General features: G+C 51.9%; 39 protein-coding genes and 1 rRNA gene (1 of these 40 running past the window's edge). 27 read left to right on the plus strand and 13 right to left on the minus strand.

The features are described from left to right. The 18 genes from accC to P2G53_RS09440 all read left to right on the plus strand — a co-directional run. Window positions 1–1083, plus strand: partial view of an acetyl-CoA carboxylase biotin carboxylase subunit gene (gene accC, locus P2G53_RS09355; protein WP_275816509.1) — the 3' portion only. The gene continues 258 nt to the left of window position 1, outside the view; the window shows 1083 of its 1341 coding nt (coding positions 259–1341); the start codon falls outside the window, past its left edge; its stop codon occupies window positions 1081–1083. A 189-nt stretch (window positions 1084–1272) separates the two neighbouring features. Next, window positions 1273–2172, plus strand: coding sequence for a 50S ribosomal protein L11 methyltransferase (prmA, locus tag P2G53_RS09360; RefSeq protein ID WP_275816511.1), 900 nt, complete (start codon window positions 1273–1275; stop codon window positions 2170–2172). A 14-nt stretch (window positions 2173–2186) separates the two neighbouring features. Then, entirely contained in the window at window positions 2187–3191 is a 1005-nt protein-coding gene (locus P2G53_RS09365) for a zinc-ribbon and DUF3426 domain-containing protein (protein WP_275816513.1), read from the plus strand. Window positions 3192–3330: 139 nt separating this feature from the next. Beyond that, complete coding sequence (gene dusB, locus P2G53_RS09370; protein WP_275816515.1) at window positions 3331–4317, plus strand: tRNA dihydrouridine synthase DusB; 987 nt, start codon at window positions 3331–3333, stop codon at window positions 4315–4317. 20 nt (window positions 4318–4337) lie between these two features. Next, entirely contained in the window at window positions 4338–4622 is a 285-nt protein-coding gene (gene fis, locus P2G53_RS09375; protein WP_275816517.1) for a DNA-binding transcriptional regulator Fis, read from the plus strand. Between the two features lie 31 nt (window positions 4623–4653). Continuing rightward, window positions 4654–6234, plus strand: a complete 1581-nt coding sequence (gene purH, locus P2G53_RS09380) for a bifunctional phosphoribosylaminoimidazolecarboxamide formyltransferase/IMP cyclohydrolase (RefSeq protein ID WP_275816520.1) — start codon at window positions 4654–4656, stop codon at window positions 6232–6234. Between the two features lie 66 nt (window positions 6235–6300). Next, window positions 6301–7584, plus strand: a complete 1284-nt coding sequence (gene purD / locus P2G53_RS09385; RefSeq protein ID WP_275816522.1) for a phosphoribosylamine--glycine ligase — start codon at window positions 6301–6303, stop codon at window positions 7582–7584. A gap of 92 nt (window positions 7585–7676) precedes the next feature. Beyond that, window positions 7677–8237: an SPOR domain-containing protein gene (locus P2G53_RS09390; protein ID WP_275816524.1), complete on the plus strand. Its 561-nt coding sequence runs from the start codon at window positions 7677–7679 to the stop codon at window positions 8235–8237. A gap of 92 nt (window positions 8238–8329) precedes the next feature. Next, the gene (locus P2G53_RS09395; RefSeq protein WP_275816526.1) at window positions 8330–8755 is read left to right on the plus strand and encodes an acyl-CoA thioesterase; all 426 of its coding nucleotides are present in this window, start codon (window positions 8330–8332) and stop codon (window positions 8753–8755) included. 263 nt (window positions 8756–9018) lie between these two features. Next, complete coding sequence (locus tag P2G53_RS09400; protein ID WP_275816528.1) at window positions 9019–10062, plus strand: Glu/Leu/Phe/Val dehydrogenase dimerization domain-containing protein; 1044 nt, start codon at window positions 9019–9021, stop codon at window positions 10060–10062. Between the two features lie 12 nt (window positions 10063–10074). Further along, entirely contained in the window at window positions 10075–11163 is a 1089-nt protein-coding gene (gene pdhA / locus P2G53_RS09405; protein ID WP_275816530.1) for a pyruvate dehydrogenase (acetyl-transferring) E1 component subunit alpha, read from the plus strand. Beyond that, a complete protein-coding gene (locus P2G53_RS09410) occupies window positions 11156–12139 on the plus strand; it encodes an alpha-ketoacid dehydrogenase subunit beta (protein WP_275816532.1) in 984 nt (327 codons plus the stop codon). Before pdhA ends, P2G53_RS09410 begins: the two co-directional genes overlap by 8 nt. Then, complete coding sequence (locus tag P2G53_RS09415) at window positions 12136–13242, plus strand: dihydrolipoamide acetyltransferase family protein (RefSeq protein WP_275816534.1); 1107 nt, start codon at window positions 12136–12138, stop codon at window positions 13240–13242. The genes P2G53_RS09410 and P2G53_RS09415 overlap by 4 nt, the downstream gene beginning before the upstream one ends. Window positions 13243–13545: 303 nt before the next feature. Then, window positions 13546–15468 (plus strand): PrkA family serine protein kinase, encoded by a 1923-nt coding sequence (locus P2G53_RS09420; RefSeq protein WP_275816536.1) that lies wholly within the window; start codon window positions 13546–13548, stop codon window positions 15466–15468. Window positions 15469–15559: 91 nt separating this feature from the next. Then, entirely contained in the window at window positions 15560–16840 is a 1281-nt protein-coding gene (locus P2G53_RS09425) for a YeaH/YhbH family protein (protein WP_275816538.1), read from the plus strand. Next, window positions 16837–18366 (plus strand): SpoVR family protein, encoded by a 1530-nt coding sequence (locus tag P2G53_RS09430; protein ID WP_275816540.1) that lies wholly within the window; start codon window positions 16837–16839, stop codon window positions 18364–18366. Before P2G53_RS09425 ends, P2G53_RS09430 begins: the two co-directional genes overlap by 4 nt. 85 nt (window positions 18367–18451) lie before the next feature. Next, window positions 18452–18817, plus strand: coding sequence for a histidine triad nucleotide-binding protein (locus P2G53_RS09435; RefSeq protein ID WP_275816542.1), 366 nt, complete (start codon window positions 18452–18454; stop codon window positions 18815–18817). A gap of 26 nt (window positions 18818–18843) precedes the next feature. Continuing rightward, on the plus strand, window positions 18844–19704 hold the full coding sequence (locus P2G53_RS09440) for an AAA family ATPase (protein ID WP_275816544.1): 861 nt from the start codon (window positions 18844–18846) through the stop codon (window positions 19702–19704). On the opposite strand, the gene P2G53_RS09445 is transcribed toward P2G53_RS09440, so the two are convergent. Both P2G53_RS09445 and P2G53_RS09450 read right to left on the minus strand, forming a co-directional pair. After that, window positions 19694–20116 (minus strand): PilZ domain-containing protein, encoded by a 423-nt coding sequence (locus tag P2G53_RS09445; RefSeq protein ID WP_275816546.1) that lies wholly within the window; start codon window positions 20114–20116, stop codon window positions 19694–19696. The two genes, P2G53_RS09440 and P2G53_RS09445, sit on opposite strands and share 11 nt — an antisense overlap. A 226-nt stretch (window positions 20117–20342) precedes the next feature. Beyond that, complete coding sequence (locus P2G53_RS09450) at window positions 20343–21812, minus strand: helicase HerA-like domain-containing protein (RefSeq protein WP_275816548.1); 1470 nt, start codon at window positions 21810–21812, stop codon at window positions 20343–20345. 133 nt (window positions 21813–21945) lie between these two features. Here P2G53_RS09450 and P2G53_RS09455 point away from each other — a divergent pair, with 133 nt between their 5' ends. Then, on the plus strand, window positions 21946–22350 hold the full coding sequence (locus tag P2G53_RS09455; RefSeq protein ID WP_275816550.1) for a DUF4332 domain-containing protein: 405 nt from the start codon (window positions 21946–21948) through the stop codon (window positions 22348–22350). 438 nt (window positions 22351–22788) lie between these two features. Then, window positions 22789–22959 (plus strand): DUF3012 domain-containing protein, encoded by a 171-nt coding sequence (locus P2G53_RS09460; protein WP_275816551.1) that lies wholly within the window; start codon window positions 22789–22791, stop codon window positions 22957–22959. Window positions 22960–23003: 44 nt separating this feature from the next. Here the strand turns inward: P2G53_RS09460 and P2G53_RS09465 are convergent, their stop codons facing one another. After that, the gene (locus tag P2G53_RS09465) at window positions 23004–24038 is read right to left on the minus strand and encodes a DUF2333 family protein (protein ID WP_275816552.1); all 1035 of its coding nucleotides are present in this window, start codon (window positions 24036–24038) and stop codon (window positions 23004–23006) included. A 197-nt stretch (window positions 24039–24235) separates the two neighbouring features. On the opposite strand from P2G53_RS09465, the gene P2G53_RS09470 reads away from it, so the two are divergent. The 4 genes from P2G53_RS09470 (at window position 24236) to P2G53_RS09485 (ending at window position 29371) form a co-directional block, all read left to right on the plus strand. Next, entirely contained in the window at window positions 24236–26887 is a 2652-nt protein-coding gene (locus P2G53_RS09470) for a bifunctional diguanylate cyclase/phosphodiesterase (protein WP_275816554.1), read from the plus strand. A 143-nt stretch (window positions 26888–27030) separates the two neighbouring features. Then, a complete protein-coding gene (locus P2G53_RS09475; protein WP_275816556.1) occupies window positions 27031–27972 on the plus strand; it encodes a bifunctional enoyl-CoA hydratase/phosphate acetyltransferase in 942 nt (313 codons plus the stop codon). Beyond that, on the plus strand, window positions 27972–29159 hold the full coding sequence (locus P2G53_RS09480) for an acetate/propionate family kinase (RefSeq protein WP_275816558.1): 1188 nt from the start codon (window positions 27972–27974) through the stop codon (window positions 29157–29159). Before P2G53_RS09475 ends, P2G53_RS09480 begins: the two co-directional genes overlap by 1 nt. Beyond that, on the plus strand, window positions 29156–29371 hold the full coding sequence (locus tag P2G53_RS09485; RefSeq protein WP_275816560.1) for a hypothetical protein: 216 nt from the start codon (window positions 29156–29158) through the stop codon (window positions 29369–29371). Before P2G53_RS09480 ends, P2G53_RS09485 begins: the two co-directional genes overlap by 4 nt. Before the next feature lie 9 nt (window positions 29372–29380). Here P2G53_RS09485 and P2G53_RS09490 read toward each other — a convergent pair whose 3' ends face one another. Next, window positions 29381–30073, minus strand: a complete 693-nt coding sequence (locus tag P2G53_RS09490; protein WP_275816562.1) for a hypothetical protein — start codon at window positions 30071–30073, stop codon at window positions 29381–29383. 178 nt (window positions 30074–30251) lie between these two features. Here P2G53_RS09490 and P2G53_RS09495 point away from each other — a divergent pair, with 178 nt between their 5' ends. Together P2G53_RS09495 and P2G53_RS09500 are read left to right on the plus strand one after the other, a co-directional pair. Continuing rightward, complete coding sequence (locus tag P2G53_RS09495) at window positions 30252–30557, plus strand: hypothetical protein (RefSeq protein WP_275816564.1); 306 nt, start codon at window positions 30252–30254, stop codon at window positions 30555–30557. 95 nt (window positions 30558–30652) lie between these two features. Continuing rightward, on the plus strand, window positions 30653–31897 hold the full coding sequence (locus tag P2G53_RS09500; RefSeq protein WP_275816566.1) for an RNA polymerase sigma factor RpoD/SigA: 1245 nt from the start codon (window positions 30653–30655) through the stop codon (window positions 31895–31897). 85 nt (window positions 31898–31982) lie between these two features. Here P2G53_RS09500 and P2G53_RS09505 read toward each other — a convergent pair whose 3' ends face one another. Next, complete coding sequence (locus tag P2G53_RS09505) at window positions 31983–32129, minus strand: hypothetical protein (RefSeq protein ID WP_275816568.1); 147 nt, start codon at window positions 32127–32129, stop codon at window positions 31983–31985. Between the two features lie 170 nt (window positions 32130–32299). Between P2G53_RS09505 and P2G53_RS09510 the strand changes: the two genes are divergently transcribed. Further along, window positions 32300–32869 carry a cytochrome P460 family protein gene (locus tag P2G53_RS09510; protein WP_275816570.1) on the plus strand — a complete coding sequence of 190 codons (570 nt, stop codon included), beginning with the start codon at window positions 32300–32302 and terminating at the stop codon, window positions 32867–32869. Window positions 32870–33039: 170 nt separating this feature from the next. On the opposite strand, the gene P2G53_RS09515 is transcribed toward P2G53_RS09510, so the two are convergent. The 8 genes from P2G53_RS09515 to rrf form a co-directional block, all read right to left on the minus strand. After that, entirely contained in the window at window positions 33040–34266 is a 1227-nt protein-coding gene (locus tag P2G53_RS09515) for a DEAD/DEAH box helicase (protein ID WP_275816572.1), read from the minus strand. 55 nt (window positions 34267–34321) lie between these two features. Further along, window positions 34322–35059, minus strand: a complete 738-nt coding sequence (gene rlmB, locus P2G53_RS09520) for a 23S rRNA (guanosine(2251)-2'-O)-methyltransferase RlmB (RefSeq protein ID WP_275816574.1) — start codon at window positions 35057–35059, stop codon at window positions 34322–34324. Between the two features lie 171 nt (window positions 35060–35230). Beyond that, entirely contained in the window at window positions 35231–35890 is a 660-nt protein-coding gene (gene adk / locus P2G53_RS09525; RefSeq protein WP_275816577.1) for an adenylate kinase, read from the minus strand. Window positions 35891–36200: 310 nt separating this feature from the next. Next, window positions 36201–38810 carry a phosphoenolpyruvate carboxylase gene (ppc, locus tag P2G53_RS09530; protein ID WP_275816579.1) on the minus strand — a complete coding sequence of 870 codons (2610 nt, stop codon included), beginning with the start codon at window positions 38808–38810 and terminating at the stop codon, window positions 36201–36203. 164 nt (window positions 38811–38974) lie between these two features. After that, the gene (mazG, locus tag P2G53_RS09535; RefSeq protein WP_275816581.1) at window positions 38975–39814 is read right to left on the minus strand and encodes a nucleoside triphosphate pyrophosphohydrolase; all 840 of its coding nucleotides are present in this window, start codon (window positions 39812–39814) and stop codon (window positions 38975–38977) included. Further along, on the minus strand, window positions 39811–42069 hold the full coding sequence (gene relA / locus P2G53_RS09540; protein WP_275816583.1) for a GTP diphosphokinase: 2259 nt from the start codon (window positions 42067–42069) through the stop codon (window positions 39811–39813). Before relA ends, mazG begins: the two co-directional genes overlap by 4 nt. A 213-nt stretch (window positions 42070–42282) precedes the next feature. Continuing rightward, window positions 42283–43182, minus strand: coding sequence for a cysteine synthase CysM (gene cysM / locus P2G53_RS09545; protein WP_275816584.1), 900 nt, complete (start codon window positions 43180–43182; stop codon window positions 42283–42285). A gap of 184 nt (window positions 43183–43366) precedes the next feature. Beyond that, a 5S ribosomal RNA gene (rrf, locus tag P2G53_RS09550) occupies window positions 43367–43481 on the minus strand.

Genomic DNA, 43481 nt, shown 5'->3' on the forward strand with positions numbered 1-43481 from the left:
GAAAACGCTGATTTTGCTGAACAGGTTGAGCGTTCCGGTTTTGTATTCATCGGCCCTAAAGCAGACACCATTCGCCTGATGGGCGATAAAGTATCAGCGATTGAGGCCATGAAAGCTGCGGGCGTACCCACGGTGCCCGGATCTGACGGCGCTCTGCCGGATGATAACGATGCTGTCTACAAGATTGGCGCCCGAATCGGTTATCCGGTGATCATCAAAGCCGCTGCCGGTGGTGGCGGTCGCGGCATGCGTGTTGTGCACTCAGAAGCGTCATTGATCAATGCCATTCACGTGACCAAATCAGAAGCGGCTGCCGCTTTTGGTGATGACACCGTGTATATGGAGAAATACCTGGAGAATCCTCGCCACGTTGAGGTTCAGGTACTGGCTGATGGCCAGGGCAATGCCATCCACCTGTATGACCGCGATTGCTCTATGCAACGCCGTCACCAGAAAGTAGTGGAAGAAGCACCTGCGCCTATGCTAGACCCAGAAGCCAGAGCCCAGGTTCTGAAGTCATGTGTCGATGCCTGTATCGAAATTGGCTACCGCGGTGCGGGTACTTTTGAGTTCCTGTATGAAGACGGCCGTTTCTATTTCATCGAAATGAATACCCGTGTTCAGGTTGAGCACCCGGTAACCGAGATGATCACGGGCGTTGATATTGTGAAAGAACAGTTGCGTATCGCCTCAGGCATGCCTCTGTCCTTCAAACAGGAAGATATTAAGGTTCAGGGCCACGCGTTTGAGTGCCGTATCAACGCTGAAGATCCAAAAACCTTCCTGCCAAGCCCCGGTACCGTTAAACATTTCCACGCTCCGGGCGGCAATGGTGTACGCGTAGATTCTCACCTCTACAGCGGCTATACCGTACCACCGAACTACGATTCGCTGATTGCCAAGCTAATCACTCACGCAGAAGACCGTGAGACTGCACTCACCCGTATGCGCAACGCGCTGGATGAGATGGTGATAGACGGCATCCGCTCCAATATCGCGCTGCAACAGCAGATCACCAATGACAGTCGCTTCCAGCAAGGCGGAGTCAACATCCATTATCTGGAGAAAAAGCTGGGCTTGTAAGCATGTCTCTGCTGACTCCATCAGAAAGCCGGTCCCGCGACCGGCTTTTTTTATTGTCCCACTTAGGCAATCGCAACCCTAAACGGTTATATCTGCCACGCCAAAAAGACCAAGAACATAGATTCCACGGCTTTAACATGCTGTAATTCAAACTCTGTTATCTGTCTGTTTTTGTTGTAGTGAGTGCCCATGTCCTGGTTACAGATCAAAATTGAAATTCAGCCCTCTCAAGCCGAGATTTACGAGGACCTTTTACTCAGCGCCGGTTGCGCTGCAGTGACCTTGCAGGACAGTGGTGATCAACCCATTTTTGAACCCGACCTGGGTACCACACCCTTGTGGCAGCACACGACCATTACCGGTCTATTCAGTGCTGAGCACAATCTGGAAAGCACACTTGAATACCTTAAACAGGCACAGATTCAGCTGCTGCCAAAGCAGCCACCTGCCCCTGCCAAAGCGGAAATTCTGGAAGACAAGGACTGGGTGCGCGCCTGGATGGATGAATACCACCCGATGCAGTTTGGTCAGCGTCTCTGGGTATGCCCTAGCTGGTGCGATGTTCCCGACCCGAGTGCAGTGAACCTGATGCTCGATCCCGGACTGGCTTTTGGTACCGGTACGCATCCCACCACAGCCCTTTGTCTGGAGTGGCTTGATGCGCAGGCCCTGAACGGTAAAAGTGTGATCGACTTCGGCTGTGGCTCAGGCATTTTGGGGATCGCAGCCCTGCTGTTGGGCGCAGAAGATGCCGTGGGTATCGATATCGATCCTCAGGCATTACAAGCCAGCCAGGATAATCTGGCCCGCAATCAGCTTAGTGCTGACCGTTTTAAGGTATTTCTGCCAGAAAAAGCCCCGGAAGTTCCGGCTGACGTGCTGGTCGCGAATATTCTGGCCGGACCTCTGGTCAGCCTGGCACCAACCATCGCTGCCCGGGTCAAGTCTGATGGCCTGCTATGCCTGTCAGGCCTGCTGGCACATCAGGAAGCAGAACTTCGAGCGGCTTATTCCGACTGGTTTGAACTTGATCCCACTGCTGAGAAAGAGGGCTGGATCCGCCTGTCAGGCCGCCGCAAAGCATCCTGAGGCACGTACACGTCATGGCAGACACTCCTTCATCTTACGGAATCACAACCCTCTGTCCCAGCTGTCACAGCCGGTTTGAAGTCACACCGGCTCAACTCATGATGGCCGATGGCTTAGTCCGTTGTGGCGTCTGCTACATCACGTTTTCCGCCTATCAGCATCAGTTAGAAGCCTTTAATGCGGATAATACCGCCCTCACGCCAGAAGATTTGAGTCCACTACTGATAGAAGATGACGAGATCGCGTTACCGGCGATCTCCGTTGCCCGAAAAGGGACTGAACCTGAACCTGAACCAGAGCCAGAGCCAGAGCCAGAGCCAGAGCCAGAGCCAGAGCCAGAGCCAGAGCCAGAGCCAGAGCCAGAGCCAGAGCCAGAGCCAGAGCCAGATCAGGATGTGACCACTGCTGAATTGAAGCAAGCACCCACCTCGCCTGAGCTGGCAACAGCAGCAAAACCAACAGAAAGTTCAGGCTGGGAGATTCCAACCATCCAGCCAGAACCCATCACCCTGCAACAGCATCATAAGGTCAGCAGCCTGAAACCTACCCTGATTCTGGTGTTTGGCTGCCTGCTCACCCTGACTTTGCTGGCCACTCAGTACCTATGGTTCCAACGTTACGAACTGGCCTATGATGAACGTCTGCGACCGATTTATAGCTGGGTCTGCCCTGATTGTGATTTTCTGCAGAGGCAGGACCTGAGCGCACTTACCAATCCCCAGATGTCGATTCAACCGCACCCGAAATATCAGGATATGATTCGCGTGAGCTTTATCCTGCTGAACAAGGCGCAGTTTAATCAGCCTTACCCCGCCGTCATGCTGACCTTCTCTGATCTGCGCGGGCGTATCGTTGCCAGCCGCACCTTCCAGCCCAGGGACTATCTGGCAAAAAATGCCGCCAATGCCCTGATCCCCAGCGGCGTTCCAATCCAGTTATCACTCGACATCGCCTCCCCCGGTAACCGTGCCGTGAGTTATCAGCTGGACCTGCAACCAGCGGATCAGCGCGGCCGCTGAATCGGTCAAAAAAGCAACAGAAAATCCTTGGCCCAACTACCCCGAACAGGTATCATTGGCGGCCTTCCAAACAGGTTTAATTTGCCCGGTACCTTTATGGGTGCTGAGGGTTTTATTGGCCGTTTTTCAGGGTAAGCACATGTTCACAATTGGCCCCTATACCATTGACAGTCAGGTGATCCTGGCGCCAATGGCAGGCGTAACAGACCGGCCCTTTCGCCAGCTCTGTCGTCGTATGGGCGCGGGCCTGGTGGTGTCCGAGATGGTGATCTCAGATACCCGGCTCTGGAACACCCGCAAATCCGCACAACGCCTTAACCATGAGGGTGAACCTGAACCCCGCTCTGTACAGATAGCCGGTGGCGACCCGGTCATGATGGCGGATGCTGCTCTGTGGAACGTGCGCCGTGGCGCCCAGATCATTGATATCAATATGGGCTGCCCTGCCAAAAAAGTGTGTAACCGTGCCGCCGGTTCTGCCCTGCTGAAAGACGAGCCTCTGGTGCGCCAGATTATCGAAGCCGTGGTGGCCAGTGTGGATGTGCCCGTTACCCTGAAGATTCGCACCGGCTGGGATACCGCCAACCGCAACGGTGAAACCATCGCCCGAATCGCAGAAGACTGCGGTATTAAAGCACTGGCCGTGCATGGCCGGACCCGCAGTTGCGGTTATACCGGGGAAGCTGAATACGACACCATCGCCAGGATTCGGGAGAGTGTCGAAATCCCGGTCTTCGCCAACGGCGATATTACCTCGCCTGAAAAAGCCGCTGAGGTACTGAAACATACCGGCTGTGCTGCCGTCATGATTGGCCGTGGTGCCCAGGGCCGTCCCTGGCTGTTACGCGAGATTGATCATTATCTGCGAACCGGTACAATGCTCCCCCCACCACCAATGTCAGAAGTCAGAAGCCTGCTCCTGGAACATCTCAGCGAGCTTCATGCCTTCTATGGTGAGCACATGGGAGTACGGATTGCCCGTAAACACGTTGGCTGGTATCTGCAGGACCAGCCAAACAGTAAAGATTTTCGTCAAACGTTTTTTAAACTAGAAACCGCAGCGGATCAGGTCAACGCGATTGAGGTGTATTTCAATCAAATGCGTGATGCCGGTGTTGCCGCTTGAACACATGGACCTAAAGTACCGTGGAATATAAAGAAATCACTCACCCGAACCTTGTGTCGAATGCCACAGAAAACAGTAACCGCACCCTGCGTGACAACGTGCAGCAATCGCTGAACAACTATTTCCGTCAGTTGGATGGCCAGCCTGTCACCGATGTTTATCAAATGGTTCTGGCTGAGATTGAAGCCCCACTGTTTGAGACTGTCATGGCATACACCAAAGACAACCAGACTAAAGCGTCTCAGCTGCTGGGTCTTAACCGCGGCACCCTGCGTAAAAAGCTTAAGCAGTACGGCTTGCTTTAATCCTGTTTTCAAAAGTTCTGGAGTCTGACTGATGACCTCACGTTTAACCCCCGTTCGCCGTGCACTGATCAGTGTCTCAGATAAAACCGGTATTGTTGAATTTGCCCAGGCGCTGAACCAGCGCGGCGTCGAAATTCTTTCCACCGGTGGCACCTTCAAACTGCTGCAGGAAAAAGGCGTGCCTGCAGTAGAAGTGTCTGACTACACCGGTTTTCCTGAAATGATGGATGGCCGTGTTAAAACACTGCATCCCAAAGTACACGGTGGCATTCTGGGTCGTCGGGGTCAGGATGATGCGATCATGGATCAGCATGGCATCCGTCCAATCGACATGGTGGTCGTGAACCTGTATCCCTTTGCCGCCACCATTGCCCGTCCGGACTGTGACCTGCCGATGGCGATCGAAAACATCGATATTGGCGGTCCAACCATGGTGCGTTCTGCCGCTAAAAACCACAAAGATGTAGCGATTGTGGTCAATGCAACTGATTACGACACCATCGTAACCGAACTGGATCAGCACAACGGTCTGACGCAGGCCACCCGGTTTGATCTGGCGGTAAAAGCCTTTGAGCACACGGCGGCTTACGACGGCATGATCGCCAACTATCTGGGCGCAATCGTTGAAGGTGAAGAGGAGCAGCCTGCTGACTTCCCTCGTACCTTTAATACCCAGTTCCAAAAAGTGCAGGAGATGCGCTACGGTGAAAACCCGCATCAGCGTGCTGCTTTTTATGTTGAAGCTGAACCTGCGGAAGCCAGTATCGCCACCGCGCGCCAGCTGCAGGGCAAAGAGCTGTCTTACAACAACGTGGCAGACACTGATGCGGCGCTGGAATGTGTCAAACCGTTCCGCGAACCTGCCTGTGTCATCGTCAAACACGCCAACCCTTGTGGTGTCGCAGTGGGTGAAAACATCCTGGAAGCCTATAACCGTGCTTACCAGACAGATCCAACCTCCGCGTTTGGCGGCATCATTGCATTTAACCGTGAACTGGATGCCACTACTGCCAAGGCGATCATTGACCGTCAGTTTGTTGAAGTGATCATCGCGCCAAGCGTGAGCCAGGAAGCCTCCGACATTATCTCCAGCAAGCCGAATGTTCGCCTGCTGGCCTGTGGTGAGTGGGAAGCTGAACGTGCTCATGGTTTTGATTACAAACGCGTGAACGGCGGTCTGCTGGTGCAGGACCGTGATCTGGGCCGGGTAGATGCTTCACAGCTGAAAGTTGTCAGTAAAAAACAGCCGACTGAAGCTGAAATCCGCGATCTGTTGTTCTGCTGGGAAGTGGCCAAGTTCGTTAAATCCAATGCAATTGTTTATGCCAAAAATGGCCAGACCATCGGTATTGGTGCCGGTCAGATGAGCCGTGTTTACAGTGCTAAAATTGCCGGTATTAAAGCCGCTGATGAAGGTCTGGAAGTCAAAGGCTCCGTGATGGCGTCTGATGCCTTCTTCCCGTTCCGTGACGGTATCGACTCCGCAGCGGCAGCTGGCATCACCGCAGTGATTCAGCCGGGTGGTTCTATGCGTGATGAGGAAGTCATAGCCGCAGCCGACGAACATGGCATGGCCATGGTCTTCACTGGCATGCGCCACTTCCGCCACTAACCGATTTCGGGCCAGCTCTGCTGGCCCGTCTGCTTTCTGCAGACAGCCCAGTTTAAGGAATTGAAAATGAACGTATTGATTATTGGTTCCGGTGGCCGCGAACACGCGCTGGCCTGGTCCGCCGCTCAGGACTCAAATGTTCAGCAGATCTTTGTTGCTCCGGGCAACGCAGCGACCGCCAATGAAGCAAAAATGCAGAATGTTGCGATTGATGTACTGGATCTGGACGGTCTGGTTAAATTTGCTCAGGACAACGCCATTGATCTGACCATCGTTGGCCCTGAAGCACCGCTGGTAGCGGGTGTGGTTGATCGTTTCCGTGAAGCTGGCCTGCGTATCTTTGGTCCAACCGCAGCGGCGGCCCAACTTGAAGGCTCCAAAGCGTTTACCAAAGACTTCCTGGCTCGCCATCAGATTCCTACTGCAGATTACGCCAATTTCACCGAGATCGAACCTGCGCTGGCCTACGTCCGTGAAAAAGGCGCACCGATTGTGGTGAAAGCCGACGGTCTGGCTGCAGGTAAAGGTGTGATCGTGGCGATGACCCTTGAAGAAGCCGAAGCAGCGATCAAGGATATGCTGGCTGGCAATGCCTTTGGTGATGCCGGTAGCCGTGTTGTAGTCGAAGAGTTTCTGGACGGTGAAGAAGCTTCTTTTATTGTCATGGTGGACGGTAAAAACGTACTGGCCATGGCGACCAGCCAGGATCACAAACGTGTGGGCAACGCTGACACCGGCCCGAATACCGGCGGCATGGGTGCTTACTCACCGGCGCCGGTAGTAACCGCAGAGATCCACCAGCGCGTAATGGACGAAGTGATCATGCCAACAGTGAATGGCATGGCGGCTGAAGGCAACGATTACACCGGTTTTCTCTATGCCGGCCTGATGATCATGGCTGACGGCACACCTAAGGTAATCGAATATAACTGCCGTTTTGGTGACCCTGAAACACAGCCGATCATGCTGCGTCTTAAGTCCAGTCTGGTCGAGCTTTGCAATGCCGCGATTGATCAGAAACTGGATCAAACCACCGCTGAGTGGGATTCCCGTAAATCCGTTGGCGTGGTGATGGCTGCCGGTGGTTACCCCGGCGATTACACCAAAGGTGATGTAATCAGTCTGCCTGAAACCTCCCCTGAAGGTACCAAGATTTTCCATGCCGGTACTGCCCTGAAAGATGGTCAGGTCGTGACGGCCGGCGGTCGTGTTCTCTGCGTAACCGCACTGGGTGACACCGTGACTGAAGCCCAGCAGCGCGCTTATGCGTTACTGCAGCAGGTCAGCTGGAAAGATGCGTATTACCGGACAGATATTGCCTACCGTGCGATCGCACGCGAACAGCAATAAACGTCAATTAAAGCCGCCTTCAGGGCGGCTTTTTACTTTCTTATGCACAGAAATCACGCAATAATCGATTTGATCTTTCATCAACCCGGACGATGCTGACGATCTTTGTGATGCCCAAACTACGCTTAACCGGTTTTTTCCTGTTACTCAGCTCTCTCTTTTTGCTGGGCTGTCAAACACTGCCCAATGAGGCAGAAGCGACTGCTCAAAAAGGCAGTTATTGCCTCAATGGCAGTAAAGAAAATAACTACAGTTGCGATCCGGAAAAAGCATCAACGCCTGAAACACCGCCCACCTACCTGTCCGAGGAACCACCAGCGGAGCTCGACGAGGTGTGGATGTATACCAAACTCGCCGAAGTGCGGGCCTGGTTAACCCAGCAGAAACAGACCTTGGCCGCTTCTGAAGCCACTGCCTCTGACGCCACCTGGCAAACCCTACAACTGGGCAGTTTTAAGCAGAGTGATAATGCCAGCCGGTTGCAACAACACCTACTGGAAAAAGGCTACGAACCCTTTACCCGTCACAAAGGGCAAATGACCGTGGTTTATGTAGGTCGCGAAGTCAATGCAGCCCACCTCGAACTGCTGCAGTCCGTGCTGTTGGAGGAGCTCAATTTGTTTGGCCGCATCGTCGACTTCCCCGACCAGTAAAGATCCGGTGCTTCGCAGTTTTTCAGTTATAGTAAGACAGGCAAACACCGCTTTGCCGATTCCCATTCAGTATTCAATTATCAGGCCCTAGCATGACCCAACAGACCCGTGGACGACTCACAACCCGCACTCTTGCCATGCCAAGCGATACCAACCCTGCCGGTGATATTTTTGGTGGCTGGGTGCTTTCCCAAATGGACATTGCGGCAGGCATTTGTGCCGGTCAGCGGGCACAGGGACGTGTGGTGACTGTCGCCGTCGACAGCATGAGTTTTATCCGCCCGGTAAAAGTCGGCGATATTCTCGGTGTCTACACGGAAGTCAGCGAGGTTGGTCGTACCTCGATGAAAATCCATGTTGAGGCCTGGGTAAGACGTGGCCGCATCGGTCACCGCGAACAGGTGACTGAGGCAACCTTTAAGTTTGTTTCAATTGATGAGTCAGGCACCCCAACGCCGATCCCGTTGGAAAAAGACCTGCCCCCTTATGTCTTGCAGAATGACTCGGATATCTTCTGAGTCACACGGACTGCTTAACTTCTCTGAATAATCAAAGCGTTCCGGCAAACTGATCAAATTATGGCGTTGCTTACCCATAGCCCGATTATGAACTTTGCCGGATTCTGTGCTATCCAAAAGGTAATCGTGTGCAACAGTCACACGGGTTGCCCACCATCTTTACGGCAACCTTGATCCGGCTGTAAACCACCTACATGGATGCGATCCATCCTGCCGTGGTTAAAGCCAACAGAGAGTCTGCGTACCTTCCGGAGGATCCCGAGATGTTTGCAGAGATGGAACACCACGGCACACGCTGCCTGCACCTGATGCATGACCCTGAGTCCGGCCTTAAAGCGATCATAGCTATCCACTCACTCGCCCGTGGTCCTGCCATTGGCGGCTGCCGCTTTATCAGTTATCCGAATGAACAGTCAGCCCTTGAGGATGCCCTGCGCCTTGCCCGTGGCATGAGCTATAAAGCTGCTCTGGCGGACCTGCCTCATGGTGGCGCCAAGGCCGTTATCATCCAGCCCAACCAGCCCTTCAACCGTCAGCAACTGATGCAGTGCTTTGGCCAGATGGTCGATAGTCTCAACGGCGCCTATATCACCGCGATGGACAGCGGCACCCGGGTCACGGATATGGACATTATCCGCAGCCAGACCCGCTGGGTAAGCTGTACTAAACAACAAGGGGATCCCTCACCGTACACGGCCAAGGGTGTGATGGAAGCCATAAGAACGACCGTGGCATTTCGCAGTGGCAGCCGTGATTTGAATGGATTGACGGTGGCATTGCAGGGGGTGGGTCATGTCGGTATGGCCGTCGCACAGAACTTACATGCTGACGGGGCCAGACTCATTATCTCGGATGTGGATGAAGTCAGGGCGCATCTCTGTGCCGAGCGCTTCAACGCCGAAATCGTCAGCCCTGATAGCCTCTATGATGTTAAAGCCGACCTGTTCTGCCCCTGTGGACTGGGAGCAATTCTTAATACACATACCCTTCCGCGCCTGCGGGTCAATATGGTGGTGGGATCAGCCAACAATCAGCTGGCTGATGACAGTATCGCCAGCCTGCTGCAACAAAAAGGCATTCTGTATGCCCCGGATTTTCTGGTAAACGCCGGTGGTTTAATTTTTGTAGCCCTGCAATACGCCGGGGAAACCCTGCAGGCGATCGAACAGAAAATACAGCAGATCGGTACGATGCTGCAGAACCTCTACCTGCGCAGTATCACTACTCAGCTTTCCCCGCACCTGCTGGCGCTGGAACAGGCTCGTATGTTGCTCAAACAAGCTGAACAACTGCACACCGCAGCCTGAGAGGACACGGCCATGCATGAATCGACCCTCCTGCGTTACATTGCACCCAACGGCGAACCCTTAACCGCACTGCCGGTCTGGTGCAGCCAGAGCGACTGGCTGGTAGAGGCTTACCGGCATATGCAGTTTGCCCGCCTGTTTGACCAGAAAGCGATCGCCTTGCAGCGCACAGGGCAACTGGGCACCTATGCTTCAATTCTCGGGGCCGAGGCCATCGATGTTGCCGTGGGCATGTGTATGGAAGCTACAGACATTCTCGCCCCTTATTACCGGAATCATGCCTGTCAGATGGTACGTGGCCTGCCCGCCCGCCATATCCTGAGTTACTGGGGGGGCGATGAACGCGGCAGTGCCGCCGCAGAAATGCAGCAAGATTTTCCTAACTGTATCCCCATTGCCACCCAGACTCTGCATGCCTGTGGCGCTGCCTTCGCTCTGCAATACCGGCAGCAGTCCCGCATCGCCGTCGCCATGCTGGGAGATGGCGCTACCTCCAAAGGCGATTTTGCCGAGGCCCTCAATGTTGCGGGCGTATGGAAACTACCGGTGGTATTTATCATCAACAATAACCAGTGGGCGATCTCCGTACCCCGGACGCTGCAATCCGCAGTCTCCCGCTTGAGTGACAAGGGGCTGGCCGCGGGTGTCCCAGCAATTCAGGTCGACGGTAATGACATTATCGCCCTGCGTATCGCCCTGGAAACCGCATTTCAAACCGCACGGGAAGGTCAGGGTCCGTTCCTGATTGAAGCCATCAGTTACCGGCTGAGTGACCACACCACTGCCGACGATGCCAACCGCTATCGACCCGCAGAAGAACTGAAAACAGCCTGGAAGCATGAACCTCTCGCACGACTGCGCACACTGCTCTTCCGGCTGCAGCTTTGGGATGAACAGCGCGACACCGCTCTGCTTCACGATCTGCAGAATCAACTGGACGCTGAAGTCAAAGCCTATCTGGAGACACCTGCCCCGCCGGTTACAGATATGTTTGATTATCTGCATGCTGAACTGCATCCGGCTTTACGTGAACAACGGGACTGGTGTGAGGTGAACCAGATGCCGGGCGGCAGTCACGCCCCCGGAGGTGCAGATGAATAACGCTATCACACTGCTTGAGGCGGTCAATCTGGCACTGAACCATGCGCTGCGTAACGATTCTGATGTTGTGTTGCTAGGGGAAGATATCGGCGTCAATGGTGGGGTATTTCGCGCAACTGCAGGCCTGCAGGCCACCTTTGGTGAACACCGGGTTCTGGATACCCCCCTGGCCGAAGCGATGATTGCCGGGTTGGCCGTCGGCATGTCCAGTCAGGGACTGAAACCCGTCGCAGAAATTCAGTTTATGGGCTTTATCTTTCCGGCCATGGAACAACTGGTCGTGCATGCGGCCCGGATGCGTAACCGGACCCGAGGCCGCCTGAGTTGTCCGTTAGTGGTCAGGGCTCCCTACGGAGGTGGCATTCATGCACCGGAGCACCATTCCGAAAGTACTGAAGCCCTGTTTGCCCATATCCCCGGCTTGAAAGTCGTGATTCCCTCCTCGCCTCAACGCGCTTATGGCCTGCTCTTGGCTGCCATTGCAGACCCTGATCCGGTCCTGATTCTTGAACCCAAACGGATCTATCGCAGTGTTAAAGAACCTGTGACGGATGACGGTAAACCTCTGCCATTGGGCCGCTGTTATACCTTACGTCCGGGACGCGATATCACACTGGTCAGTTGGGGCGCCATGATCTGTGAAACCCTCAAAGCAGCTGAAACATTGGCCGAAGAAGGCATTGATGCGGAAGTGATTGATCTGGTGACACTGAACCCTCTCGATATCGACACGCTGCTACAGTCGGTGACACGCACCGGTCGGCTGGTGGTGGTGCAGGAGGCACCCCGCACCTGTGGTATCGGCGCCGAAATTGCCGCGTCAGTGTCAGAACATTGCCTGTTGAGTCTGCAGGCACCCGTACGCCGTGTATCCGGGTACGACACCATCATGCCTTACCTGAAGCTGGAACAGCACTACCTGCCAAACACTGCCGATATTGTGCAAGCCGCAAAACAGTCGATGGAGGCGTTATGAAATATTTCAAACTGCCTGACCTGGGTGAAGGGCTCACCGAAGCCGAAATTGTCGAGTGGCATATTCAACCCGGAGACAAGGTCACCGAAGATCAGACCCTGCTGACCGTCGAAACCGCCAAAGCACTTATAGAGCTACCCTCACCTCAGGCGGGAAAAGTCACGCATCTGTTTGGCCAGCCCGGCGATCTGCTTCATATCGGAGAACCCCTGCTGGAGTTTGAAGCAGGAGAAGACCAGAGCCAGAGTGTGGTCGGCGAGATCCCTGTTGCCCATTCAGACAGCCGTCAACAACCTTTCATTGTCGGAGCCGCCCAGACGAATACTGAATCAAACAGCATCCGGGTCACACCGGCGGTTCGCGCCCTCGCCAATCGACTGCAGGTAGATATTCACGCGGTCAAGGCATCAGGCCATCAGGGACAGATTACCCCCGCAGATATCGAGCGCGCGGCCCAACTGGCTGAACAACACGGTCCCGCCCTTCCCCTGAAAGGTACCCGACGTCATATGGCCACCCGTATGCAGCAGGCACACGCAGAAGTGGTGCCGGTCACCCTGACGGAGCAGGTAAGTATTGCTCACTGGCCTGAAGACGCAGACATTACTCTGAAACTGATTCAGGCAATTGCTCATGCCTGTGCGCAGGTACCTGAGATGAACAGCTGGTTTGACGGTCAGTTGCTGACCTGGCGACAACATACCCAGTTGGATTTAGGTATCGCGGTGGACACTGAGCAGGGACTTTTTGTACCGGTTCTCAGAGATGTAACGGCCCGTTCAGGGCAGGATCTGCGGCAAGGTCTGGACCGTCTGCGCAAAGACGTTGCTGCTCGGTCTATCCCCCCACAGGAGATGCAGGGCGCCACCTTTACCCTGAGTAATTTCGGCATGCTGGGTGGGCTTTTTGCCACCCCCATTGTGATTCCGCCACAGATTGGCATTCTTGCGGTGGGTCGAAAATTTGCCTACCCCGTGCCATCTGATGCTGGCATCAGATTAGCGGCTCACCTGCCTTTCTCACTGACCTTTGATCACCGTGCGCTGACGGGTGCAGAGGCGGCGCGGTTTCTAGCCGCAGTCACCACTCACCTACAGAAATAAAACGGCTGAATGAAAAAATTTGTGCAATGCAGCAAAAATCTTTATAGTCTTAAAATCATCAGGTTAATGTTTTGTGCAACCTTTTTCACATTGCACAATCCAAGCTTCAGAGAAATTGATTGTGATCTACACTGACAACAAAGGACAGATACTTGTGGGGATACATGAACCTCGCCTGGCTGTGTATAAAGAGGGCGTTGCGAACATCTAACTTTGACCGATAACGGCCATTGCTCCTCGGCAAGTACCTTAGTCTCAACCTGACGCATTGTTTCCGTTTGGCTGCAACAAAGGTGACTGTTTATGAGTATTTTTGACCACTACAAGGCGCGTTATGACTCCATCCAGCAGGAAGAACTTTCACTGGATGAATACCTAAACCTTTGTAAACAGGACCCGTTGGTTTACGCCGATGCGGCAGAACGCATGCTGCAAGCCATTGGCAAGCCTGAACTGGTCGACACCTCGAAAGACCCTCGCCTCAGCCGCATATTTTCCAACAAACTGATCAAACGCTACCCCGCCTTCAGTGAGTTTTATGGCATGGAAGATGCCATCGAAAACATCGTCGCCTACTTCAAACATGCTGCACAGGGCCTGGAAGAACGGAAACAGATTCTCTACCTGCTTGGTCCGGTAGGGGGCGGTAAATCCTCACTGGCTGAACGGCTGAAACACCTGATGGAGCGGATCCCCTTTTATGCCATTAAGGGATCACCCGTGTTTGAATCACCATTGGGCCTGTTCCGGCCGGAAGAAGATGCCACCATTCTGGAAGAGGAGTACGGCATTCCGCGCCGTTACCTGAAAGGGATCATGTCACCTTGGGCAGCCAAACGCCTGCATGAATATGGCGGAGATCTCTCCAAATTCAGAGTGGTTAAACTCTACCCCTCCATTCTGGACCAGATCGCCATTGCCAAAACCGAACCGGGCGATGAAAACAATCAGGATATCTCCAGCCTGGTGGGTAAGGTCGATATTCGTAAACTTGAAGACTTCCCACAACACGATCCGGATGCTTACAGTTTCTCCGGCGCATTGTGCCGGGCAAACCAGGGGATCATGGAATTTGTCGAGATGTTCAAAGCCCCAATCAAGGTACTTCACCCGCTGTTGACCGCTACCCAGGAGGGTAACTACAACAGTACTGAAGGCATGGGGGCAATTCCCTATGAAGGTATTCTGCTGGCCCACTCCAACGAGTCCGAGTGGCAGACCTTCAAGAACAACAAAACCAATGAAGCCTTCATCGACCGAATCTATATTGTCAAAGTGCCCTACTGCACCCGGGTCACTGAAGAGATTCATATCTATGAAAAACTGCTGGAACACAGTTCTCTGGCATCGGCACCCTGTGCACCGGACACACTGAACATGCTGGCCCAGTTCACCGTACTGTCGCGTATTAAAGAGCCGGAAAACTCCAGTGTATTCTCTAAAATGCGGGTCTATAACGGTGAGAATCTGAAGGATACCGATCCGAAAGCCAAGTCGATGCAGGAATACAAAGATATTGCCGGTGTCGATGAAGCGATGAACGGCCTTTCAACCCGATTCGCTTTCAAGATTCTTTCCAAAGTCTTTAACTTTGATGCCTCTGAGGTGTCAGCCAACCCGGTTCATCTGCTGTATGTGCTGGAAAAAGAGATCGAACAGCAGCAGTTCCCACCGGAAACCCAGGAACGTTATCTCGGCTTCCTGAAAGAGTTTATCGCACCAAAATATATCGAGTTTCTGGGTAAAGAGATCCAGACCGCTTACCTGGAATCTTACTCCGAGTATGGCCAGAACATCTTTGACCGTTATGTCACCTATGCCGATTTCTGGATTCAGGATCAGGAGTACCGTGATCCGGAAACCGGCGACATTCTGGACCGTAAAGCAATCAATGAAGAGCTGGAAAAAGTCGAAAAACCGGCTGGAATCAGTAATCCAAAAGATTTCCGCCACGAAATCGTCAACTTCGTACTGCGTGCCCGGGCCAATAACAATGGCAAAAATCCGTCCTGGATGAGTTACGAAAAAATGCGTTCAGTGATCGAGAAAAAAATGTTCTCCAACACTGAGGATCTGCTGCCGGTGATCTCCTTCAATGCGAAGGCCTCCAGCGATGAGCAGAAAAAACATGGTGAGTTTGTGAAACGAATGATCGAACGTGGCTATACCGAAAAACAGGTTCGCCTGTTGTCCGAATGGTATATCCGCGTGCGTAAATCGCAGTAAAGCACCACCGTGCAGGCAATAAAATCAAAACAGGGTCATCCTGCAGAACACCGCAGGAGAGGCCCCAGGACGGGGTTACGGGAACTGTTGTATGAGCTATATCATCGATCGCCGTCAAAACGCGAAAAAGAAAAGCACAGTCAACCGTCAGCGTTTTCTTAAACGCTACAAGAAACATATCAAAGAGGCGGTGGAGGGTGCTGTAAACAGCCGCTCTATCACCGATATGGACAAGGGTGGCAGTGTATCTATCCCACGGCGGGATATCTCAGAGCCGGTGTTTCACCATGGTGAAGGCGGTGTCCGCAACCGGGTCTTCCCCGGCAACAAAGAGTTTGTGGTTGGGGATGAATTCCAGCGCCCTCAGGGCGGTGGCGGGTCCGGCAGCGGCCAGGGCAAAGCCAGTGATCAGGGTGAAGGTGAGGATGACTTCACCTTTCAGATCAGTCAGGAAGAGTTTCTCGATTTCATGTTCGATGGACTTGAACTGCCCTATCTGGTGAAAAAACAACTCAAGGATACCACCCAGTTTGAGACGCGCCGGGCCGGCTTCACCAATGCTGGCAGTCCGGACAAAATTCATGTTGTCCGCTCCCTGCGCTCCGCCCACGCCCGTCGTATCGCACTGTCCGGCAAAGAGCGGCGTAAGTTACGTGAGGCCGAGGCACAACTGGAGACACTACTGGCCGACCAGCCGGACGCCTCCGAGCAGATCGCAGCCCTGAGAGAAGAGATCGAACAACTGAAAAAACGCCTGAAACGAGTGCCCTTCATTGACGATTTCGACATCAAGTACAACAACCTGTTGCGGGTGCCTCTCCCTTCCAGCAAAGCAGTGATGTTCTGCCTGATGGATGTTTCAGGTTCGATGACTCAGCCGGTTAAAGACATGGCCAAACGCTTTTTTATCCTGCTTTACCTGTTCCTGAAGCGGAATTACAAACAGATTGAGGTGGTGTTTATCCGCCACCACACTCAGGCCAAAGAGGTGGATGAAGAGGAGTTTTTCTACTCCCGCGAAACCGGCGGCACCATTGTCTCCAGCGCCTTAACCATGGCTGCAGATGTCATGGAAAAACGTTACCCGCCCGGTGAGTGGAATATCTATGTCGCCCAGGCCTCTGATGGCGACAACTGGGATGGCGACTCTCCGGTCTGCTCACAACTGCTCAATGAGCGGTTACTGAAACGGGTGCAGTACTTCTCCTACGTCGAAATAACCACCGGTCCGCACCAGAACCTCTGGATGGAATATGAGAAGGTCCAGGCCAAATGGCCAGACTGTTTCATGATGCAGCAGATCATGGAACCCGCTGACATCTATCCGGTATTCCGTAATCTGTTTACCCGCAAAGTGGAGGGCGCCGCATGAAAAAGAAAAAGCAGCCCATCTCCACTGGCGCCGAATGGACCTTTGAGCTGGTGCAGCGTTATGACCAGGAGATTGGCCGTATCGCCGCTGAGTTTGGACTGGATACCTATCCAAATCAGATTGAGATCATCACCTCAGAGCAGATGATGGATGCCTATTCATCTGTCGGGATGCCACTCAATTACAACCATTGGTCGTTTGGTAAACAGTTTGTCGAAACCGAACAGAACTACAAACGTGGTCGTATGGGGCTGGCGTATGAGATTGTGATCAACTCCAATCCCTGTATCGCCTACCTGATGGAAGAGAACACCATGACCATGCAGGCGCTGGTCATTGCCCATGCCTGTTATGGCCACAATTCGTTCTTTAAAGGTAACTACCTGTTCCGCACCTGGACCGATGCCAGCGCGATTATCGATTACCTGCTGTTTGCGAAAAGCTACATTCGGCAGTGTGAAGAGCGACACGGTGTCGAAGCCGTGGAAGAACTACTGGATTCATGTCACGCCCTGATGAACTACGGGGTCAATCGCTATATCCGGCCGCAGCCACTTACCGCGACAGAGGAGCGGGAACGGCAACGCTCACGTGAAGAATATATCCAGCGCCACCTGAATGACCTGTGGAATACCATTCCGAAAAAATCCGCCAGCAAGACACCCAAAGCACCGCGTTTCCCGGCGGAACCGGAAGAAAACATTCTCTATTTTGTCGAAAAAAACGCGCCACTGCTGGAACCCTGGCAGCGTGAAATCGTGCGTATTGTGCGCAAAGTGGCGCAGTATTTTTATCCTCAGAAACAGACTCAGGTGATGAACGAGGGCTGGGCCTGTTTCTGGCACTACACCCTGCTGCATGCCCTGCATGATGAAGGTCTGGTTACCGACGGTTTTATGATGGAGTTCCTCCATTCACACACCAGTGTGGTCCACCAGCCTGCCTTTGACAGTCCCTATTTCAACGGCATCAACCCCTACACGCTCGGCTACAACATGATGCAGGACATCAAACGTATCTGTACTGATCCAACCGAAGAGGACCGGGAATGGTTTCCGGAGATTGCCGGCAGTGACTGGAAAGCCACCCTGAACGACGCGATGCGCAACTACAAGGATGAGAGTTTTATTCTGCAATTCCTGTCACCACGCCTGATCCGGGAGTTGAAGCTGTTCACCATTATGGACAACGCCAGTCAGCCTACGCTGGAGGTAACGTCAATCCATAATGAAAATGGCTATCGTCAGGTGCGTGAAGATCTGGCAGCACAATACAATCTGGGTAACCGGGAGCCGAATATACAGGTCTACAACGTGGATGTGCGGGGTGATCGCAGCCTGACACTGCGCCATTACATGCACAACCAACAGCCTCTGGCAGAATCCAGTGCAGAGGTACTTAAGCATCTGCATCGCCTGTGGGGTTTCCCTGTCCATCTGGAATCGGTCCTGCCAGACAATACTGTCACCCGCAGTTTTCACTGCCCGGAGAAAGTCAGAGAACCGGTCACAGAAGACCTGATCTAGGAAAACATCATCGCCCCTTGCCATAGCTGGTCGTGACAGAGGTATACTCTGTCACTGAACCTGCTGTCACTTCGGGAGATCATTAATGGACTGTCTGTTCTGTAAAATCGTGAACAAGGAAATACCCGCCCAGATTGTGTTTGAGGATGAGCGTGTCATTGCCTTTAATGACATCAACCCTCAGGCGCCCCACCATGTTCTGGTAATCCCGAAAAAACATATCGCCACCACCAATGAGATCTCTGATGAAGACACTGCACTGGTCGGTCGCATGCATCAGGCGGCGGCCGAAATCGCTGACAGTCTGGGCTTTGCTCAGGACGGCTATCGCTCGGTGCTGAACTGCAACACGCATGGCGGGCAAACGGTGTATCACATCCATCTGCATCTGCTGGGTGGTAAACCACTGGGCTGGCCACCCTACACTGAAAAGCTGAAACAGCCGCTCTGATTCCACCGCTCAGACCGGGGCTAAGCATGACTGAACAGCACAATAAGCGTTTATTTCACTGGCGTGGTTACCGTCAGGCGCTGCAGGGACTGCATGAGCACCTGCACAGCGATAATGCAGTCTTTCTGTGCGGCGGCCAGGGCAGCGGCAAATCCACTCTGGTTAAAGAGCTGATTGCCGAATTTAGCGCCCACGGTTCGCCCCACCTGCTGTTTACCGAGCCGCTGCAACGCAGTGTGAGCCTGTACAAAGCACTGGCAGAAGAACTTGACCTGCCACCGCCCCGTAAAAAAGACCAGTTACTGAAAAAACTGCACCTGCTTAAGCAGGCTGACCAATGTTGTCTGATAGTGATCGATCAGAGTGCCATCGATTCAAGCCACGAAGTCACCCGCGCACTCTTCAGGCTGTGCGATCCTACTACCCGGGTTTCAGGCAGCATCAAACTGGTGGTCGTGCGCGACGATTATCTGGTTTTGCCCACCCCGGACACGCCGAATACTGCGTTTCATCAGTGGATCCCTGCGGAGGTGAAATTGCCTCCTGTCGGCTCGGATGAAATTGAAAATTTCATGGGTTATCTCAGCAAAGAACAGGGCAAAGAACGACATATCTTTCAGCAGGGTACGGACCTGGTGATCTATCGCCAGTCTGAGGGCAATCTGAGTTTACTGCGATCGCTTCTGCTGCCACTGCTGGAGGAGAATGAGATGATCACGGAGGAGAACCTGTTTCCCCTCGTCGAAGAGCAGCCAATTGGCATGCAACTGCTCTGGATTCCCCTATTTCTGGTTTTGATGGGAGGTGTTATCACCAGCTTTTACCTGCTCACCGATAACGTCGAGCCTGTAGATTCAAAACCAGCTCAAACCCAGACTAATTCTTGATACCGGTATGGGGATAAAAATTAGCCGCGTATTTTGATATCCACTCCAAAGCGGCCTCTTCCTCGCTAAGGTAACGCCCCTGCGCAAAGGCATCCTGACGATATTGTTCAATATGACACACCTGCTCAACCATTCTGAGCGTATGCGCCGTTGGCAGATCGGCAAAACTGATGCCTACATGGAATCCATCCTTTTCTTTACGGCACCAGACAACATAGCCACAGATTGAAAAAGGCGGTTCTGCGATAAAAATTTTTACATTCACACCCGCACCCGGCTCGATCATATGATCCGATATCACTGATAACCCACCGGCACTGACATCCGCCGTGACCACCGTTTCTTCATGATAGGTATTAGGGATTAACTGTATGGGTATAGCAGCTGGATGACGAATAAAACGGCGAGGCATGGAGGGCTTCCTCTGAGCTAAAAATTACCGCTCCTGAAGATAGGACAGGCAGAAACATTCAATCCAGTTACTTCGCTGAATCTGCCCAGATGTCTATCCAGTTTAGACCCTGACTAAAAAGCAGCCAAGTCATATCTAAGAGATAAGGTTATCCAGTTACCCGACACCTACCACAACAGACAAATTAATCAACTAGTCCCACTTTGATTACTAGAGCAAATGATCGTTACTTCCGGCTGAGCGCACCCAATATCCCGCGTATCAGTTGTTTGCCAACAGCGCTACCCAGTTGACGTGCCATTGACTTCAGGAACGCTTCGACAGGCGTTTGTCTGGCAGAGCTTCTCGAAGCTGCGCCCCGGTTTTTCGTGCTGGTTGTCTGGATCTCTTCATCGGCTTTGCGTCTGTTTTCAGACCTTTCCAGCAACACTTCGTATGCAGACCTTCTATCAATCATCTCACTATATTTTGCCGCCAACGGACAGGATGCTCTGTACATGCGCAGAAAATCTGCGTCAGCCGGACCCAGTTTTGAAGAGGGTGGACGAATCAATGTTTTCTGGACAATACTTGGGCGCCCTTTCTTCTCCAGCGTTGAAACCAAAGCCTCCCCCACACCAAGGTCAGTAATAGCATCCTCAACCTTGAAGTCAGGATTTTCGCGATACGTCTGTGCAGCAAGTTTGATCATCTTTCTCTGTTTTGCTGTAAATGAACGTAAAGCATGCTGAATCCTGTTCCCTAACTGGCTTAAGATCGCATCGGGAATATCAGCCGGATTCTGTGTAATAAAATAAATCCCCACAGCTTTCGAACGTATCAGGCGAACGACCTGTTCAATTTTTTGCACCAGTGACTTAGGTGCATTTTCGAATAACAAATGGGCTTCATCGAAGAAAAAAACAAATTTAGGTTTATCGAGATCACCGGCTTCTGGCAGCTCTTCGAACAGTTCCGACAACAGCCACAACAGAAACGTCGCATACAGGCCTGGGGATTGCATCAGCTCGTCCGCCACCAGAAGGTTGATATAACCTCGACCGTCCTCATTGGTGCGGAGAAAATCATTCAATTCAAGCGCGGTTTCGCCAAAGAACTTCTCACCACCTTCGTTTTCAAGCTGCAAAAGCCTGCGCTGGATGGCACCAATACTGGCCTTGCTGACATTGCCGTAGTCACTGGTCAGTTCACTCGTGTTCTCAGCCATGAACACCAAAAGCTTTTGCAAATCTTTAAGGTCCAGAAGCAGCAAACCCTCTTCATCTGCGACCCTGAATGCAATATTGAGCACACCTTCCTGGGTATCATTCAGATCCAGAATACGTGCAAGTAATAGAGGGCCAATCTCCGAAATTGTGGTCCGCAACGGATTGCCCTGCTTGCCAAACAGATCCCAGAAGACAACCGGAAAAGCCTGCTTTTTGTACTCTTTCGAAAAACCGATATCCAACGCACGCTGAACCAAAAAGTCCTGCATATCTGAAGGTTGACACAAACCTGAGAGATCACCTTTGACATCAGCCATAAAAACCGGAACACCGGCATTGGAAAATCCTTCGGCTAATCCCTGGAGGGTCACCGTCTTGCCTGTGCCGGTCGCACCGGCAATCAGACCGTGTCGATTTGCATATTCCAAATCCAGATATTCACGTTGTCTCGAGTCGCTGGTACGAGAACCGATATAGACACCCGTCATAAGATCATGCTCCACGGTGGAATGCAGAAATTAGGTTTCTTATATATAACACCTCCTGTCTTGCTTGACAGCTTAGGTGCGGTGCACAACGCTTAATGCGCATCTTTTCTCAACCTCAAAAAGGATCACTAACATGACTAAGCTGGCAGAAATCGAAGGCATTGGCGAAACCTACGCCGGTAAGCTTGAAGCAATCGGAATTAACACTCAGGAACAGCTGCTCAGTGAGGGAAGCACCCCATCTGGCCGCAAAAAAATCACTGATGAAAGTGGTCTCAGTGATAAGCTGGTTCTGAAATGGATCAATCGTGCCGATCTGGCTCGGGTTAAAGGTATTGGCAGCGAATACGCCGATCTTCTTGAAGTGGCCGGTGTAGACACAGTGCCAGAACTTGCCCAACGCAACGCGAAAAATCTTTACGAGAAGCTTGTTGCCGTGAATGATGACAAAAATCTTGTCCGTAAACTCCCCAGTGAAACACAGGTCGAAAACTGGATTGCCGAGGCCAAAGACCTTCCCCGTGCGATTAACTATTGAACAACGCTCTTCAGATAATAAGTGGTAACTCCAGCGCACCGGAGTTGCCATTTATTACCGATATTTTTTGCATCTCCCTTGCCGTTATTGCGCAAGACTAATTCTGGTGATCAGTCTCAGGAAGCAAGCTCTTCCGCGGAATCCAGTCGTTTTAATGAATGTGTGATGACTTGTAACAGTAGGGGCCTGAACAGCAGACTTAGATAAATAATCACCGGTGACACTGTCCAACGAGATCATTCCTGCTCAGACAGCAGGCTTGCAGAGATGATCTGGCGAGGTATATTCAGTATTTTTAAACTCGAGTTCGCCCACGCCTCAGACAAAATCATCTGTAACCGGTCGAATTTTAGACAATACAGATATAAACGGTGATGGTGCCCGTTTTTTCCGGCAACATTGCTCCAACATCGCATTCTCAAAAACAAGGAAATTATTATGCAAGGGTTCAAAACAATCTTCTTGGCTGGCTTTCTGGCAATGCTGCTTGCCGGCTGTTCTGCTGAAGTAGGCAGCCCTGAATGGTGCGCTGAGATGAAAGAAAAACCCAAGGGCGACTGGAGCGCAAATGAAGCTGCCGAATTCACCAAGTCCTGTATTTTTCAGTAAGTGAACTGGCAGGCACTGCGATAACCACGGTGCCTGCCTCAATTCTAGCCTCTGGCCAGGAGTTCACGCAGATCAATAATGGAAGCGTTGGCGCGTGAAATATAATTCGCCATAACCAGTGAGTGGTTGGCAAACAGACCAAAACCTCCGCCATTCAGAATCATTGGGCTCCACACGGTTTCCTGCGTGGCTTCCAGCTCCCGGATGATCTGCTGCAAACTCACGCGGGCATTTTTCTTCTCCAGCACAGCGGCAAAATCATGTTCTATGGCTTTCAGAATATGCAGTAACGCCCAGGCAGAACCCCGCGCCTCATAAAAGACATCATCAATTTCAAGCCAGGGAGTTTTTACCTCCTGAAGCTGAGGGGTACCCGTGGATTGCGCCGCTTCAGGGTCACCGGCCAGGTCGGTATTCAAACGTTTCTGCCCCACACTGGCACTCAGGCGCTGAGAGAGGCTACCCAGCCGGGTCTGGACATCGGCCAGCCAGTTATTGAGATTATCTGCCCTGGCATAGAACTGAGTCTGGCCCTCACTGACACTTGCCAGCCCCTGCTGGTATTTAGACAGCGCCTCCAGTCCTTCTCGGTACTGCGACTCTGAGGAGGGCAACCACCAGCTGTTGTTATCAAAGTGAAGCTGAGGTTCAGCCACAGTCAGCGCCGGGTTTTCAACTGACTGCGACTGGGATCGGCTGAAATCCTTACGCATGGCACGGGCCAAATCCCTTGACTGCACCAGCACCCCAAACTCCCAGTTGCTGATATTATCCAGCCATACCCCCGGCGGAAGACGGTCATTACTGATATAGCCACCGGGTTTATCCAGCAACGTACTGACAAGACGATGCAGGGTATATACAGTTGTATAGCCCGTGGTTGGTGCCAGCCCGGTGGTCGCGGCTTCCTCTTTAGCTGCCTGCACAGGCTCAAAAGCCGGAGGAGTTATGCTCCAGTAAACCCCCAGAGGCACAGAAACAGCAATCACCAGCAGCAACAGTGCCAACAACCCTCGCCCTATTTTACCCGCTGGCATGTTGTCCCAGAGATCCAAAAACCAGTCTATTAACATTGCCATCTATATCGCGTCTCCCTTCTTGGCTCTGTTATCATTCTACTCTGCTGAATGAAGTGCTGGCCACCCGGAAAAACATTGTGATTTAAGTGGTTAATTGCCCGACATAAGTCTAAATTTAACTACTAAGGCATTGGGTGCATCTGCACAATGAATTACAGTTACGCTTCTCAAAGTGATGGACCGCTCAGGAGATAAAGATGCTAACTTCGTTAGCCAAAAGCTCAGTGCAACGCCTGTTGGGTATAGCCCTACTCCTGCTGTCTTTGGCATTAGCCTGGGAGTTATACACTGGCTGGGGAGAGGTGCAGCGCACCAAGCTTGACCAGCTACGACAGCAAACCACCCGCCTGATTGAACACAATCGCGCATACTTCACGGCAGAAACCCTCAAGGTACAACGAAAATTTCCGGTCTGGCTGTTGGACAAAAACAGTCCACGTGCCCAGCTAGCCGATACCGTTTCCAGCCTGACTGATCAGCCTTCATTGGCAGGCCTGATGGTATTGGACTCAGAGGGTTCGCTGCGCTACCAACAGGGTTTAACCCCGCAGCAGCCAATCGACAGTCATTTTCGGCAGGCCATCCAGCTGATGCAAAGCACCAATTCGACCCAGCTTGCGCCTGCGATAAAAGTGGTTAACCGCAAACAGCAAACCGAGGCGGTTTTGCCCCTGCTGATCCCGCTGCTCAATGATGAAGAAAATCTCAAAGGTGTGGTGGTTGAGCTATTACAGATCAGCGGTGATGCCAGTTTTCTGACCGGCATTCCACTGGCGCCTGAAAGCCAGTTGTGGATGATCTCCAACTATGGCGAAGTGGTAATGGCTTACCCCGACACAGCACTGTTAGGTGAGACGCTCAACCCTAACCTGTTGGAGAAAATCAAAGCCAACCACCTGTCAGTCAACGCCTATGATGCGGTTGTACTGCCCCTGGGTGGCATCAAACAGCTTGTCAGCATCAATTACTTCTCTGAATACCAACTCTACACTCTATCCAGTATCCCGGCCTCTGTGTTGCAGGAAAGCTGGATCAACCGGATGAAGCCCATGATTTTCGCTTTTGTTGCGCTACTTGTGATTCTTTTTCTGGCCTACTTGCTGCTTTCAAAAAAACAACAAGACCTGGTCGCCCCTAGCAGCGGCTCCCGCAGCAAGGATTCTCTGTCAGACGCCATTGAGCAGACATCCCATGGGGTTGTCATCACCGACGGTCAGTGGGCGATTCGTTACGCAAACCGACATTTCACCCTTGATGGTCAACAACATGACGCCAAAGCGCTGCGCAATAAGCCACTGACCGATTTTCCGCCCTTCTCCGGACTTTCTACTGAGCGCATGAGCATCAGCGAACAACTGAAGCGCGAAGGGCACTGGAGTGGCGAACGTTTTACTGACCACAACGGCCACTGGTATCACATTTCGATCAGCAATATTGCTGGCAGCAAAGCATCGGAAGTAGGTTATATGTTCCTGCTGCAGGATGTGACGGCACGCAAGAAAACCGAACTGAAACTCAAAGCCCTGGCCCGCAATGAACCGCTGAGTGGTCTGCCCAACAGAAGTTGGGGTGAAGAGCAGTTAACCCGGTGTCTGAATGTTGCAGCGGATAGCAAAAAACCGGTTTATGTCTGCTATCTCGACATCGATAACTGGTGTACCTATAACGACGATCCCTCCCATCATCTGGGTGATGACCTGTTCAAAGAGATCGCCAAACGGCTGCGTTTTTTCACCGATAAAACTGATCATGTCTACCACATGGGTGGCTATGGTTTCATGATCTACCAGACCGGCGAAGACCAGCCGCTGGAGTCTTTTGCAGAGCAACTGCTGGAACAGGTTACTGCTCCGCTAATGCTCGATAATAAACTGATCTCCATTACCGCTAATGCGGGTATCGCCAGTGCACCTCAGGATGGTAGAAATGTCGCAGAGCTGGTGCATGCAGCCACCGTTGCTCTTGCGGAGGCGAAACGCAAAGGACGTAACCGGTTTGTGCAATACTCCGCAGAGCTCGAAAAGCAACGTGAACGCAAGGCCAGAATTGCTGCAGAACTGCCTGCGGCACTAGAGAACAATGAATTCTATCTGGTCTATCAAACCAAGAACTTTATCAAATCCGGTAAGATGATGGGCTTTGAAGCCCTGTTGCGCTGGCACAGCCCTAAACTCGGTGATATCTCTGCACGCGAGTTTATACCCGTAGCTGAAGAGACTGGTCATGTTCACCAACTGGGCGAATTTGCCATTACTCAGGCCACCAGCGCACTGGCAACCTTTCTTGAAGTCAGTAACCGTCCCATGCGCATGGCGGTTAACCTCTCGCTGGCACAGCTGCGACACGAAGGACTGATTGATCACATCAAGGCAACTCTGCTTGAGACTAAACTGAATCCTAAATATCTTGAACTTGAGCTGGGTGAACCCATCCTGTCAGATCACCTGCATGAGCTGCTGCCCAAACTCCGCGAAATCCGTGAATTGGGCATTGCGTTGAGCCTGGATAACTTTGGTACTGGCAACAGCTCGCTCAGTTATCTCAGTAAACTGCCAATCAGCAGCCTGAAAATTGACATGACCTACATTCGGGACATCGTCAACAACCCGCACCACGCCGCTCTGACCCGCTCTATCATCTCGATGGCCCATGCCCTCAAATTGAAAGTTGTGGCAGAAGGGATCGAAGGCCAGCAACAATTGATGCTGCTGCGTGAGTTTGAATGCGACATTGTGCAAGGTTATCTATTCAGCAAACCGCTCACTCAGGAAGATATGGGCGACCTGATCGAGATCGAAAAACTACCGGAAGCGATCCATTTCGACCAAAACGTCGATAAACTCTACTGATCCCCTGGCATTTCACCGGCGAACTTCAGGTTCGCCGGTGAAACAAATGCATATTTTGCTGCGCTGCGTCATAATAAACCTATTCTCTTTCACCTAATATCGCTCCCCATAACGGCATCTGGGCCGAAGAGGCTTTATCAAACATGATCATCAAAGAGAAACCGCCCGTTCACGATCAGCTTGAGTTTTTTATTCGTCAGGCTGAAGCGGCACGCCCGATTCGTACCGCCGTGGTTCATCCGGTCGACGGCAACAGTCTGGTTGGCGCGATTGAAGCCGCTGAACACGGCCTGATTGAGCCCATTCTGATCGGACCCAGCCATAAAATTCAGGCCGTGGCGCAGGAACATAATCTAGATATCAGCCGATACGAACTACTGAACACCGAACACAGCCATGCAGCAGCAGAACTGGCCTGTGATGTGGTTCGCAATGGCGATGCAGAAGCCATCATGAAAGGGCACCTCGGCACCTCCGAACTGCTCAGCGCGGTTGTCCATAAAACCCGCGGCATCCGCACCGAAAGACGCCTGAGTCATGTTTTCGTCTTTGATGTGCCCAACTATCACAAACCCCTGATCATTACCGATGCTGCCATCAACATCGTGCCTGATCTGATGTGCAAGCGGGATATCGTGCAAAATGCTGTCGACTTCTGCCGCTCGCTTGGTGTTGAACTGCCCAAGGTCGCCATTCTGTCCGCGGTTGAGAAAGTGAAACCCAATCTGCAAAGTACATTGGATGCTGCCGCCCTCTGCAAAATGGCCGACCGTGGCCAGATCACCGGCGGACTTCTGGATGGTCCACTGGCTTTCGACAACGCCATCTCTAAAGAAGCCGCCGAAGATAAACACATTGTCTCTGAAGTATCCGGTGAGGCCGATATTCTGCTGGCACCGGATCTGGAAGCTGCCAACATGATCGCCAAACAGCTGATCTACCTGGCAAATGCGAAATCAGCTGGCATTGCTCTGGGAGCCAAAGTGCCGATTATTCTGACCAGCCGCTCAGAAAAAACACTGGGTCGCCTCGCATCATGCGCGCTGGCTTCACATATGGTTCTGGATCAGCACGTCTCTGAATAATGAACGCATCTATCCTCACCGTTAATGCGGGATCTTCCAGCCTGAAGTGCGCAGTTTATGGTACCAACGGAACTGAATTGACCCCGCTTTATCAGATCAAATTAGGTAACCTGCTGGGCGAGGCTCCCCGTGGGGAACTCAAACACCTCACACAGGGCATAAAAGCGCCCTTCAGCACCGACTTTAATCAGGTTGAGCCGTCAGCACGTCATGAAGCTGCGCTGCGCCAGGTTCTGACATGGCTGGAACAACAGACCGATCTGCCACCGTTAATGGCGGTAGGACATCGCATAGTGCATGGCGGTGATCGCTTTACCCGGCCCGTGCGTTTAACCGCTGAGGTTCAGCAGCAACTGGAAAAGTTGATTCCACTGGCGCCGCTGCATCAACCGTTCAACCTCAAACTGGTTGAAGCCTGCACAGCAGTAGCACCACAACTGTTGCAGGTTGCCAGCTTTGACACCATGTTTCACGCCAGCATGCCTGAGCTGGAGCGCATGTACGCACTGCCCAAACACCTGCGCGATGCCGGTATTCAGCGTTACGGGTTTCATGGGTTGTCCTATGCTTTCATTCAACGTCAGCTGGAATCGCTGGGTAGCGGTAATCTGAATACAGTGATCTGCCATTTAGGTGCCGGCGCCAGTATGTGTGCTGTTAAACACGGACGATCCATCGCGTCATCCATGGGGTTTACCGCAGTTGAAGGTTTACCCATGGGCAGTCGCAGCGGACAGATCGACCCCGGGGTACTGCTTTACCTGCAACGTAATTTCAACATGGATGCGGATTCGCTTGAAAACCTGCTCTACAAAGAGAGTGGCTGGCTGGGTATATCAGGTATCAGCAGTGATATGCTGACCCTGCATCAGGCTGAATGCGCTGAAGCGGAGCAGGCAATTGATCTGTTCTGTTATCGTGCTGCACTTGAAATAGGCCGTCTCACCGCCGCCCTCGGCGGACTTGAGCAACTGGTCTTTACCGGCGGTGTGGGTGAAAACGATGCCGATGTCCGCGCGCGTATTATCCACCGCTGTCAGTGGCTGGGTATAGCCCTGAATGAGCAGCAAAACACCGCTTCTGCGGCCATTATCAGCGCAACTAAATCCGCTCTCCCGGTAAGGGTCATTGCCACCAATGAAGAAGCGATGTTGGCGCAATATACGCTGGAGACCTTACAAGCATGAAACGTTCTTATGGTTCTGCCGTCCTGATGTTGCTGATCACAATCACTTTGACAGCCTGCTCTGACGACACCGATAAGGTCAGCCAGGAAAACAAAGGACATCTGTTGGAAAACCAGCAACAGGCCCTCGAAAAAGCAAAAACGGTTCAGGATACCCTGAACCGTGCTTATGACACCCAGCAGAATCAGCTCAACCAGGCGACAACCAACTGAGACCAGTACTCAGGGCGCCGCGGGCAAGGTAAAGTTGACCAGCTCAGCACCGGCAGAATCGGCCGTCACCACGGTCAGTGATCCGGCATAACTGCCAGCCACCCAGTTTCCAGCAGGGCCGCGATCCAACCAAAGGGTATAGACCCCGGCTTGTGCCTGAAAACGATCGGGTCCACAGACCGCTTCTTCGCAGATTACCGTTGCTGCGCCTCCCGCGGGGACAAAGGGTACAGTTAAGCCAAAATCATCCAGTGTCAGCCCAGTAACCGGCTGGCCATTCTGGCTGACATGCACAAATAACCGGATCGGGCTGTGATTACCACTGTCTGCGGCACCCGTGCCATCAACACTGCATTGCACCGCAGCGGATGCACAGGCTTCAGTATCTACCGCCACACTGAGTTGTAGAGTACTGGCCAGCAATGCCGTGTCGGCGGCCACCATATCCACTGTGGCTTGCAATGAGGCAACATCCGTTGCCACACCATCGACCGTTGCACTCAGTGCATCAACCTTAGCCTCCAGGCCACTCAGATCGCTTGTCAGCGCATCCACTTTGGCGTCCAGCGCCTCCACCTGATCTGAGACAGCTTCTACTGCGTGTTTGATCTCAGTAAAGGGTCTTGGCGGATCATTTGCTGTCACCGGACCCGATAACATAAACAGTGTGGCAGATAATAAAATCGGTTTTTGAACCAACATGGTTTCCCTCCTTGTTGTGGTCTGAAACCGTCGCGCCCTCTATGGGAACAACTGATGAGCACGACAGTCTCAAAGTGTCAGACTCACAGGGCAATACTCCGGCCCTTGGTCGGCAGGCAGTGTAGTTTAGGGTTACTATGAAAACCTTCAGACAAATTCTTAAATTATGATTTGAAAGATGAGATCGAAACACAGACCGAAGCAGTCCGCTTGCCCCTTATGCCAGCGCAGTACGGCTCTGACTTTCCATCATCTGATTCCCAGAAAACTGCACCGACGGAATTTTTTTGCCAAGCATTTCAATCGGGAACAGCTTAATCAGGGCATTTTTATCTGCCGTACCTGCCACAACGCTGTGCATCGTTTTTACGATGAAATGACGCTGGGTAAAAAGCTGAACAGCCTTGAAGCTTTGCTGGCAGATCCTTTACTGTCCCAGCACTTTGCCTGGGTGGGAAAACAACGCGTTCACTCGGATCATTAACTTCTCATCACCGTATCTCCTGCCAAAACCGACAAGGGTGATCTGCTCTATTTTCAGCCTCGTATCTCCCTCAATAGGGCGAAACAGGCATAACCATGTTGGACAATACTTTTCCTCCGCTGAATGAGACCATTTCAACATCAGACCTCCAGCCACTGACGGCACTCTCACTTTACGGACAGGATGTTCAGCGATTTCCTTTACTGGGCGAAAAAAAAGAAGCCGCGCTGGGGCGTCAGATTAATGCGGTGATGTCACAGCTTATCGAGTGTTTATTGGGTACCGAATCGGGACTGGATCAGCTTGAACACCTCATCAGTGATTTTCTCTGCAACCAGTTGTGTGCAGATGGAGCACCGGCAAAACGCTGGGATCTGGCAGAACCTCCCCAGTCGGTTGAAAATCAGGTCATCACTCTGATCGATACACTCAAAGTCATTGACCATCTGGATGGGTTAGCAGAAGACCATTCAATTGAACTACGCAACACACTGATTGAACTGACCCTTAAACTCAACCTGAGTCGCCAGGCGTTAATTGATATTGCGCAGGCGGAATCGAAACGGCATTCAAACCTGATACCCCTCTATTCCCGTCTGATGCAACGTTACTCTCAACTAAGAGCTCAGCTGATCAATAGCAATCTTCGTCTGGTGTTCAGGGTTGCAGCCAAATACCGGGAGCTTGGCATTGGTTTTGAGGATCTTTTACAGGATGGCAATCTGGGTCTTATCAAAGCCGCTGACCGTTTCAATTTTGCCAAAGGTTACCGTTTTTCAACCTATGCGCACTGGTGCATCAACACAGCGGTAAAGAATGCCCTGCAAAAACGCTATCACCTGATTGCCCGCCCCGCCCATTTGCAATCGAAGCTGTCCATGATCCGCAACTGTGAACAGAAGTTTCAGCATCAACACAGCCGATTACCGTCAATTGAAGAGATTCATACTGATACAGGAATCCCGATCAATACCCTGGAAGCGATTCAGTCTTTCCCGGAAACGCCGATCTCACTTTCGCTACCGGTGCATGACAGTGAATCCCTCACTCTCGATATGTCATTGCATGACCCCGAGGCCCGTGCAGATAGCCAACTCAACAATGATCGACAGAAACGTCTGCTTGAGCTGCTGATTAAAATTCTGACTGATCGCGAAGCTAAGGTACTGAAAATGCGTTTTGGCATCGATTGCCATACAGAACACACCCTGCAGGAGATCGCCAACCAACTGAACATCAGTACGGAAAGGGTACGTCAACTGCAACACTCAGCCCTGACCAAACTTCAGGATCAGCTCAAAATCCAACCACCATCTCACGGGGCGCCTCATGAATCCTAAGTCCTTAAAGCAAAAAGCACGTTGCAAACAGATTCTCAAAGTGACCGTGCAGGCTCAGAGTTGTGGCCCGATGGTTTTAGAAATTTCATATCTGCAACAAAGCAAAACCCGGATGAGCCTGCTGCGTGACTCCGCCAACAGAGTTCAGCATTTTGCCAATCTCGGGCAGATCTATCAGCTCTGCAGAAAGGTAGGTATCCACCAGGCAGAACTGTGTCAAACGATAGCCCATGCCGAAGCCATGGCATGTACCGATAATTCGAGCTTAAAAACCTGCATACCGCTGCAATTTTAAACCACTAAAAATAATCTCAATTCGCTGCTGCTTAAAATCTGAAAACCAATCGATTACGTACTGGTTTTACATCTCAATGGATATACAAACTAGACAAGGATTCGAGCATGAAAACGATGAAACGCACCACCGGATCAGTATTGGGAATCAGTTTTTTGGGAGCGGCACTCATGATGGCGGTGGGCTGTCAGCAGATGACCAAGTCTGAAACGGTTCAAATCAAAGGTGATGGTGACCTAGCTGTTCCTGCAGGCTACCAAAGCTGGGCAAAATTTGTTCCGACTGTAGATAAAGCCAAGGCTGGTCAAATCCGCGAAATCTATATCAACGATGTCGGCATGGGTGCTAATCAGGGAGATCCGTTCCCGTTTGGTACAACCACCGTGATGGAGATCTACGCCGCACAGAAAACTGCCGAGGGTGATCTGGTTAAGGATGCTGATGGACGTCTGGTGAAAGCCAATCTTGCCAAGATTTTTGTGATGTCTAAAGGCGAAGGCTGGGGAGCAATGTTACCGGAAGGAATAGTGAAAACAGGTGACTGGTTATACAGCGCTTACCAGGCTGATGCCAGCACCCCTGCAACGCAGGACTTCAGCGGTTGCCGTGGTTGTCATGCCCCGCTGGAACTCGATGACTACATCGCCCGCTACGACGAGCACTTCTACAACAAATAAGAGCAAGACTGCTGCCGTACCTCAGCTCGCTGCCACACGCTGGGTACGGCATCAAACCATTCCAGTCACTTATCGGGTGCATAAAAGCCAACATTCACATTGATTTAGAACCCGATCACACCTGTCAATACAATCCATTACGAGCATACATCTGCATCTTAATAGTTTGACTATTTAGACACTCTGGTGCCTTTTTTCTTGGCTGATGATGTCTTCTTTTTCTTACTGCTTGCGGCTTTACCAGAGGCTTTGACTTTTTTAGGACCTTTATAAAATCCCGCCAGCTCTTTGATCCACTTCCGCTGGAAACGGGTTTTAAGGTAGCGCTCGATTGACGACATCAAATTCCATTCCGCTGGTTCTATCAATGAGATCGCCTGGCCTGTCTTACCAGCGCGGCCCGTGCGGCCAACCCTGTGCAGATACACATCGCCTTTTTTCGGCATCTCAAGATTGATCACCAGATCAATGCCTTCTACATCCAGCCCACGTGAAGCCAGATCCGTTGTTACCAGCACTTTTGTTGTGCCTTTACGAAAACCTTCGATGGTCGCAAAACGTCCTTTCTGCTGGACATCACCATGCAGCAGTGCAGCTTTGAATTTATGATAGCGCAACAAGCCATCCAGCCTTTTCGCCTGGGTCTTGCTATTACTGAAGACAACCGCTTTTTCATAACTTTCGTTTTGCAACAACCAACAGAGCTGTTTATCTTTGTGGGCCGGATCGTCTGAGAGCAGAATAAATTGCTCTATGCCTTCGGCTATAGCACGGCTTTGACCGACTCTGATCCATTGCGGATCGATCAGAATATCCGCTGCTAATGAGCGAACCGTAGTGGGCAGTGTTGCAGAGATCAAAAGTGTCTGACGAATCGCTGGCGCTGCCGCAATTATCTGTTCCAGCCCTTCTTTAAAGCCGGTTTCGAGCATACGATCGGCTTCATCCAGCACTAATAAGTCTAAACTGTCGAGTTCCAGCGAGCCGTTCTCAAGATGAGGCACTAAACGGCCCGGGGTGGCAATCACCAGATCGACCTGTGCCAGCTGTTTTTCCTGAACCTTAAAGTCCTCACCTCCCACGATCGAAACGGCATTCAATCCCAGTCCTTCGGATAATCTGGCGAACTGAGTCTGAATCTGATCCGCCAACTCGCGTACCGGGACTAATATCAGCGCACGAGGCTGCCTGACAGGCGATTTTGTCCCCTGCATAGATTGGATGGCAGGAATCAAATACGCCGCTGTTTTACCTGTCCCAGTAGGTGCATGCACCAGTAGGTCCTGGCCTTCTAACAGCAACGGAATGGCTTGCTGTTGTACTTCAGTCGCTTCAGTAAAACCTAAGGTATTGAGATTACTCTCAAGCTGAGGGTGCAGTGTAATTTCAGGAAACATAGTTTATCCAGAGAAGTGATGAGCAGATCGCTGAGTACAGCCGACAAACATAAGATTATCCGCGCTGTCTCACCGCCTCAAACAGACAGACCCCGGTTGCGACCGATACATTCAGGCTGCTGACTTCGCCAGCCATCGGGATCTTGATCAGCTGGTCACAAAACTCACGGGTCAGACGGCGCATACCCTGCCCCTCAGCTCCCATCACCAGCGCCATAGGCCCTTTCAGATTGGCTTGGGTATGTTGTAACTCAGCCTCTCCGGCGGTTCCTGTGATCCAGATACCGCGTTCCTGAAGCATCTTAAGAGTACGGGACAGGTTGGTCACCTGCACATAGGGCACCACTTCCGCTGCGCCGCAGGCCACTTTCGCCACGGTCGTATTCAAAGGAGCAGATTTATCTTTGGGTGCTATCACCGCATGGACACCCGCGGCATCAGCTGTACGCAGGCAGGCGCCCAGATTGTGCGGATCAGTCACGCCATCCAGCACCAGAAGAAAGGGTTCTGCTTGCAAGCCATCCAACAACTGAATCAAGTCACTCTCGGACTGCGCCCGCATCGGTTCACAGACCGCAATCGCGCCCTGATGCACCTGGTTCTCAGCCAGTTTTTCCAGTTCTGGTTTGCTCACCCACTGAACCCGAATATGTTCGGCTTTTGCCAGGGTTTCTAAATCCTGTATTTTCTGATCCCGCCGCCCCTGCAGCAGCAATACTTTCTGTACCCGCCTAGCATCACGTTTAAGGGCTGTTTTGACAGCGTGTATACCAAACAGATACTCATATTGCATGCGATCCCCCAAATGACGATTGCAGGAGAAGCGCCCTGCACGATTGATCTGACACGCGGATTATCCCGGAAACCGAGTTAAAAACCCAGCAACGGGGGCCAATTCCCGTGATGAGAGGCCTGAAAACAAAAAACCGCGCCTTAGCGCGGTTTTTTTTAACAACAGATTCGATTACGCCTGTTCCAGACCTGCGAATACCGCATCACGGATATCATTTACACTGCCAACACCCGGTACATACACATAAGAAGGAGCGGAAGCCGCATCGGTTTCTCCCCAACCTTTGTAGTAGCTGATCAGGGGCTCAGTCTGCTCATGGTAGACATTCAGACGATCACGTACAGTCTCTTCCTGGTCATCAACACGCTGCACCAGATCTTCACCGGTCACGTCATCTTTACCTTCCACTTTTGGTGGATTGAAAACGACGTGGTAGGTACGGCCAGAGCTAGGGTGTACACGACGGCCTGACATACGCTTGATGATCTCTTCATCTGCCACGTCAATTTCGACAACCGCATCAATTTTAACGCCTGCATCTTTCAGTGCGTCTGCCTGCGGAATTGTGCGAGGGAAGCCGTCAAACAGGAAACCTGCTTCACAATCCGCTTCTTCGATACGCTCTTTAACCAGACCGATAATGATCTCATCAGATACCAGTTGACCTGCGTCCATAACTTCTTTCGCTTTCAGGCCCAGCGGGGTACCGGCTTTAACTGCAGCACGCAGCATGTCACCCGTAGAAATCTGAGGGATACCATACTTTTCAGTGATGTACTGCGCCTGGGTACCTTTACCTGCGCCTGGTGCGCCGAGAAGGATAATACGCATACCAAAACTCCTAAATAATATTTTGAAAACGGAGAAACCTGTAACCCCTGAGGCTATCACTCTGGGATGAAAAATCTGACTTTACCGGATCACAGGTTCTGAATCGGGTACGAGCCCTGCCGTGGAATGACTGAGCAAAAACTGTTCCGCAATTACATTTAATGGGCGAAAATACCACGGCCGCGCTGACGAACAATTCGACATTAGCACTAACACTACCCAACTAAAGTGCGCACGCTGGGATTACCCGCGCGCTTTGCATGGGCTAAACTACCACAAAAGCCATTTACTTTCATGCAGTTAAATAGGCTTATCCGGTATTTCGAAGACCTGCCGAAATACCGGCCATTGTCACCATCAGGGCCTGCTCCAGGCGTTGGTCCGGCTGATTTCGATCCCGGTGCAACAACTCCGCCTGCAAAAAGTGCAGCGGGTCCAGATAGGGATTACGCACCTCAATGGACTGCCTGATCAGCGGATTGTGTTCCAAAAGCCCACTCTGCTGCTTAATCTGATTAATACAGACCTGCATCTCTCCCAACCGGGCGCGCAAACTCGAGCCAAGCACACTCAGCTCTTTTGAAACCAGGCGCTCATCATAATAAGCCGAGATGTTGCTGTCACTTTTCGCCATGACCATCTCAAGCATATCGATATTGGCCTTAAAAAACGGCCACTGCGTATACATCACCTGCAGCAGACGGCCCTGATTGAGTTTCAAACCCTCAGCCAGCGCTTTGTCGGTGCCCAGCCAGGCTGGCAGCATCAGACGGGTTTGGGTCCAGGCAAAAATCCATGGGATTGCCCGTAAACTTTCTACCCCCCCATCCTGCTTCCGTTTTGCCGGGCGTGACCCCAGTGGCAGTTTGGCAAGCTCCTGTTCGGGCGTTGCAGCCCTGAAATAAGGCACAAACATCGGATCTTCACGCACGATATGACGGTATTCGTGCATACCGATGCCCGCCAGGGTTTCCATCTGTTCGCGCCAGGCTGTTTCGGGGCTTGGCCCCGGCAACAGCGTCGCCTCGAGCACAGCGCCGGTCACCAGTTCAAGGTTGCGCACTGCGATTTCAGGCATACCGTATTTGAAGCGGATCATTTCGCCCTGTTCGGTCAATCTCAGACCATGATCTACCGAGCCGGGTGGCTGCGCCAGAATCGCCGTATGGGTGGGACCACCGCCCCGGCCCACTGTACCCCCACGACCGTGGAACAGTGTTAAGTGGACGCCTTCATCACGACAAAGCTGGGTCAATGCCTCCTGCGCCTTGTACTGACCCCAGGCGGCTGCCAGCTGTCCGGCATCCTTGGACGAGTCAGAGTAACCGATCATCACTTCCTGATGCCCTTCGGTGTACTGCTTATACCAGTCGACCTGAAGCAATGAAGCGATACAATCCCGGGCATTATCCAGATCAGCCAGCGTCTCAAATAACGGCACCACACGCATATTGTGCTGAATGCCCATCTCCCGTAACAGCAGAATAACCGCCAGCACATCCGATGGCTGGCTGGCCATGGAGATCACATAGGAACCCAATGCACTGGCTTCTGCCGCAGCAACAACTTTACAGGTATCGAGGACTTCCTGGACATCGGCAGAGGGGTTCCACTGTTTTGGCAGCAGAGGCCTGCGACTCTGCAGCTCTTTCAGCAGAAAACTTTGCCGACCCTCTTCACTCCAGCCGGTATAAGAACCCAGACCATAAAACTGAGATAACTCATCAAACACCTGAGCATGACGATCTGAATTCTGTCGAATATCAAGCTTAATCAGTGTCAGTCCAAAACAGGCGATACGTCGGATAATGTCTTCCAGCGCCCCTTTGGCAACCAGCTCCATGCCACAACTCTTAAGTGAGCGATGACATAACAATAACGGTTCAAGCAACTCACTCTCATGCTGATAGATATCATCAGACTCGAGTTGTTCACCTTTCAGACGGGACTGCAACCAGTTTTTGGTTGCCGCCAGACGGGATCTGACCTCACCTAAAATCTGTCGATAGGGTTCTGTGCTGTGACCACTGCGTTCGGCGAGTTCCGTAATGGCCGGCTGCATGGAAAGCTCTGCCCGAAGTGCATCGATATCGGAATAATACAGGTCAGCAGCCATCCAGCGTGCGAGCAATAACACCTCTTCAGTGACCTTGGCCGTGACATTCGGATTTCCGTCACGGTCGCCCCCCATCCAGGACGCAAAGCGAACAGGAGAGCAGTCCAGAGGCAGTCCCTCACCGAGTGCTTCAAGCAGCTGTTCATCCAGCCGCCGCAGAAAACGCGGTACTGCCTGCCATAAGGAGTTTTCAATAACCGCGAAGCCCCATTTAGCCTCATCTACCGGTGTTGGGCGCTGTTTACGGATTTCATCGGTGTACCAGATCTGACAAATCAGCTCATCGAGCCGCTGTTGAGCTCCGCTGTCACCCCGGTCAAGATTTTTGAGGCACAGTGCAACATCATCATATTTCTGAATCAGGGTACGGCGGTTCACTTCGGTAGGGTGCGCAGTTAAAACAAGGTCGATCCGCATCTGCCCCAGTGCGCGAGTGATCTGTTCTGGCGGAAACCCTTTTTTGCGCAGTTGTGCAAACAAGCCACACAACGTATCCGGAGCACACAACTCCCCCTCTTCATCACGAATGCGAACCCGGTGATGTTCTTCCGCAATGTTGGCCAGATTCAAGAACTGATTAAACGCTCTGGCTAAGGGTAATACATCGTCTTCACTGAGGGCGTTGAGGGCTTCCAGCAACTCTTCGTGCTCAGCCTGTTCAGCACTGCGCCCGGCTTTTGCAAGCTGACGCACATGCTCAATACGCTCAAGGAAGGCATCACCCAGTTGCGCCCGGATGGTATTACCCAGGCTGCTTCCCAACATTCGCACATCATCACGTAACGCTTCATGCAGATCGGTCATATTCTCTCCCTATGGAAGACACCGCCAGATTTGAAGTGGGATCCGTCAGTCTGAAAGGCTGCAGAAAGGGCAATATCAACTCGATCACCCTGAGGGGCAGCATTGACGTATCAGTTGCATTTGATGCTACAGGAATCTAGCCAGGAAGAACTACTACTTTTTAGTTAGAGGCCCTGCTGTTTGGCCTCACGCCACCAGTGGTCCAGCTCTGCCAGGGAAAAGGATTGCCAGGTCTTGCCCGACGCCTTGACCTGATCTTCTATGTAGTTGAATCGGCGGGTGAATTTTTGGTTGGTTGCCCGGACAGCCATTTCCGGATTAACGCCTAACTTACGCGCCAGATTCACCTGCGCAAAGAGCAGATCACCCATCTCCTCTGCAACCGCCTGTTGATCACCCGATGCGAGAGCTTCACGCACTTCCTGCAACTCTTCTTCTATCTGGTCGAGCACCTGATGTGTCTCGTCCCAGTCAAAACCGACAGTGGACGCCTGTTTTTGCAACTTGCAAGCGCGGTTCAGTGCAGGCAGTCGATTGGGCACTGCGTCCAGTAAATAGGAGTAAGTCTTCGCCGGTTTAAGCTGCTTTTCAAACGCTTTGATTTCATCCCAGCGACGGGCAATGTCGGCTTCATCCGGGGCTACAGAAGGATCACGCCGGGACTCAAGTGTACCCTCCGGAAATACATGAGGGTGTCTGCGCAACAACTTTTCAATCAGATTCCCGACTATCCCGTTGAAATCGAAATGACCGGCCTCTTCTCCCAGGCGAGCGTAAAAGATCACCTGAAATAACAGGTCGCCCAGCTCGTCTTTCACATGAGCCCAATCAGCCTGATCGATCGCATCTGCAACCTCATACGCCTCTTCCAGGGTGTGCGGTACGATGCTGGCAAAGTCCTGCTTCAGATCCCAAGGGCACCCCGTTTCAGGATCACGCAAGCGTGCCATCAGTGTCAGTAGATCATTGAGTGAGAACTGCTTGGAATCCACGGTTTGACTCATACCGAGATACCACTGCGCTGACGATGTACCTCCATCACATTCGGTATCTGATTGATGCGATCCATAATCTTACCGAGCATTTCCAGTCCGGCTATTTCGACAGTCAACGTCAGACGCGCCATGTTTTCACGTTTATCCGACAGGGTATTTGCCGCAATGATGTTCAGATTTTCACTGGCCAGAACCAGCATCACATCCCTCAGCAAGCCCGCACGGTCAAAGGCTTCAATGTAGATATCAACAGGATAGGTCGCTTCGCCCTCTTCACCCCAGTCAACTTCAACAATACGCTCAGGTTCGCGTTCCTGCAGTTGAATCAGGTTACTGCAGTCTTCACGGTGGACAGACACACCCCGGCCCTGTGTGATGTAACCGGAGATCGGATCACCAATGACGGGTTTACAGCAGTTCGCCAGCGTGGTCATCAGATGACCAACACCACGAATACGAATGCCTTCAGGTTTGCGTTCAGGACTGCTCTGTAGCGCAAGATCCAGTTGCTCTTCAACCGGCTCCTGCACCACTTGCCGCTGCGCGGCATTGATAATCTGGGAAAGCCTCAGGTCACCTGCGCCCAGCGCGGCATACATATCCTCGACCGACTTGTAGTTGACCGCTTCACATATCTGCCGCAGATCAACGCCTTCATGGTCAATCGCCAGACGTTTAAACTCTTTCGCTACAATATGCCGCCCGGCATCCGCATTTTGCTCTTTAGCCTGCAGCTTGAACCAGTGCGCAACTTTGGCACGAGCGCGCGAAGTATTCACAAAGCCGAGGTTAGCATTCAACCAGTCCCGCCGCGGTTTTTCTTCATTGCCGGTCAGAATTTCAACCTGATCTCCGGTATGTAAGCGGCGGTTCAATGGCACAATGCGGCCATTTATTTTGGCTCCACGACAGCGATGGCCGATTTCTGTATGTACCCGGTAAGCAAAATCGACGGGGGTTGAGCCACTGGGCATATCAATGACGTGACCATCAGGGGTAAAGACGTACAATCGGTCCTCCACCACGTCGCCACGCAGCATGTCACCAAACGCTTCGCTCTCGCCCAGATCATCATGCCATTCAAGCACCTGCCGCAACCATGCAATCTTGTCTTCATAGGCCGCACTGCCGGACTTAATATCAGTACCCTTATACAGGTGATGGGCACAGACACCCAGCTCAGCCTCTTCATGCATGGTGAAGGTACGAATCTGAATCTCTAACACACGTCCTTCAGGCCCAAAGACCGCGGTGTGTAGTGAGCGATAACCATTCGGCTTAGGCGAGGCAACATAGTCATCAAACTCATGCGGAATATTGCGCCACAACCCATGCACAATACCCAGTACCGCATAGCAGTCACGACTTTCAGGCACAAGAATTCGCACAGCACGGACATCGTATACCTGATTAAAATCGATGTTCTTGCGCTGCATTTTGCGCCAGATACTGTAGATATGTTTTGCGCGGCCATTTACCTCACCGGCTATGCCCGCCTTATCCAATTCGGACTGCAAAAGGCCAACAACCCGATCAATGTAACCCTGTCGATCCAGTCGTTTCTCGTCCAGCAACTGCGCAATATGTTTGTAGTCATTGGGCTTGAGGTACCGGAAGGACAGGTCTTCCAGTTCCCATTTCAGATGGCCTATACCTAGTCGATGCGCCAAAGGCGCATAGATTTCGAAGACTTCACGGGCAACAACGTAGCGTTTTTTACGGGTGCCATCTTTAACACCTCGAATGGCACAAGTACGTTCAGCAATCTTGATCAGTGCCACCCGGACATCATCAATCATGGCGACCAACATCTTACGGATGTTGTCCATCTGCGTGGTATCACTACCTAAAACGCTTTCATCAATGCGGGGATTTTTGCGGCTGCCGATGGCCGCCATTTGCAGAACACCCATAATCAGCTGCACGACGTTTTTGCCGAACAGTTTTCTGACGCGTTCAATGGCGAGTTTTTTCTCACGCACGCTGCGATAGAGAATACCGGCAATAAGGGCTTCCTGATCCTGTTGCAAATCAGCCAGGATCTGAGCCATTTCAAGCCCGGTCCGAAAACTCCCAATGGTGTTCTCAGCCCAGATATCCTCTGCAGCAGGAACACGATCATGGGCATGTTTAGCTACTTCACATGCTTTGCGGACTAACTCAATGTCGTCAATTTGGGTCAGAGATTCGAGATGCTCTAACCACAAATCCAGATCCACAGAGCCATCTTCTCTGACCGGCTGTTCTTCCCGAACCTTTACCACGTATGTAAAACCACCCTTTCTTAACGACAGCGTCAGACTGTATTTTTATTATTTTGTTCCATGCAATGCCTATGCCCTAAATGGTGCCAAACAGGCAATAATCAACCCTTGCATCTCATTTTGCTTATAGAAGTATAAAGTGCCGGCATCATAAGATGCTGCAATAATTTTCAACACCTAAACGACAAAGGGCCTCAACTGAGGCCCTGTGCATTATTTGTCATTAAATACACCGGTCGAAAGATAACGGTCGCCCCGGTCACAAATAATGCAGACAATAACGGCATTTTCGACCTGTTCGGCCAATTTAAGCGCACCAGCGACGGCACCACCGGAAGAGACGCCACAAAATATCCCCTCTTTCTGCGCAAGCAGACGCATGGTGTCCTCTGCATCTTTCTGGGTGATATCCAGGACCTCATCCACACGTGAACGGTCAAAAATTTTCGGTAGGTACTCTTCCGGCCAGCGACGAATCCCTGGAATTTGTGCGCCATCCGCAGGTTGAAGACCAATGATCTGAATATCAGGATTCTGTTCTTTCAGGAAACGGGACGTACCCATTATAGTGCCGGTTGTACCCATTGAGCTCACAAAATGAGTCACTTCACCATCGGTTTGCTCCCAGATTTCCGGGCCGGTGCCCTGATAATGCGCCTCAGGGTTATCCATATTTGAGAACTGATCCAACACAATACCCTTGCCTTCCGCCTGCATCTGCAAAGCAAGGTCACGCGCGCCTTCCATACTGGCTTCTTTCGATACGGTGATCAATTGAGCGCCATAAGCTGTCATCGACGCTTTACGCTCAGCACTGCCATTATCTGGCATGATCAGAATCATCTGGTAACCTTTAATGGCCGCAGCCATCGCCAGTGCAATCCCGGTATTACCAGAGGTAGCTTCGATCAGAGTATCACCGGGTTTGATCTGGCCTCGCACCTCAGCACGCTGAATCATACTCAACGCAGGTCGGTCTTTTACGGAACCGGCAGGGTTGTTTCCTTCCAACTTACACAGAATGACATTGCCACGCCCCTGGCCCAGTCGCTGAAGGCGCACAAGGGGTGTTTTACCAATGTAATCTTCGATTGTCGGAAACTGAGCCCGCATTGCATATCATCCTGAACAAGTAAAAACAAAACGAAATAACAAATTTATTCGTTATAACAAATATGACGAGCGATTCTAGCGAGGGTTCAATGCAAGAACAAGCGAATAGATTGCATGTCCCTTGTTAACGGAAGGCAATAAAAAAGCCCCCTGCACAGCGTGCAGAGGGCTTATTTTATTAGGTGCTTGGCGATGACCTACTCTCACATGGGGAAGCCCCACACTACCATCGGCGATGTTGCGTTTCACGTCTGAGTTCGGGATGGATTCAGGTGGTTCCACAACTCTATGGTCGCCAA

This window comes from Neptuniibacter sp. CAU 1671, from assembly GCF_029222905.1.
GTDB lineage: Bacteria > Pseudomonadota > Gammaproteobacteria > Pseudomonadales > Balneatricaceae > Neptuniibacter.

Coding starts and splice junctions, on each gene's coding strand:
- prmA (WP_275816511.1), top strand. CDS start 1,273: ATGTCCTGGTTACAGATCAAAATTGAAATTCAGCCCTCTCAAGCCGAG.
- P2G53_RS09365 (WP_275816513.1), top strand. CDS start 2,187: ATGGCAGACACTCCTTCATCTTACGGAATCACAACCCTCTGTCCCAGC.
- dusB (WP_275816515.1), top strand. CDS start 3,331: ATGTTCACAATTGGCCCCTATACCATTGACAGTCAGGTGATCCTGGCG.
- purH (WP_275816520.1), top strand. CDS start 4,654: ATGACCTCACGTTTAACCCCCGTTCGCCGTGCACTGATCAGTGTCTCA.
- purD (WP_275816522.1), top strand. CDS start 6,301: ATGAACGTATTGATTATTGGTTCCGGTGGCCGCGAACACGCGCTGGCC.
- P2G53_RS09390 (WP_275816524.1), top strand. CDS start 7,677: ATGCTGACGATCTTTGTGATGCCCAAACTACGCTTAACCGGTTTTTTC.
- P2G53_RS09395 (WP_275816526.1), top strand. CDS start 8,330: ATGACCCAACAGACCCGTGGACGACTCACAACCCGCACTCTTGCCATG.
- P2G53_RS09400 (WP_275816528.1), top strand. CDS start 9,019: ATGTTTGCAGAGATGGAACACCACGGCACACGCTGCCTGCACCTGATG.
- pdhA (WP_275816530.1), top strand. CDS start 10,075: ATGCATGAATCGACCCTCCTGCGTTACATTGCACCCAACGGCGAACCC.
- P2G53_RS09410 (WP_275816532.1), top strand. CDS start 11,156: ATGAATAACGCTATCACACTGCTTGAGGCGGTCAATCTGGCACTGAAC.
- P2G53_RS09415 (WP_275816534.1), top strand. CDS start 12,136: ATGAAATATTTCAAACTGCCTGACCTGGGTGAAGGGCTCACCGAAGCC.
- P2G53_RS09420 (WP_275816536.1), top strand. CDS start 13,546: ATGAGTATTTTTGACCACTACAAGGCGCGTTATGACTCCATCCAGCAG.
- P2G53_RS09425 (WP_275816538.1), top strand. CDS start 15,560: ATGAGCTATATCATCGATCGCCGTCAAAACGCGAAAAAGAAAAGCACA.
- P2G53_RS09430 (WP_275816540.1), top strand. CDS start 16,837: ATGAAAAAGAAAAAGCAGCCCATCTCCACTGGCGCCGAATGGACCTTT.
- P2G53_RS09435 (WP_275816542.1), top strand. CDS start 18,452: ATGGACTGTCTGTTCTGTAAAATCGTGAACAAGGAAATACCCGCCCAG.
- P2G53_RS09440 (WP_275816544.1), top strand. CDS start 18,844: ATGACTGAACAGCACAATAAGCGTTTATTTCACTGGCGTGGTTACCGT.
- P2G53_RS09445 (WP_275816546.1), bottom strand. CDS start 20,116: ATGCCTCGCCGTTTTATTCGTCATCCAGCTGCTATACCCATACAGTTA.
- P2G53_RS09450 (WP_275816548.1), bottom strand. CDS start 21,812: ATGACGGGTGTCTATATCGGTTCTCGTACCAGCGACTCGAGACAACGT.
- P2G53_RS09455 (WP_275816550.1), top strand. CDS start 21,946: ATGACTAAGCTGGCAGAAATCGAAGGCATTGGCGAAACCTACGCCGGT.
- P2G53_RS09460 (WP_275816551.1), top strand. CDS start 22,789: ATGCAAGGGTTCAAAACAATCTTCTTGGCTGGCTTTCTGGCAATGCTG.
- P2G53_RS09465 (WP_275816552.1), bottom strand. CDS start 24,038: ATGGCAATGTTAATAGACTGGTTTTTGGATCTCTGGGACAACATGCCA.
- P2G53_RS09470 (WP_275816554.1), top strand. CDS start 24,236: ATGCTAACTTCGTTAGCCAAAAGCTCAGTGCAACGCCTGTTGGGTATA.
- P2G53_RS09475 (WP_275816556.1), top strand. CDS start 27,031: ATGATCATCAAAGAGAAACCGCCCGTTCACGATCAGCTTGAGTTTTTT.
- P2G53_RS09480 (WP_275816558.1), top strand. CDS start 27,972: ATGAACGCATCTATCCTCACCGTTAATGCGGGATCTTCCAGCCTGAAG.
- P2G53_RS09485 (WP_275816560.1), top strand. CDS start 29,156: ATGAAACGTTCTTATGGTTCTGCCGTCCTGATGTTGCTGATCACAATC.
- P2G53_RS09490 (WP_275816562.1), bottom strand. CDS start 30,073: ATGTTGGTTCAAAAACCGATTTTATTATCTGCCACACTGTTTATGTTA.
- P2G53_RS09495 (WP_275816564.1), top strand. CDS start 30,252: ATGAGATCGAAACACAGACCGAAGCAGTCCGCTTGCCCCTTATGCCAG.
- P2G53_RS09500 (WP_275816566.1), top strand. CDS start 30,653: ATGTTGGACAATACTTTTCCTCCGCTGAATGAGACCATTTCAACATCA.
- P2G53_RS09505 (WP_275816568.1), bottom strand. CDS start 32,129: ATGGGCTATCGTTTGACACAGTTCTGCCTGGTGGATACCTACCTTTCT.
- P2G53_RS09510 (WP_275816570.1), top strand. CDS start 32,300: ATGAAAACGATGAAACGCACCACCGGATCAGTATTGGGAATCAGTTTT.
- P2G53_RS09515 (WP_275816572.1), bottom strand. CDS start 34,266: ATGTTTCCTGAAATTACACTGCACCCTCAGCTTGAGAGTAATCTCAAT.
- rlmB (WP_275816574.1), bottom strand. CDS start 35,059: ATGCAATATGAGTATCTGTTTGGTATACACGCTGTCAAAACAGCCCTT.
- adk (WP_275816577.1), bottom strand. CDS start 35,890: ATGCGTATTATCCTTCTCGGCGCACCAGGCGCAGGTAAAGGTACCCAG.
- ppc (WP_275816579.1), bottom strand. CDS start 38,810: ATGACCGATCTGCATGAAGCGTTACGTGATGATGTGCGAATGTTGGGA.
- mazG (WP_275816581.1), bottom strand. CDS start 39,814: ATGAGTCAAACCGTGGATTCCAAGCAGTTCTCACTCAATGATCTACTG.
- cysM (WP_275816584.1), bottom strand. CDS start 43,182: ATGCGGGCTCAGTTTCCGACAATCGAAGATTACATTGGTAAAACACCC.